Source organism: Chelativorans sp. (assembly GCF_031180965.1).
Taxonomy (GTDB): Bacteria; Pseudomonadota; Alphaproteobacteria; order Rhizobiales; family Rhizobiaceae; genus Chelativorans.
The window spans coordinates 74,510-122,656 of sequence record NZ_JAPSLH010000013.1; the positions used below are offsets into that span (position 1 = coordinate 74,510).

General features: G+C 64.1%; 41 protein-coding genes, 1 tRNA gene and 2 pseudogenes (1 of these 44 running past the window's edge). 21 read left to right on the forward strand and 23 right to left on the reverse strand.

The window, feature by feature from the left end; all coding sequences use genetic code 11:
* On the reverse strand, positions 1-165 hold the beginning of the coding sequence (locus RIN79_RS11980) for a VOC family protein (RefSeq protein WP_309084892.1). It extends 201 nt beyond the left edge of the window; the window shows 165 of its 366 coding nt (coding positions 1-165); it begins with the start codon at positions 163-165; its stop codon lies beyond the left edge, outside the window.
* Positions 166-562: 397 nt separating this feature from the next.
* The gene (gene lipB, locus RIN79_RS11985) at positions 563-1,294 is read right to left on the reverse strand and encodes a lipoyl(octanoyl) transferase LipB (RefSeq protein WP_309084893.1); all 732 of its coding nucleotides are present in this window, start codon (positions 1,292-1,294) and stop codon (positions 563-565) included.
* A gap of 164 nt (positions 1,295-1,458) precedes the next feature.
* On the opposite strand from lipB, the gene RIN79_RS11990 reads away from it, so the two are divergent.
* Positions 1,459-1,543 (forward strand) — tRNA-Leu (locus RIN79_RS11990).
* Positions 1,544-2,247: 704 nt separating this feature from the next.
* Positions 2,248-2,820: a dihydrodipicolinate synthase family protein gene (locus tag RIN79_RS11995; protein ID WP_309084894.1), complete on the forward strand. Its 573-nt coding sequence runs from the start codon at positions 2,248-2,250 to the stop codon at positions 2,818-2,820.
* Here the strand turns inward: RIN79_RS11995 and RIN79_RS12000 are convergent.
* Positions 2,817-4,544 (reverse strand): M28 family peptidase, encoded by a 1,728-nt coding sequence (locus tag RIN79_RS12000; RefSeq protein ID WP_309084895.1) that lies wholly within the window; start codon positions 4,542-4,544, stop codon positions 2,817-2,819. The genes RIN79_RS11995 and RIN79_RS12000 overlap by 4 nt on opposite strands.
* Before the next feature lie 162 nt (positions 4,545-4,706).
* Positions 4,707-5,519, reverse strand: a complete 813-nt coding sequence (locus tag RIN79_RS12005; RefSeq protein ID WP_309084896.1) for an IclR family transcriptional regulator — start codon at positions 5,517-5,519, stop codon at positions 4,707-4,709.
* A gap of 118 nt (positions 5,520-5,637) precedes the next feature.
* Between RIN79_RS12005 and RIN79_RS12010 the strand changes: the two genes are divergently transcribed.
* From RIN79_RS12010 to RIN79_RS12055, 10 genes are all read left to right on the forward strand, one after another.
* Entirely contained in the window at positions 5,638-6,393 is a 756-nt protein-coding gene (locus RIN79_RS12010) for an aspartate/glutamate racemase family protein (RefSeq protein ID WP_309084897.1), read from the forward strand.
* Between the two features lie 48 nt (positions 6,394-6,441).
* Positions 6,442-8,097, forward strand: coding sequence for an ABC transporter substrate-binding protein (locus RIN79_RS12015; protein ID WP_309084898.1), 1,656 nt, complete (start codon positions 6,442-6,444; stop codon positions 8,095-8,097).
* Positions 8,098-8,176: 79 nt separating this feature from the next.
* Positions 8,177-9,154, forward strand: coding sequence for an ABC transporter permease (locus RIN79_RS12020; protein ID WP_309084899.1), 978 nt, complete (start codon positions 8,177-8,179; stop codon positions 9,152-9,154).
* The gene (locus RIN79_RS12025; RefSeq protein ID WP_309084900.1) at positions 9,147-10,043 is read left to right on the forward strand and encodes an ABC transporter permease; all 897 of its coding nucleotides are present in this window, start codon (positions 9,147-9,149) and stop codon (positions 10,041-10,043) included. Before RIN79_RS12020 ends, RIN79_RS12025 begins: the two co-directional genes overlap by 8 nt.
* Positions 10,040-11,059 carry an ABC transporter ATP-binding protein gene (locus tag RIN79_RS12030; RefSeq protein ID WP_309084901.1) on the forward strand — a complete coding sequence of 340 codons (1,020 nt, stop codon included), beginning with the start codon at positions 10,040-10,042 and terminating at the stop codon, positions 11,057-11,059. The genes RIN79_RS12025 and RIN79_RS12030 overlap by 4 nt, the downstream gene beginning before the upstream one ends.
* A gap of 14 nt (positions 11,060-11,073) precedes the next feature.
* Entirely contained in the window at positions 11,074-12,069 is a 996-nt protein-coding gene (locus RIN79_RS12035; RefSeq protein WP_375165926.1) for an ABC transporter ATP-binding protein, read from the forward strand.
* Complete coding sequence (locus RIN79_RS12040) at positions 12,066-13,064, forward strand: NADPH:quinone reductase (protein ID WP_309084902.1); 999 nt, start codon at positions 12,066-12,068, stop codon at positions 13,062-13,064. The genes RIN79_RS12035 and RIN79_RS12040 overlap by 4 nt, the downstream gene beginning before the upstream one ends.
* Before the next feature lie 25 nt (positions 13,065-13,089).
* Positions 13,090-14,928 (forward strand): hydantoinase B/oxoprolinase family protein, encoded by a 1,839-nt coding sequence (locus RIN79_RS12045; RefSeq protein ID WP_309084903.1) that lies wholly within the window; start codon positions 13,090-13,092, stop codon positions 14,926-14,928.
* Positions 14,915-16,954: a hydantoinase/oxoprolinase family protein gene (locus RIN79_RS12050; protein ID WP_309084904.1), complete on the forward strand. Its 2,040-nt coding sequence runs from the start codon at positions 14,915-14,917 to the stop codon at positions 16,952-16,954. Before RIN79_RS12045 ends, RIN79_RS12050 begins: the two co-directional genes overlap by 14 nt.
* Positions 16,951-18,327: a M20/M25/M40 family metallo-hydrolase gene (locus RIN79_RS12055; protein WP_309084905.1), complete on the forward strand. Its 1,377-nt coding sequence runs from the start codon at positions 16,951-16,953 to the stop codon at positions 18,325-18,327. The genes RIN79_RS12050 and RIN79_RS12055 overlap by 4 nt, the downstream gene beginning before the upstream one ends.
* Before the next feature lie 144 nt (positions 18,328-18,471).
* Here RIN79_RS12055 and RIN79_RS12060 read toward each other — a convergent pair whose 3' ends face one another.
* From RIN79_RS12060 to RIN79_RS12110, 11 genes are all read right to left on the reverse strand, one after another.
* Entirely contained in the window at positions 18,472-20,235 is a 1,764-nt protein-coding gene (locus RIN79_RS12060) for a hydantoinase B/oxoprolinase family protein (protein WP_309084906.1), read from the reverse strand.
* Entirely contained in the window at positions 20,232-22,304 is a 2,073-nt protein-coding gene (locus RIN79_RS12065) for a hydantoinase/oxoprolinase family protein (RefSeq protein ID WP_309084907.1), read from the reverse strand. Before RIN79_RS12065 ends, RIN79_RS12060 begins: the two co-directional genes overlap by 4 nt.
* 100 nt (positions 22,305-22,404) lie before the next feature.
* A complete protein-coding gene (locus tag RIN79_RS12070; RefSeq protein ID WP_309084908.1) occupies positions 22,405-22,989 on the reverse strand; it encodes an amino acid synthesis family protein in 585 nt (194 codons plus the stop codon).
* Between the two features lie 30 nt (positions 22,990-23,019).
* Positions 23,020-23,550 carry a MarR family winged helix-turn-helix transcriptional regulator gene (locus tag RIN79_RS12075; RefSeq protein ID WP_309084909.1) on the reverse strand — a complete coding sequence of 177 codons (531 nt, stop codon included), beginning with the start codon at positions 23,548-23,550 and terminating at the stop codon, positions 23,020-23,022.
* Positions 23,547-24,212 carry an isochorismatase family cysteine hydrolase gene (locus tag RIN79_RS12080; protein WP_309084910.1) on the reverse strand — a complete coding sequence of 222 codons (666 nt, stop codon included), beginning with the start codon at positions 24,210-24,212 and terminating at the stop codon, positions 23,547-23,549. Before RIN79_RS12080 ends, RIN79_RS12075 begins: the two co-directional genes overlap by 4 nt.
* 23 nt (positions 24,213-24,235) lie before the next feature.
* Positions 24,236-25,171: a nucleoside hydrolase gene (locus tag RIN79_RS12085; protein ID WP_375165925.1), complete on the reverse strand. Its 936-nt coding sequence runs from the start codon at positions 25,169-25,171 to the stop codon at positions 24,236-24,238.
* Between the two features lie 4 nt (positions 25,172-25,175).
* Positions 25,176-26,192, reverse strand: coding sequence for a nucleoside hydrolase (locus RIN79_RS12090; protein ID WP_309084912.1), 1,017 nt, complete (start codon positions 26,190-26,192; stop codon positions 25,176-25,178).
* Positions 26,189-27,142 carry an ABC transporter permease gene (locus RIN79_RS12095; RefSeq protein WP_309084913.1) on the reverse strand — a complete coding sequence of 318 codons (954 nt, stop codon included), beginning with the start codon at positions 27,140-27,142 and terminating at the stop codon, positions 26,189-26,191. The genes RIN79_RS12090 and RIN79_RS12095 overlap by 4 nt, the downstream gene beginning before the upstream one ends.
* A complete protein-coding gene (locus tag RIN79_RS12100) occupies positions 27,130-28,170 on the reverse strand; it encodes an ABC transporter permease (protein ID WP_309084935.1) in 1,041 nt (346 codons plus the stop codon). Before RIN79_RS12100 ends, RIN79_RS12095 begins: the two co-directional genes overlap by 13 nt.
* A gap of 50 nt (positions 28,171-28,220) precedes the next feature.
* Positions 28,221-29,747, reverse strand: a complete 1,527-nt coding sequence (locus RIN79_RS12105; RefSeq protein WP_309084914.1) for an ABC transporter ATP-binding protein — start codon at positions 29,745-29,747, stop codon at positions 28,221-28,223.
* 101 nt (positions 29,748-29,848) lie between these two features.
* Entirely contained in the window at positions 29,849-30,850 is a 1,002-nt protein-coding gene (locus RIN79_RS12110) for a BMP family ABC transporter substrate-binding protein (RefSeq protein WP_309084915.1), read from the reverse strand.
* Between the two features lie 197 nt (positions 30,851-31,047).
* Here RIN79_RS12110 and RIN79_RS12115 point away from each other — a divergent pair, with 197 nt between their 5' ends.
* Together RIN79_RS12115 and RIN79_RS12120 are read left to right on the forward strand one after the other, a co-directional pair.
* Positions 31,048-31,890, forward strand: coding sequence for an NAD(P)-dependent oxidoreductase (locus tag RIN79_RS12115; protein WP_309084916.1), 843 nt, complete (start codon positions 31,048-31,050; stop codon positions 31,888-31,890).
* 15 nt (positions 31,891-31,905) lie between these two features.
* On the forward strand, positions 31,906-32,709 hold the full coding sequence (locus tag RIN79_RS12120; protein WP_309084917.1) for an SDR family NAD(P)-dependent oxidoreductase: 804 nt from the start codon (positions 31,906-31,908) through the stop codon (positions 32,707-32,709).
* A 663-nt stretch (positions 32,710-33,372) separates the two neighbouring features.
* Here the strand turns inward: RIN79_RS12120 and RIN79_RS12125 are convergent.
* The 7 genes and pseudogenes from RIN79_RS12125 to RIN79_RS12155 all read right to left on the reverse strand — a co-directional run bounded on the left by RIN79_RS12125 (position 33,373) and on the right by RIN79_RS12155 (position 39,568).
* Positions 33,373-33,849: a type II 3-dehydroquinate dehydratase gene (locus RIN79_RS12125; protein WP_309084918.1), complete on the reverse strand. Its 477-nt coding sequence runs from the start codon at positions 33,847-33,849 to the stop codon at positions 33,373-33,375.
* Positions 33,850-33,874: 25 nt separating this feature from the next.
* Positions 33,875-35,164: pseudogene (locus tag RIN79_RS12130) on the reverse strand (TRAP transporter large permease); the annotation flags it as partial.
* Complete coding sequence (locus RIN79_RS12135; RefSeq protein ID WP_375165927.1) at positions 35,161-35,613, reverse strand: TRAP transporter small permease; 453 nt, start codon at positions 35,611-35,613, stop codon at positions 35,161-35,163. The pseudogene RIN79_RS12130 and the gene RIN79_RS12135, both read right to left, overlap by 4 nt.
* 138 nt (positions 35,614-35,751) lie before the next feature.
* Positions 35,752-36,738: a TRAP transporter substrate-binding protein DctP gene (gene dctP, locus RIN79_RS12140; RefSeq protein WP_309084920.1), complete on the reverse strand. Its 987-nt coding sequence runs from the start codon at positions 36,736-36,738 to the stop codon at positions 35,752-35,754.
* A 23-nt stretch (positions 36,739-36,761) separates the two neighbouring features.
* Entirely contained in the window at positions 36,762-37,751 is a 990-nt protein-coding gene (locus tag RIN79_RS12145; RefSeq protein ID WP_309084921.1) for a sialic acid TRAP transporter substrate-binding protein SiaP, read from the reverse strand.
* Between the two features lie 12 nt (positions 37,752-37,763).
* Positions 37,764-38,654 (reverse strand): SMP-30/gluconolactonase/LRE family protein, encoded by an 891-nt coding sequence (locus RIN79_RS12150; protein ID WP_309084922.1) that lies wholly within the window; start codon positions 38,652-38,654, stop codon positions 37,764-37,766.
* Positions 38,651-39,568 carry a shikimate dehydrogenase gene (locus RIN79_RS12155; protein WP_309084923.1) on the reverse strand — a complete coding sequence of 306 codons (918 nt, stop codon included), beginning with the start codon at positions 39,566-39,568 and terminating at the stop codon, positions 38,651-38,653. Before RIN79_RS12155 ends, RIN79_RS12150 begins: the two co-directional genes overlap by 4 nt.
* Before the next feature lie 154 nt (positions 39,569-39,722).
* On the opposite strand from RIN79_RS12155, the gene RIN79_RS12160 reads away from it, so the two are divergent.
* The 3 genes from RIN79_RS12160 to RIN79_RS12170 all read left to right on the forward strand — a co-directional run bounded on the left by RIN79_RS12160 (position 39,723) and on the right by RIN79_RS12170 (position 42,934).
* Entirely contained in the window at positions 39,723-40,412 is a 690-nt protein-coding gene (locus tag RIN79_RS12160) for a TetR/AcrR family transcriptional regulator (protein WP_309084924.1), read from the forward strand.
* Positions 40,413-40,480: 68 nt separating this feature from the next.
* Positions 40,481-42,370 (forward strand): TIM barrel protein, encoded by a 1,890-nt coding sequence (locus RIN79_RS12165; RefSeq protein WP_309084925.1) that lies wholly within the window; start codon positions 40,481-40,483, stop codon positions 42,368-42,370.
* 99 nt (positions 42,371-42,469) lie between these two features.
* On the forward strand, positions 42,470-42,934 hold the full coding sequence (locus RIN79_RS12170; protein WP_309084926.1) for a hypothetical protein: 465 nt from the start codon (positions 42,470-42,472) through the stop codon (positions 42,932-42,934).
* 379 nt (positions 42,935-43,313) lie between these two features.
* On the opposite strand, the gene RIN79_RS12175 is transcribed toward RIN79_RS12170, so the two are convergent.
* Complete coding sequence (locus RIN79_RS12175) at positions 43,314-43,721, reverse strand: hypothetical protein (RefSeq protein ID WP_309084927.1); 408 nt, start codon at positions 43,719-43,721, stop codon at positions 43,314-43,316.
* Positions 43,722-44,356: 635 nt separating this feature from the next.
* On the opposite strand from RIN79_RS12175, the gene RIN79_RS12180 reads away from it, so the two are divergent.
* The 4 genes and pseudogenes from RIN79_RS12180 to RIN79_RS12195 all read left to right on the forward strand — a co-directional run.
* On the forward strand, positions 44,357-44,440 hold the full coding sequence (locus tag RIN79_RS12180; protein WP_375165928.1) for a hypothetical protein: 84 nt from the start codon (positions 44,357-44,359) through the stop codon (positions 44,438-44,440).
* Between the two features lie 179 nt (positions 44,441-44,619).
* Positions 44,620-44,997 (forward strand): annotated as a pseudogene (locus tag RIN79_RS12185) (SRPBCC domain-containing protein); the annotation flags it as partial.
* Between the two features lie 32 nt (positions 44,998-45,029).
* A complete protein-coding gene (locus RIN79_RS12190) occupies positions 45,030-45,620 on the forward strand; it encodes a glutathione S-transferase (RefSeq protein ID WP_309084928.1) in 591 nt (196 codons plus the stop codon).
* 707 nt (positions 45,621-46,327) lie between these two features.
* A partial coding sequence (locus tag RIN79_RS12195) for an autotransporter outer membrane beta-barrel domain-containing protein (RefSeq protein ID WP_309084929.1) occupies positions 46,328-48,147 on the forward strand: 1,820 nt, incomplete at its 3' end.

A 48,147-nucleotide genomic window follows, 5' to 3' on the forward strand; every position in this document is an offset into this window, starting at 1 on the left:
CTCCGACGCGAAGCTGATCTGTGTCTGCATCATCTCGCCAGACCCATAGGTGGCAATCCAGCCGAGATCCATCAGCAGATCGAGGCCAAGCACGTCCCGGTAAAAGCTCTCCGCTGCTGCGACCTGCTGCGTCGCGATATTTGCTACGACTCTCTTCACCCTCATCGCAACTCTCCCATAAAGGCCCGCCCCAAAGCTTCACCGACCGTTAACCCTTCGGCAAGCCTCCACCCCCTCTCCGATTCGACACTTGACGCGAACAATACCGGAACATATAGAGATCACATAAAGACCGATGGAATTGATCAAGGAGAAGACAATGTCCCAAATCGCGCAAGATCTTGCTTCGCTGGTCGCCATGGGCTCGTTCCTTCTGGCGGTGTCCGCCTGGATCGCGGCCTTCTGAGTACCGTCGGGAAGGATGAAGCGCCATCACCGAATTCGTGTGAGCCGGACGGGCTACTATTCTCTACCAAAGCCGCCTCGAGTGACCGCAAGCGATAGCGTGGGCGTCAAAATCCATACCGCCGGCTCGCCGGCACTACTTCCAAGCGTCATCGCGTCAGGCAGTCGCCTCCAGGAGACTTTCGCGCACCGTCTGCACCGGGCCGAAGATTTCCTCGAACGCTTGCTTCAGCGCTATGTCGAAATCGGCCATGGTCACAGGCAGGCCGAGATCGACCAGGCTGGTGACGCCGAAACCGGGTATGCCGCAGGGCACGATACCCGAAAAATGCGCCAGCTCCGGCTCCACATTGACTGCAATGCCGTGAAACGACACCCACCGCCGCAGGCGGATGCCTATGGCGGCGATCTTGTCCTCCATGGGTGCGCCGTCCGGGAAAGGCGGCTTGTCCGGACGCACGACCCAGACGCCGACGCGGCCAGCTCGACGCTCGCCCTTTATGTTAAAGCGGGCCAGAGCGGCGATGATCCAGTCCTCGAGTGCGGTAACGAAGGCGCGCACATCTTCGGTGCGGCGCTTCAGGTCAAGCATGACATAGGCGACGCGCTGTCCGGGACCGTGATAGGTGTATTCGCCACCCCGGCCGGTCTGGTGGACCGGAAAGCGGCCGGGGTCCAACAGGTCCCGGGGATCGGCGCTTGTTCCCGCCGTATAGAGGGGAGGGTGCTCCACCAGCCAGATGAGCTCGCTCTCCGTGCCTGCCCGAATCGTCTCCGCGCGGCTTTCCATCAGGGCTGTCGCCACCTCGTATGCGGTCAGCCCCGGCTCCACGCGCCATTCCACCGGCTCGGCAGCGGATTTGGGCAAGAAGGTGGCTGCTTTAATCATGATCCATGCTCCGGCACATTGAGTTTCCGACCCTGCGTCGGGCGCGCGGACGGAGGTTAGCAGGCGCCAGCGCTTTTCAGCATATTTGCGCTCGGCAGGCTTGTTTCGCCAGGGGTGATTTGCTACATGCGCCGTGGCCGGTCTGACCCGGCCTTTCGTTGCGTGCGGTCGTGGCGGAATTGGTAGACGCGCAGCGTTGAGGTCGCTGTGGGGCAACCCGTGGAAGTTCGAGTCTTCTCGACCGCACCAGCTAATTTCCATGGCCATTGATATTACTGCTCTTTAGGCTTTTCCCCGCACCTGATGGTCAGGGTGCGGGCGTTGGGCGTTCTTGATCTTTCCGCCGCGAGTTTTGCAAGCCGCTTCCGGTCTGCTGTCCTGGTGTAGTGGCTCGCCATGGCGCCACCAGACCAGCCGAAGAGAGCTTCAAGCTCCGCCACCGTTGCTCCGGCCTCTGCTGCCCTCGTCGCACCGATCTTCCTCACGCCGTGTGCTGATTTCCCATTGAGCCCCCACTTCATTGCAGGCCCGGCGGAAGTGTTACCAAATGTCTCTTGGTCAGCGGCCGACCATTCTCTCCGACAATGAGGGCTAGATCTGCAGTTGGGCTGGCCGCAAAGTCTCCTCCACGGCGGGCAGGATGGGAATGCTGACTCCGTCCCTGTCTTCTCTGTCCGAATGGTCGCCACCCCGTCCTTCATGTGCTGCCTGCCAAGCGTACAGCATCGCCGCGATTGAGTCCGGTGTATAGAAGGAGTGCAGCCAAACGCGCTCCTTGGTGCCCTCTGGCCACCGCTCGTCGAAGTCTGAACGTCATCCTCGCTCCGGGCCTCGAGCCCTCCGCTCTTGGGTCCCGCCGGGTTCTTCACGCCGGCAGTCGGATGGCCTGCGACCCAGTTCCGTCTCGGGCACGAGGACGGCATAAACCCGCAACCACGAACGAAATACACGGCGTGTTCTACTCCGCCGCCACTCCGGCGGGCGCCGTGCACCACGCGATCTTAGCGGCACATTGCAAGCCGCTGCTTGCGGAGAGCTGCCACGGCATCGGCATGCTCGGCGCTACCGGCGAGGCAAACTCCTTCGGCCTCGCTGAGCGCCAACCGATGTTGAATGACGCCTTCGAAGCGGGAATTGAACCTTCCAGGGTGCTGCCCGGCGCGGCCCAGACGGGCGTTGCCGACACACTGGTACTCACTCGGCACGCCGTCATCGCGGGGTGGGGGGTGGTGCTGCTGCCGCCATTCTACTGCAAGGGCGTGAGCGAAGAAGGCATGTTCCGCTTCTATGGTCAAACGGCTATGCCGGCATTGGCATCGCGCGCTGGTGGGACGCAATCTTGTGCGCGCTGTTGGATGGCACGAAACAGCTCGAGCTTGATGGCGATCTGTCGACGGGAGGAATTTCCGGACGGACTATCTCCCATACGCCCTATCTGCGGTACCGAGACTCTCGTAGATTCATTTGACGCCGCCCCGATGATTTGTAGGGGCGGCGTGGGGTTGCATCGTGTTGGTGTCCGCTAGCTGGCCACGAGCTCGATGTGACGGCAGGCCTGCCGCAGCGCTGAGACAAGGCGGTTCTGGCCGCGCACGAGCTGCGTCTTGGCAAAGCCGAGCGTCGTTTCGTCGAAGCGGTCGAGGTCTGCGGCCGCGGCGATCGAGGGCAGGGGCGGGATCGTGAGCGCCGGGTCGTGCCGGAAGCGGTTCACGCGTGTGAAGTTGATTGGCACCAGGATGCGTGCCAGATCCTGGATCACCTGGTTCGCCGCCTTGGGCTCGATCTGTCCTGACTTCACGCGGGCATAAAAGCCTTCGAGCGCTGTCGAAAGCTCTTCGACGGCCTTTTTCGAGAGCGACAGGTCGAAGCGGCTCCCCGCCTTGGCCTGGTAATCGGCCACGGTCTCAGCAAACTCGCGCGCCGTCGCGCGCCAGTCGAAGGGCAGGATCTCGGCATTGGCGTTGCGCAGCACGGCGAGCAGGTAGACCTTGATGTCGCGCAGGAGGACCTCCTTGTCGGCGATCTCCAGCGTGTCGTTCTCCGTGTGCCAGGCGATGTTCCCGCCGCAGCCGCCGACCGTGTAGTAGCCCTTCTCCTCGCGCAGAGCGTTGGTCATGGTCGAGGACAGCATCAGATAGCTGGAGATGCCGATATTGTTGAAGGAGTAGTCGCCCGCCCGATGCGGCCGCTCGCACTCGATCGACTTGCCGGTGACATCGCGGATGACCTGAGCCAGGAAGCCCTCGGTCTCGGTCATGACCGACAGGTTGATGAACTCGGTCGCCCAGCGGCAGCCGGGGCTGTCGCAGTTCACCTGTGCTACCGCGTTCTGCTCCAGATTGAGCGCGAAAGTGTCGGAGAACCAGGTGGAGCCGGCATAGCGGCCGGTGGAATGGCCCGGCCACCAGCAGATGCGCACGGAGCGCTTGAGCTTGTCGCGGTTCTGCCAGAGCACGCGGGCGATTTCCAGGAGCGTTGCGTCGCCCGTGGCGTTGTCGCCCACGCCCACGTCCCAGCTGTCGAGATGCCCGTGCAGGAGCACGTATTTCTCGGGCTCCTCCGTGCCGGGGATGAAGACTTCCGGCAGCTTGGAGGTGTACCAGCCTTCCTCCATCTCGGTGAAGATCGTGACGCTTCCGCCGCGATCGGCGATGTCGGCCAGCGCCTCGCCGTCGGGCTTGTTGACGGCCACCGCCGGGATCTTCGGCTTGCGCGGCAGGTCGTCCAGATCGGGCGTGCCCCAGATGGTCGTGCAGATGCCCCAGTGGATGTCCACGCCGGGATTGATGCCGATCACGCCGATGGCGCCGATCTCCTCGAACTGGGAAACGAGTCCGGGGCTCGCGAAACCTTCGGAGATGACGATCTTGCCGCGCACGCGGTCGGCCAGCTCCTGCGTAGTCTCGATCTTCTGCTCGAACATGTCGGTAATCATCGCGTTGTGGCGCGCGCCGACATAGACAAGCTGGCCCTTGAGCCCGTTGCGAGCATCCGCGCTGTAGGCCGGCGGCTTGGCGCGGAAGGTCTTGCCGTCGGCTTCAACCCGCGCCTGGCCGGGAAGGCTGAGATAGAGGCTCGGCTCGTGGACCTTCACCTCCACGCCATGCTTGCGCAGGCGAGAGACGACCTCATCCATGCCGCGGTTCACGTCCGTCGGGTGCTCGCGCTTGAAGGTGGAAAAGCTTTCGACCAGCCCCCACGGCTCATCCAGCGAAACCGCAGCAAGAATTTCCTTCTCGATGTTTTCCATTCGCGAAGCTCCGTCCGTTTCGGTGAGTAAAACACCGTTTCTAGTTGGCTCTGGAGGCTAGCAGAGGCATTTCCGGCTCGCAAGTGTCAGCCGGGAGCGGCGCCAAGAGCGAAGCACCCGAACGGGTGCTGCGGCTTCAGTTGGGAGGAGGGCGAGAAAGAGTCAGGCGATGGAGCGCAGGGCGGCGGACCGGGTTTCCGCCTCGGTCCGGTGCAGCGACAGTTTTTCGGAGATCTCGCTCGCGGCTTCCATCGCGGCCCGGATGTAGGTCTCGCGCCGCTCCTCGTCGAAGCGGACCATGGCGCCTGCCACGGAGATGGCCGCGATCACCTCCTCATTGGCGCCGATGATGGGGGCGGCCACCGAGAAGGCGCCCTCGTCGAGATCGTTGAGGGCGATGTTGTAGCCGTTGGCGCGGATGCGGGCCAAGGTCTGGCGCAGCTTGTCACGGTCGGTGATCGTGTACGGCGTGAACGCCTCGAGCGGGCTTGCGAGCACGGCATCAATGACGGGCTCGCCGCTGAAGGCCAGGATGCAGAGTGAGCCGCCGCCGGCATGAAGGGGCCCGTGGCGGCCCGCCTGCGCAAAGAGGCGGATGGAATGGCGTCCGGGGCGGGTGGCGAGCACGAGCGACCGCAACCCCTCGCGCACCACGAGGTTGATGGTTTCGGAGGTGCGGTCACGCAGGGCTTCCATCACGGGACGGGCGGCAAAGAGCAGGCTGCCGTCGCGGCCGACGCGCTCGCCGAGCACGCCGATGCGGTAGCCCAGCGAATAGACAGCCTGGTCGGGATCGCGAAAGACAAAGCCGCGCTCCTCCAGCGTCTGCAGCAGGCGAAACACGATCGTCTTGGTGAGCCCGAGGGACTTTGCGAGCGCCGTGACCCCTTGGCCCGGTTTTTCCGCGAGTGCCTCCAGCACGAGCAGCGCCCGGTCGACGGCGGCGATCCTATAGTTCTTCTGGCTCTCGTTCATCGGCCCGTCTCTCCGACTCTCGCGCTCTGCGAGCCTGTTGCAATATTGCAGAATTGTGATTTACTCAATTCTACCAGAAACGCTGTTTCGGTCAATGAAACAAGAGGGGCCTTGCTCGATGCGTATAGCGTATGTGGTTCCCGGTCCGATGTCGAAGGGCCCCATGGGGCTGAAGGAGATGCGCAGGCGCGAGGCGCTGCTCAATTCCTGGGCTTTTCAGGGAACAGAGGTCGCGGTTGTTGATGTGCCGGAGGGACCGGCTTCCATCGAATCCGCCTATGAGGAAGCGCTCTGCGTTCCCGCCACCATCGAGCTGATCCTGAAATGCGAGCGCGACGGTTTCGATGCCGCGATCATTGGCTGCTTCGGCGACCCGGGACTGGAGGCAGCGCGGGAGCTTGCCCGCATCCCCGTGGTCGGTCCCTGCGAGAGCTCGATGCTGCTTGCCGCAAGCCTCGGCCACAAGTTCTCGATCCTTACCATCTTCGACAGCATGGCCGCCGGCCAGGAACTGCTCGCCTACAAGGCCGGCGTGCGCGACAAGCTTGCTTCCGTGCGCGCCACCGGCATCCCGGTGCTGGAGCTCATGAAGGACGTGGAGAAGACGAAGGCGCGGATGATCGAGGTGGCCGGGCGTTGCGTCCGGGAAGACCGGGCGGACGCGTTTCTGTTCGGCTGCATGACCATGTCGTTCCTTGACATGGCAGAGGAGATTTCCGCCGCCGTCGGCGCGCCGGCTGTCAACGCCGGCAAGGCCGCGCTCAAGCACGCGGAGACGCTTGTTTCCATGGGCCTTTCCCAGTCCAAGACCGCATACCCAATGCCGGCGAAGATGCAGGCCGGCCAATCATTCGAGGCTCTGCGGGTGGCTTGAAGGCCACGCGCAGGAGAACAATCGATGCCCTTCAGAGGAGAACCTAACATGATGTCGTTCAGGAAGGCGGTCACGTCGACCGCGCTACTGCTTGTTCTTTCCGCGGCACCGGCCCTTGCCGGTGATCCGATCCGCACCATCGAGATCCTGACCCGTCCGCAGGCTGCCCAGCCGCAGGAGTTCCAGTCCGTGCAGCTCATCGCCCAGGAGTGGCGCAAGCTGGGGCTGGACGTGAACGTCAAGGTGATGCCCTGGGAGCAGATGTCAGACGTGGTGTGGTACCAGCGCGACGCATGGGACGCGACGGCCTGGCAGATGGTCGGCCGTCCGGAGCGCTCCGACCCCGACGAGATCGTCTACAATCTCTTCCACTCCTCGACGGCCGAAAAGGGCTACAACTTCATCGGCTATGTCAGCCCGGAATATGATGCCGTGGCCGAGGCGCAGCGCAAGGAAGTCGACGAGGCGAAGCGCAAGGAACTGGTCTTCCAGGCGCAGGAGCTGCTTGCGAAGGACCAGCCGAACATGATGCTGGTGCATCCGAAGCAATCCTTCGCCTTCGACAAGACGGTGTGGGATCCGGCTTCGGTGGTGAACCAGAGCGGCATCGGCATCCGCAACACCTGGACCTTCCTGTCGCTGACGCCGCTTGGCGAGAAGAAGGACATCGTCCTTAACTCCGCCGACAACGTGCAGGCGATCAATCCGCTGTACATTTCCGGCGGTGTCGACAGCTGGGTCTTCGAGCTCGTCTACGACCGTCTCGCCCGCGTCGGGCCGGATGGCCTGCCCAAGCCGTGGGCTGCCGAAAGCATCGAGTGGACAGGCGACAAGACCGTCACCGTAAAGCTGCGCGAGGGCATGAAGTGGCATGACGGCCAGCCGGTGACGCCGGAAGACGTGAAATTCTCCTTCGAGACGGCTGTGAGCGGCGAGGCACCGATGTACGCGCCCTTCGCCAGCAATATCGAGAAGATCGATATTGACGGCTCGAACATCACCTTCACGCTGAAGGAGCCTTCCGCTTCCTTCGTCACCTCGAGCCTAGCCAAGATCAACCTCATCCCCAGGCATGTCTGGGAGCCCATCATCGAGGATCTGAAGACCAAGGAAGAAAACGCCGAAAGCCACCAGGAGCAGACGCCGATCGGCTCCGGCCCGTACAAGTTCGAGCGCTGGCTCACGAACGAGGAAATCGTGCTTTCCGCCAACAAGGAGCATTTCAATGCGCCCAAGGCGGACCGCTGGATCCTGCGCATCGTGCCCAACGTCGAGGCCGCGCTCGGCATGCTGCGTTCAGGCGAGATCAACTTCCTGGCCGAGTTCGGCGGCGACCCGCAGGTGCTGATCGATGCGGCTGCGCAGGATGGCGACTTGGAAGTGGTCTCGACGGTCGAAATGGGCTTCCGCTACATCGCCTTCAACAACCGCCGGCCGCCTTTCAATGATCCGGCCTTCCGCCGCGCGCTTTCGGCTGCGGTCGACCGCCGGCTCATCGTCAAGGCTGCCTTCCGCGGCTTTGCGGAGCCGTCGAACTCCATCGTCTCGCCGGCGCTCAGCTTCTGGCACAATGAAGCGGTCGTGAAGAATTTCGAGACCGGCGGCGAGGTCGCGGCGAAGATCCTGGAAGAGGCAGGCTACACGCTGGATGGCGACCGCCTGCATTATCCGGGCGACCAGAAAGAAACGCTGGCGCAGCAGTAATTCGCGTCGGGCGGCGGGCTTTGACGCCTGCCGCCTTTGCCCTTCCTCCTGCACGGTTTTCGAGACGGGAAGATAGCGCATGGCCCATCTGAAGGCGGCATTGAGCCGGACGCTTCAGCTCGCCCTGGTGCTCTGGGCGGTCGTCACGATCCTGTTCCTCATGTTCCGGCTGATGCCGGGCAACCCGATGGCGGCCTATATCGACCCGACCTTCACCGCCGAGCAGCAGGAAGCGCTGATGGCGCAGTTCGGGCTCGACAAGCCCCTGTGGGAGCAATACGTCATCTATCTCGGCAATCTCCTGCAGGGGGAACTCGGCCAGAGCTTTCGCTATCGCGAGCCGGTGGCCGAGCGCATCCTGGCGCTTCTGCCCAACACGCTGATCCTCACCTTCACCTCGCTCATCATCGCCTATGCCTTTGGCATCCTCGCGGGCGCCTATCTCGCCTGGCGGCGCGGCAGCGCGGTGGAGAAGGTGGCGATTCCGATCGTGCTCACCACGCGGGCCATGCCGGAATTCTGGCTCGGCATGGTGCTGCTTGCGATCTTTTCCTTCTGGCTCGGCTGGTTTCCGGCGGGTGGCACTAGGTCTGCCGGTTCCGACTACGGCGGCTTCTGGGGGCTCTATACGTCGCCTGATTTCCTGGCCTATCTGGCGCTGCCGGCGCTGACGCTGGCGATCTACAGCCAGGGCCTGCCGCTCCTCCTCATGCGCTCCAACATGCTGGACGTCATGAAGGAGGATTTTGTCACCATGGCGCGCATCAAGGGGCTTTCCACCTGGACGGTGGTGGTGCGGCACGCGGCGCGCAACGCGCTGCTTCCGGTCATGACTTCCTTCGCCATTGCGGTCGGATACCAGCTGCAGGGCAATGTCGTAGTGGAGACGGTGTTTTCGTGGCCCGGGCTCGGGCGCGAGCTCGTCCGCGCCGTCTCGGCCTCGGACTACCCGCTGGCGCAGGGTGCCTTCCTGCTGATTGCGGTGGTCGTCATCCTGATGAACCTGATCGCGGACCTGCTTTACTCGCTGCTTGACCCGAGGGTGAGCCATGCCTGAGCTCGCCATCGCCAGATCTGGCCTGCCGACGCGGCTCTTCCGCAGCCTGCGCCTGCCGCTCAACGACCGCTTCGCCGTTTTCGGCCTCCTGATCTATCTGGTGTTCGTGGTCACCGCACTCTTTGCCGACCAGATCGCGCCCTACGATCCGACGGAGATTCTCTACACGGAAGACTACGACCTGGCGGCGGATATGCGCCCCGGCCAGGAAGGGTTCATACTTGGCACGACCAGCCTTGGGCGGGATGTCTTTTCGCAGCTCGTCTACGGCACGCGCTCGGCGCTGCTGATCGGCGTCACCGCCGCGTTCATGGTGGCGCTGATCGGCTCGCTGGTGGGGCTCGTCTCCGGCTATTTCGGCGGCTGGACCGACGCGGTGCTCATGCGGCTCGCCGACATCGCTTTCGGCATTCCGTTCCTCCCCTTCGTCATCGTGCTCGCCGCCTTCCTCGAGCCGTCCATCTGGAACGTGGTGCTCGCCATGGCGCTGGTGCTCTGGCGCGATACGGCCCGCGTCATCCGCAGCCAGGTGCTTACGCTGCGCTCGCGCGGCTATGTGGATGCCGCGCGCGTGGCGGGTTCGTCGGACGCAAAGATCATCCTGCGGCACATCGCGCCCAACATCCTGCCGCTCTCCTTCCTCTACGGCTCGATCGCCATCGGCTGGGCGATCCTGACGGAAGCGTCCATCTCCTTCCTTGGCTTCGGCGATCCGGAATCGATCAGCTGGGGCTACATGCTGCAGGACGCTTTCGCCAGCCAGGCGCTGGCCAAGCAAGCCTATTACTGGTTTGTGCCGCCGGGGCTGTGCATCATCCTCGTCGTCTCCGCGGGTTTCTTCATCACGCGGGGCTATGAAAACATCCTCTTCCCGAAGCTCGGCCGATGACAGAGCCTCTCCTTTCCGTGCGGAACCTGAAGGTGAGCTATGCGGTCGGCGGCGGCTCGGTGGATGCCGTGGACGGCGCGAGCTTCGATGTGCCGCGCGGCTCGATCCTTGGGCTCGTGGGCGAATCCGGCTGCGGCAAGACGACGGTCGCCCGCGCGATCACCCGGGTGATCGCCGACAATGCGAGGATCACCGGCGGCGAGATGATCTTCGAGGGAACGGATATTGCCGCCATCCCCGAGCGGCAGATGAACGCCCTGCGCTGGCGCGACATCGCCTTCATCCCGCAGAGCGCGATGAATTCGCTCGACCCGGTGTATACCGTCGAAAGCCAGCTGCACGAGGTGCTGCGCCGGCGCGGCGGCATGGACCGGCGGGCCGCGCAGGCGCGGGCGGAAGAGCTGTTCGAGATGGTGGGCATCGAGAAGAGCCGGCTCCGCGACTATCCGCATCAATTTTCTGGGGGCATGCGCCAGCGCGTGGCGATTGCGCTGGCGCTGGCGCTCAACCCGAAACTCGTCATTGCCGACGAGCCGGTGACGGCGCTTGACGTAATCGTGCAGCGGCAGATCCTCGACCAGCTGCGCGAACTGCAGGCGATGCTCGGCATCTCCGTGATCCTCGTCACGCACGACATCTCGGTGGTCGCCTATGTCTGCGACCGCACCGTGGTCATGTATGCGGGCCGGATCGCAGAGGAGGGGCCCATGGAGGCGGTGCTGACGCGCCCCATGCACCCCTACACGATGGGCCTGCGCAATGCTTTCCCGGACCTGAAGGGTGCCGCCAGCGGAACGCTGACACCCATCGAAGGCGCGCCGCCCAATCTCGCCTCGCCGCCGCCCGGCTGCCGCTTTGCGCCGCGCTGCCCGTTTGCCCTGGAGGTGTGCACCCGGGCGCAGCCGCCGCTGCGCGAATTGGCGTCCGGGCATCGCGTCGCCTGCCACCGCGCCGACGAAGCTCCGGTTCTGCGCGAGCTCGCGGTCCGGACCGAGACATGGCTGGTGCCGGCATGAGACCGATCGATCCGATTGCATCCGAGCCGCTGGTGTCCATCCGGGACGTGCAGCTGCACTACCGCATGGGCGGCATCTTTTCCGCCATGCGCGGCCGCTCGTCGGTGGTGAAGGCGGTGGACGGCGTCTCCTTCGAGATCAGGCGTGGAGAGAGCGTCGGTCTGCTCGGCGAATCCGGCTGCGGCAAGACCTCGATGGGCCGGCTGTTGCTGAAGCTCGAGGAGGCTACGGGCGGCGAGATCGTCTTTGCCGGCGAGCCGGTCACTGCGCTGAAACGGGCGGCGCTCAAGCGCTACCGCGCCAGGGCGCAGCTCATCTTCCAGAACCCGTTCGATGCGGTGAACCCGCGCTTTTCCATCCGCGCAGCACTATCCGAGCCGCTGGAGAATGCCGGCATCCCCGCGGCCGAGCGGGAGGGGAGGATTGTCAAAGCTTTGGAGCTGGTGCGCCTGCCGCAGCCGCAGCAGTTCCTCGACCGCTACCCGCACCAGCTTTCGGGCGGGCAGCTGCAGCGCGTCGTGATGGCGCGCGCGCTGATCCTGGAGCCCGATTTCGTGGTGGCCGACGAGCCGGTCTCGATGCTGGACGTCTCGGTGCGCGCCGGGGTGCTCAACGTCTTCCGCGACGTGCGTGACCGGTTGGGACTGACGGCCATCTATATCAGCCATGACCTGGCACTGGTGCGCTATGTCTGCGAGCGGACCATCGTGATGTATCTGGGTAAGGTGATGGAGGATGGGCCGACCGAGGACATCGTCCGCGAGCCGCTCCATCCCTACACGCAGGCGCTGGTGGCCGCCGTGCCCGTTCCTCAGCCTGACCAGAGCCACGATCCGCTTCCCATCGGCCGCGGCGCGCCCGATCCGCGCAACCCGCCGTCGGGCTGCGTCTTCCGCGATCGCTGCCCCTATGCCTTCGAGCGCTGCCCGGTTGAGGTGCCGCGGCTCAGGCAGGTGGGCACGCGCAAGGTTGCCTGCCACCTTTTCGACGACACGACGGGAAAGCAATGATGCGTGCCGCCTTCTATACCCGCACCGGACCTGCGCGAGAGGTTTTGGAGATTGGCGAGCAGCCAATGCCGCGGCCGGCCGCTGGCGAGGTGCTGGTGCGGGTGCGCGCCTCCGGCATCAATCCGGCCGATGTGAAGCGGCGGGCCGGCTGGCGCGGCATGAAGATGGCCCACCCGCTCGTCATCCCGCACACGGATGGTGCGGGTGAGATCGTGGAAGCCGGCTCCGGTGTCGACCGCGCGCGAGTGGGTGAGCGCGTGTGGCTGTGGAACGCGCAGGGCGGCTACGGCACGGCCGGCCGCGCGTTTGGTACGGCCGCTGAATATGTTGCCATTCCCGCCCACCAGGCGGTGCGGCTTGACGAAAAGCTCTCCTTCGAGGCGGGCGCCTGCCTCGGCGTGCCGGCGATGACCGCGTATCGCGCTGTCTATTCCGACGGACCGGTGGAGGGGCAAACGATCCTCGTCCAGGGGGCAGCGGGCGCGGTCGCGCACTTCGCCGTGCAGCTTGCCGTCGCGGGCGGCGCGAAGGTGCTGGGCACGGTCAGCAACGAGGCTGCGGCGGCGCATGCGCGGGCGGCGGGAGCAGCCGAGATCATCGACCGCAAGCGCGAGGATGTGGTCCAGCGCGTGCTGGAGCTGACCAAAGGCGAGGGTGTCGACCGCATCATCGAGGTGGATTTCGGCGCCAACCACGCGGCCGATATCGCCATGCTGAAGGTGAACGGCACGATCGCCTCCTATTCCTCCAGCAGCAATCCGGAGCCGGTCTTCCCCTACTACGCCTTCGCCAACAAGGCCGCGAATCTTCGCGTCATCCAGGGCTTCTGCATCTCCGAGGCGGCGCGGCTGGAGGGGGAAAAGATGCTGGCACGGCTCGCAGCCGAGGGCCGGCTCACCGTCGCCATCGGCACCACCTACCCACTCAGCGAAATCGCCGCCGCCCATGAGCATGTCGAGCGCGGAAGCCTCGGCAATGTCGTGGTGCAGGTCTGAAAGTTCTCGTTTCAAAGGAAGATCAATGCTGCAATCGGTGAAATCCGCTCCGCCGGCCGAAGAGGAGGCGCAGGTGGGGGGCTCGGTCTGCGATCCCGTGACGCTCGAAATCATCCGCGGTGCGATCGCGGCGGCGCAGGCGGAAATGGAGGCGCTTCTGGAGCGCACTGCCATCTCCGCCTTCATCCGCGAGAAGAAGGATTTTTACACCGCGCTCTTCGATGCGGATGGCGTGATGGCTGTGGGCTCCATGGTGCCGATCTTCGGCGACATGACGAGCCCGGTTTTCGACCGCTTTCCGGCCAACACGATGAAGCCGGGCGATCTCTACTGGTACAATGACTGCTACGGCTCGCGCGGGGCGGTTTCGCACTCCAACGACCAGGTGCTGCTTGCACCGGTGTTCAAGGACGGCAGGCGCTGCGCCTTCGTGATGAGCTGGGCGCATTTCGCTGATATTGGCGGCCTGCGTCCGGGCTCGATCAGCCCCGATGCGACGGAGATCTACCACGAAGGCATCATCATCCCGGTCACCAAGCTCATTGATGAGGGCAGGGTGAACGAGGCGACGCTGTCGATCTTCCACCGCAACTCGCGCTTCCCCGACCAGAGCGAGGGCGACATGCGCGCGCTGATGGCGAGCGTGGAGGTTGGCGTGAAGCGTATGGGCGAGATCCTCGACAGGTTTGGCGCGGATGTGGTGGCCGACGCGTTCGCGCAGCTGCTTGCCCGCACGCGCCGCCTGGTGCGCACGCGGCTCGGCGAAACCTTCGACTACGGCACGCACCGCTTCACCGATGCGATCGACGGCGACGGCCACGGCAACGGGCCGTTCAAGATCCGCTTTGCGCTGACGCGCGAAAAAGGCGCGGACGGCGAGGACCGCTTCGTCTTCGACGCCAGCGAGACGGACGACCAGGCGCCCGGGCCCGTCAACTATCTCATGAACCGGGGCGTGCCGGGCATGGCGCTTGGCCTCTATTATCTCGGCGGCGATCCGGCACAGGTCTGCAATGCCGGTGGGCCGAATGCGATCGATGAGGTGCGGCTGCGCGAAGGCTCGCTGCTCCTGCCGCGCTTCCCCGCGCCGCTGGGCATGCGCGGGCTCACCACCATGCGCGTGATCTCCGCCATCGGCGGGCTGGTGAATGTCGCCAAGGGCGGGGCGCCTGCGGCGAACTCGGCCTATGTGATCACCATCATGCGCGGGCTCTTCCGCAACGAGGCGGGTGACCTTCAGCGCTTCCTGCTCGCCGACGGCATCGGCGTCGGCTACGGCGCGCGGCCGATCGCTGACGGCATCGATGCGGTCTATTTCGTCGCGCAGGAAAATTACCCTGTCGAGTTCCTGGAGCTCGGCTATCCCGTGCGGCTGCGCACCTACGGCGTCAACCGCGATTCCGGTGGGGCAGGGCGTTTCCGCGGCGGCTGCGGCATCATCCGCGAGTACGAGATCCTGGCCGAGGAGGCGCTGCTTGCGGTGCGCATCGACAGCGTCAAGAACCCGCCCTGGGGGATCGAGGGAGGCATGTCCGGCGGCACCGGCCGCGCCGTCGTCAATCCCGGCACCGGGCATGAGCAGGTGCTGAAGCCGCTTTCGGACGGCAACAAGCTGAAGCGGGGCGATATCCTGCGCATCGAGACCGGCGGAGGCGGCGGCTACGGCCACCCCTTCGACCGGGCGGCGGAGGCTGTGCTCGAGGATGTGCTCGGGGGCTATGTGAGCCGTGAGGCGGCCGAGAGGCTCTACGGCGTGGTGCTCGACCGCGACCGGCTGGACGTGCGGGCGACCGAAAAAGCCCGTGCCTCGCGTCCCTCCGTACGCCGATTCCACCGCCAGGAGTATGTCGATGCCCTCAGCTGATACCTCGCTCGCAATCGCTGTTGACATCGGCGGCACGTTTACGGATATCTCGCTGCTCGATCGCGCCTCGGGAAAAGTCTGGCGCGCCAAGACGCCGAGCGTTCCTTCCGATCCCTCCGAAGCGTTCATGACCGGCATCAGACTGGCGCTCGCCGATGCCGGCGCGCAAGCCACGGCGCTCGCGCAAGTGCTGCACGGCACGACGGTCGCCACCAACATGATCCTGGAAGGGAAGGGCGCGCGCTCGGCTCTGGTCACGACGCGCGGCTTCCGCCACGTGCTGGCGATTGGCCGGCAGGACATTCCGCGCAAGGCCAATCTCTACACCTGGGTGAAGCCGGCGCGGCCGGTTCCCGCCTCGCGCATCGTCGAGATCGACGAGCGTAACGGCGCAGGCGGCGCGGTGATCGAGCCGCTGGACGAAGAGAGCGTGCATGCGGCGGCGGAAGCGATCCGCCGCATGGATGTGGAGGCGGTGGGCGTGTGCCTGCTGCACGCATTTGCCAATCCCGCGCATGAGCGGCGGGTGGCAGCGATCTTGCGCGAGGCGCTGCCGGGCATCGCGGTGACGATCTCCACGGACGTTCTGCCGGTGGTGCGCGAATATGAGCGGTCGCTGACGACCGCGCTCAACGCCACCGTCATGCCGGGCGTGACCACCTATGTGAGCCGTCTGGAACGTCGGCTGGAGGAAGAGAGGGTGGGGGCGCCGCTCCTCCTCATGAAGTCGAATGGCGGTGTCGCCGGGGCGTCGCAGATCCGGCAGGCGCCGGTGCTGACGGCACTTTCGGGACCGGCGGCGGGGGTGGTGGGCGCTAGCGCGATTGCTGCCGCCTGCGGCATCAAGGATCTGATTACCGTCGATATCGGCGGCACCAGCGCGGATATATGCCTGATCAAGGACGGCCGCATCGGGCTCACCCAGCGCGGCAATGTCGGCGAATGGCCGCTGCCGCTGCCCATGGTGGACATGGTGACGATCGGAGCGGGCGGCGGATCGATCGCTGCGGTGGAGGACGCCACCCTGACCGTGGGGCCGAAGAGCGCCGGCGCCCGGCCGGGCCCGGCGGCCTATGGCCATGGCGGCAAGGATGCGACGGTGACCGACGCGCATGTGGTGCTGGGGCATCTGCCGGCGAAGCTATTGGGCGGACGCATGGGCCTCGACGTGGAGGCGGCGCGGCGAATGATCATGGAACGGGTGGCTGCTCCGTTGGGCCTCTCGCTGGAAGCTGCCGCGCGTGGCGTGCTCGCCATCGTCGACAACCACATGGTGGGCGCGGTGCGGGTGGTCTCGGTCGAGCGCGGGCACGATCCGCGGCGCTTCACGCTGGTGCCCTTCGGCGGCGCGGGGCCGCTGCACGGCTGCGCGCTGGCCGACCTGCTCGGCATCTCCCGCGTCATGATCCCTCCGGCGCCGGGTGTGCTCTGCGCCGACGGGCTGCTTGCGGCGGACCTGAAGGCCGAGTTCAGCCGCACGCTTCCCAAGGCCGGCCCGGTTGATGTCGCGGCAGCCGAGGCGATCTTCGCCGAATTGGATGCGCAGGCGGAAGGCTGGCTCTCGGAGGAAGGCGTTCCAGAGGCCAAGCGGCGCAAGGCGCGGATGGCGCTCCTGCGCTATCACGGCCAGGGCGGGGAGATCGCCGTCGCCTGGGCTTCCTCGCGCGAGGCGGTGGAGCAGGCCTTTGTGGCAGAGCACCAGGCGCTCTACGGCTTCACGCTCGCAGCACCCATCGAATTGGTGACGCTGCGCATCGATGCCGCCGGATTGACCGCCGCCCCGCCGCAGACGCGGCTTCAGCCCTCGACCGCTTTTGCGCCTTATGGAAGTGCGCCGGTGCATTTTGCGGAGGGCACGCGCGAAGTGCCGCTCATCGACCGCGCCGGGCTCGGCGCGGGCGCCTCTTTCGACGGGCCGGTGATCCTGACCCAGCTCGACACCACCACGCTCGTCCCTCCCGGCTGGAGCGGCAGCGTGCATGAGAGCGGGGCTCTGATCCTGACGTGCGAGGGGAGGGCTGGATGAGCGCCGAGCGGCTCGAAAAGGTTTTTGCGCACATCGAGGCCAACCGCGATGCGTTCGTGAAGCGGGTGATGGACTATGTCCGCCATCCGAGCATCAGCGCGCACAATGTCGGCATCCGCGAGGTGGCTGACATGCTGGTCGGCTTCCTGAAAGAGCTCGGCATGGAGGCCGAAACAGTGCCCACCAAGAACCACCCGATGGTGCTCGGCCGGCGCATGGTCTCACCGGAAAAGCCGACTGTGCTGCTTTACGGCCATTATGACGTGCAGCCGCCGGACCCGCTGGATCTCTGGCAAAGCCCGCCCTTCGAGCCGACGATCCGCAACGGGCGCATCTATGCGCGCGGCATCGGCGACAACAAGGGCCAGCATTTCGCGCAATTGCTGGCGCTCGAATCGTATCTGGCGGTGCATGGCGATCTACCATGCAATGTCATCTTCCTGCTCGAAGGCGAGGAGGAGATCGGCAGCCCGCACATCGCCGAGTTCGTGCGCGAGCATGCGGACAGGCTGAAGGCGGATCTGGTAGTCACCTCGGATGGGCCGCTGCACGAGTCCGGACTGCCGGTGATCACGTTCGGCGTGCGCGGCGTGGCCTCCTTCGAGCTGCGCGCCAGGACTGCAAGCCGTGACGTCCATTCCGGCAATTTCGGCGGCGTCGTGCCGAACGCTATCTGGAAGCTCGTGCATCTGCTCGCCACAATGAAGAACGCCAAGGGCGAGATCACCATCGAGGGGCTGATGGAGCCAGTCATTCCGCCGACGGCGCTGGAGCGGGAGGCGGTCGCAAGGCTTCCGCTCGACCTTGAGGGAGTGAAGGCGGAGCTGGGGCTCTCTGATCTCGACCAGCCTGCGGACCGTGGCTATTTCGACCGGCTGATGTTTTATCCGACGCTCACCATCAACGGCTTTCACGGCGGCTATGGCGGCCCGGGCTCGAAGACGGTGCTGCCATGCGAAGCGCTGGTCAAATGCGACATCCGCCTGGTCGAGCCGCTGACGCCGGATTACGTGTTCGGCAAGGTAGCCGCACATGTGAAGCGGCACGCGCCGGACGTGGAGTTCGTGCCGCTCAACGGCATGCTGCCGTCCAAGACGCCGATGGATTCGCCCTTTGCAGAACCGCTCCGGCGGGCGGTCGTGGCTGCACGCGGCGTGGAACCACTGCTCTATCCCACGGTCGGCGGCAGCCTGCCGGATTATGTCTTCACCAAGATCCTGGGGACGCCGGCCTTCGTGGTGCCCTATGCCAATGCCGACGAGGCCAATCACGCGCCAAACGAGAACCTCAAGATAGAGCGCTTCATCGGCGGCATCAGGACCGGGGCGGCTCTGCTGTTTGAGTTGGGCAGGATTGAGACGCGGACCGGCTGAAGCGAAGTCTGTGCGGATGGCCGACTGCCTCCCCGCCTTCAGCGGCGAGGAACACAGGCAGAGAATTGAATCGCCAGCTAATATTCAGCGCAAAATCGAGTCCGCTCTGACTTCCACTACGTGAGGACGAGGCTGGATGCTATATCAGCTGCAGAGCTCGTTTCCGCCGCTCACCGTGCCTCTGGCAGTGCGCTCCGGATCGATGGTGCTGCCAATGGATATGGCGACGCCAAAAAGCTCCGCCGCCTCGTCCGCCGTGTAGTAGCCAAGTTCCACATCGCGTAGCACGGCGCCGGGATCGCGCTCGTGGGCGGGGCCGTAGCCGCCTCCACCCGGCGTCTCCACGCGCACGCGGTCGCCGGCGGCGAGCGGTATGTCTTGCTCCTTGGTGATGTGCGCCGGCCGGTGCTGCACGCCGCCGCGCATCACCACGATCTCGCCGGACTTTCCATCGTTGCCGCCCAGCGCACCCTGCGGGCCGAAGCGGCCGTGGTCCATGACGAAGGACGCCAGGGCCTCGCCGCGCAGAAGCTCCACCTCATAGATTAGGCCGAAGCCGCCGCGATGGCGGCCTGCGCCGCCGGATCCCTCGCGCAGCGAATATTCCAGGAAATGCACCGGAAACACCTGCTCGGTGATTTCCACCGGCGGCGATTTCGAGATGCCTATCGTCGAGCATCCGTTGGTGAGCCCGTCCTCGCGGGCATTGCCGCCATAGCCGCCGCCGGAGATCTGGTACATGACGTAGTCGCGCCCGGCGACCGGATCGTGCCCGCCGAGCGCAAAGTTGCCGCTGGAGCCGGCGGGCGCGGCGGTGACCAGTTCAGGAAGCGCATTCACCAGAGCGGCAAAGACGGCCTCGGCGATGCGCTGCGAGACCTCGGCGGCACAGCCCGAGACGGGCCGCGGATATTGCGCGTCGAGGAAGGTGCCAGCGGGCCGCACGATCTCGATCGGGTCGAAAGCGCCGGCGCTCAGCGGGATTTCGGGAAAGATGTGGCGGATCGCCAGATAGACCGAAGAGTTTGTGGTGGCGAGAACACTGTTCATCGGCCCCTTGCAAGGCGGGCTGGAGCCGTCGAAATCGAAAATCAGCCGGTTATCGTCCGTCTTGGTGACGGCAAGCGCGATCGTCAGCGGCTCGTTCACGACGCCGTCAGAGTCGATGAACGCCTTGCCGCGATAGGTCCCGCTCGCGATGCTGCCGATGCAGGCGCGCATCTGCTCAGCCGAGCGGGCGCGCAGTTCCGCCACGGCATCGAGCACCGTCTCGTCGCCGTAGCGGTCGAGCAATTCGCCAAGGCGCTCCTTGCCCACTTCCAGCGCGGCGGTCTGGGCTCGGATGTCGCCGATCCGCTGATCGGCAACGCGGATGTTGGAGGTAATGATGGAGAAGATCTCGCGGTCCATGACGCCGCGCTTGAACAGCTTTACCGGCGGAAGCCGCAGGCCTTCCTGCTCAACGGACGTTGCGGACGCCGAGAAGCCGCCGGGGACGGCGCCGCCGATATCCGGCCAGTGCCCGATATTGGAGAGCCAGCAGAAGATTTTTCCGCCGCGGTAGAAGGGCATCGCGAAGCGCACGTCCATCAGATGCGTGCCGCCGAGATAGGGATCGTTGACGATATAGATGTCGCCTTCCTCGGGCGGCAGGCAACGGCCGTCGCGGATCATCTCGATGATGGTGCGCGTGGAGGCTTGCATGGTTCCGACAAATACCGGCAGCCCCTTCAGCCCCTGCGCGATGAGCGAGCCGTCCTCGGCCGAGTAGATGCCGTCGGAGCGGTCGTCGGCCTCGGCGATGATCGGCGAGAAGGCGGCGCGCGAAAAGGTGGTGTCCATCTCGTCGCAGACCTGCTGCAGGCCGGCCTGAATGACGGAAAGGGTGATCGGATCAATGCCGCTCATCGGGACCCGCTCTTGATGGTGATGATGATGTTGCCGTGCTCGTCCCCCTCGGCGACATCGCCGGGCAGGATCACGGTTGTGGCGTCGAACTGCTCGAGGATGGCAGGTCCCTCGATCCGTGCGTCGAGCGGCAGGCGCTCGCGCGCGTAAACGGGCGTTTCCATCCATTCGCCGTCGAACCAGACCGACCGCTTCTGGCGCAGCGCCTCACCGATGCTTGCGGCGCGCCCCGACTTCGGGATGAGATCGTCCAGCGGGATCTGCCGGCGAATGCCGATCACGGTCGTGTTCACATTGACGATGTTCGCCCGCACTTCGGGCAGGCGGATACGGAAGCGGCGGAAATAGGCTTCCTCGAAGCGCTCCTGGATCTCCTGCGTTTCAGAGAGCATTCCCGCGACGGGGACGCGGATCAGATGCGTCTGCCCCACGAACTGCATGTCGAGGCTGTGCTCGACGCGCACTTCTACCGGCCTAATGGATTCGCGCTCCAGCGCGGCGCGGCCGGCGGCGATCTGCTCGGAAAGGATTGCGTTCAGTTGCTGCGGCTCAACCTCGCGGACGGGGCTGTTCACGGTATTGACGTAGTCGTGCTGGAGATCGGCGGCGATGCAGCCGATAGCATTGGTGATGCCGGGCCGGGCGGGCACCATGACGCGGGGAATGCCAAGCTCCCGCGCAATGGCCGAGGCATGGAGCGGTCCCGCTCCACCAAAGGCATAGAGAACGAAGTCGCGGGGATCGTTACCCTTGGCGATGGACACCATCCGGATCGCGCCGGCCATCTTGAGATTGGCGATGCGCAGCACAGCTCCCGCGGCCTCCACTGCCGACAGCCCGAGTTTTCCGCCCAGATGGTCTGCAAAGGCGGCCTCGATGCGGGATACCGGCACCGCCTCGCCCACCGACAGGAGGCGCGTGGGATCTAGACGGCCAAGGAGCAGGTTTGCGTCCGTAATCGTCGGCGCTTCACCGCCGCGCCCGTAGCAGATGGGCCCTGGCTGCGATCCGGCGCTTTGCGGGCCGACTTCCAGCAGACCGGCGCTGTTTACCTTGGCAAGCGAGCCGCCGCCGGCGCCGATCGTGTGCACGTCAACCATGGGCACATGGATGGGCAGGGCGTATTCAAGCTCGATCTCGTTGGAGATCAGAGGCCGGCTGTCCCGGATCAGCGCGACGTCGGTGGAGGTACCCCCCATGTCGTAGGTGACGAGATTTTTGTAGCCGGCGCGCGCTGCCGTGCGGGCAGCCGCAATCACGCCAGAGGCAGGCCCGGACATCACGGTCTTTGCCGCCTCGCGCGTGACCAGCCTAGAGGAGGTCGTTCCGCCGTTGCCGTTCATCATCAGGAAGTCGCGGCTGTAGCCGCCTGCCTGCAGGCGTTCCCGCATCCGGTCGACATAGCGCTCGAGGATCGGCTGCACGGACGCGTTGACGGCCGCCGTGACCCCGCGCTCGAATTCACGCGCCTCAGATAACAGGGAATGGCCGGTGGTGATGAACTCGTTCGGCCAGAGTTCACGCGCGATCTCCGCCGCGCGGACCTCATGCGCCGGGTTCTTGTAGGCGTGCAGGAAGTGGATGACGAGCGCCTCGCATCCGGCGTCCAGGAGCTGCGCAATCGCGCTGCGCAGCTCATCCTCGTCAAGCGGCGTGCGGACACGCCCGCTTGCCTCCATCCGCTCGCTCACTTCCAGGCGCAGGTTGCGCGGAATGAGCGGGACGAATGTGCCGAAGAGCCCGTAGGGGTTCGGCCGCGTCCGGCGACCGAGCTCGATCACATCGCGGAAGCCGCGGGTGGTGATCATGCCTACCCGCGCGATGCGGCGTTCCAGCAGCGCGTTGGTGGTCGTGGTGGTGCCGTGGACGATGAGATCGATCTCGGACGGCTTGTAGCCGGATTGCGCCAGCGCATCGAGAACGGCGCGAGACTGGTCGTCCGGCGTCGTCGGCACCTTGCCGATCCGCACCTCTCCGCTCCTCATGTCGAGCACGATCAGGTCCGTGAACGTGCCGCCCACGTCGATGCCGGCGACAATGCCCTGCGTGTGATCCTCGGAATGCGTCATCTCGAAGCTTTGCTGGTTACGTGCCCGGATGCGGGCGCCGGCTGAAATTTGTTCGTGCACGAAGCATTTGGCCCCGGCCGGCCCCTGCCCTGTCGCCGCCTCATCGTTGGCCGTCAAAAACCTTAATCTGGTCGGCCGCAAGTCCGCCCATGCGGTTGTGCACGCGGGGACCGCAGGACATCACGAGGCACAACACCATCTCGTCGCGCCGGGGTGCATCGGGAATGCTGACATCCATGGCGTCGAAATGGCTACGGACATAGGCGGCGTTGATATGGCCGAGGGGCACATCGAGATGCGCGCCCATGCCACCTACCTTCATGGCCGAGGGAACTATGGCCAACGCCTGCCCCAACTGCTCGCGCATCGTGTAGCCGCCGGGCACGTGCCAGAGGGCTCCATGCTCCAGCTCCCCATCCTCGCCGACGATCATCCCCTTGCCATAACCATCGATCACCTTGGGGTCGCCTCCGAGTGCCTCGATCAGGCGCGTGGTCATCAGTTGCCCCAGCGGCTTGAGATCGTCCATTCCCGGCTGCAGCTCTTCCACATAGCGGCCTGCATGAGGGTTCTTCACGACGGCAAGGACAGCGGCGCGGCGTCGCGGCGTCTGCGGCGCAGGCCCATTCTCATGCATGATCTCCTCGGAAATCACGACGATCTTGCGGATTGGGAAGTCAGGCATGGTCTTCTCTCCAATGGGCTGACGCAGCTGTCACGTAATCAGTTTCAAGAGCTCGATGAATCGTTTGCGGTCGCGTGGCTTCAACGGAGCCACCACTTCTTCGCTGACGGCTTGCGAGATGGGCAGCACCTCCAGCGTGAACTCCACGCCCTTGACCGTCAGGCCGACGAGATTCACCCGCTGGTCCTGCTCCGACTGCTTGCGCCGGGTGAGGCCCATGAGTTGCAGCCGACGCAGGAGCGGGCTCAGCGTGGCGGTGTCGATGGCGGTGATCTTGCCCAGCTGGTTCTGCGGCATGTTGCCATGGCGCAGAAGCGTCGCCAGCACAGCCACCTGGGTGGGCGTGATCGAATAGTTCTCGAACGCCTTCTGGAAGAGCGCGGTGCCCCGCTGATGCGCCAGACGTATCAGGTGCGCATTGTGCTTCTCCAGCACGTAGCCGGTAGCAGCCAACCGGCGGTCGATCTCCTCGCGCGAGGGAAATGCTTCCGCCTGCTCAAATGAGCTCTCGGAAACGGCTTCCCCGGTGTCTTTCGACCGCTTCGGCACGCTTCGGCTCATTGCGCCGCCACCGCCACCAGGTCACCTTCGAACACCTGGTTGGAAATAGCGCCACCCTTGGTCAGAGCGCCCACCACCGTTTGCGTGTCGGAGACGGTGCCGAAATGCGTGGCGATATCGTAGAGGCTGGAGACATGCTCGCGCGGGCCGGTGCCCGCGCAGGCGTCATGCGGCACGACAACCTCATATCCCTGGAAGAAGGCGTCGTGCACCGTCGAGCGCACGCAGATATTGGTCACGACGCCGAAAACGACGAGCTGCGAAATCTGCATGTCCTTAAGCAGGAGGTCGAGGTCAGTCTGGAAGAAGGCGGAGTATCGGTGTTTCATCACGCGAAGATCATCCTCGCGCGGCTCCAGGCCTGCGATTATTTCCGTTGCCCAGGTGTTTTCCGCGCAATGCGGGGTGCGCTTCAGCCATTCGCGGTCTCGCCGCATGTTGCGGCGATGGGAATCGATGACGAAGATCACGGGCATCTGCCGGTCGCGTGCCGCCGCTATCAGGGCACGCTGCTGCGGGAGCAGCCTCTCGGCTCCGGGCAGCACCATGTTGCCGCCGGGCGTACAGAACTCGTTGATCATGTCCACCACGACGACGGCTGCCCGCGCGGGATCAAGCACCATCGAGCCATCATGGCGGTGCGCGGAAAAGACGTCTGTCATCGGCTGTCTCCTTGCCCTTGAGTTCAGTCCGTGAGTGAAGCGTAGAGCATTTCGAAGAAGCGGTCGGAGTCCACGCGGGAAGCGACTTTCACGTTGTTCGGCAGGCCACGCAAGCCCCAGAAGTCAGCCACAGTGGCACCGAAGGCATGGGTCGCCGTTAAGTCGATTTCCACATGAGCCTCGCGGGTCTCGATCAGGCTGGGCTCGATGATGGAAGCCAGCACCAGCGGATCGTGCAGCGCACCGCCGATTCCCATCTGGCCGCGATGCAGCTTCTCATAGAAGCGAAGCCAGTCGAGGACAACCTTCGAAAGGTGGGTGCCAATCGCCTCTAGCCGCTTGAACTGCGGCTCCTCCACCAGCACATGCATGGTGACGTCCAGGCCGACCATGGTCACATCGAGACCGCTGTCGATGACGATCCGTGCCGCCTCCGGATCGCAGAAGATGTTGAACTCGGTCGGTGTGATGATTTCGCTGCGGCGCCAGAACGCGCCGCCCATCAGCACGATCCGCGCGATCTTCTCCTTCACGTCCGGATGCTTGAGGAGGAGCATGCCAATATTGGTGAGCGGCCCGGTTGGAGCCACCACCACGGGCTCATCGGCCTCGCGCAAGAGCTTGGCAAGGAAGTCGACCCCGTGCATGGGCACCAGCTCGGTCGTCGGCTCCAGCAGGTAGGGTGAGCCGTCGAGCCCGCTCGGCCCGTCCGCCGTCCCAAGCACGAGCGGCCGCGCCAGCGGCTGCACGCAGCCGGCGGCGACCGGCACATCGCGTGCGCCGATCAGTTCCAGAATGCGCAGGGCGTTCGAGGTGGTCTTCGCGAGCGGCGCATTTCCGCAGACCGTCGTCACGCCGAGGAGATCGATGGCCGGCGAGCGATGTGCCATGACGAGAGCGATGGCGTCGTCATGGCCGGGGTCGCAATCCAGGATGACCTTGATGGGCTTCACGGCCAAACTCCTATCGCAGCGCGCCGAGCGCGCTCTTGAACAGTTGCAGGAAGCGGCGGCCGTCCAGGTTGCGGCAGATGCGCGTGGTCTTGGGACCATCAAAGCTCAGGATCTGGCGGCCGGAAAAGGCAACGGTCTGGCCGCGCACCAGGCGCTCGCTGAGCGCCACATCCACGAAGAGCGGTTCGCTCATCGTGAAGAGTTCCGGATGTGTGACGGTCGCCACCGCGATCGCGTCGTCAAGGGGGAAGCCTACGAGGTGAAAGAATTCGCGCCAGATGTCGATATAAATCGAAAAATTCTCGCAGATATGCGCGACCACCCTGCTGTCGGGATAGGCGGTTGCGAGGTCGTTCAGGTCGTCGCGCGTCAGCATCGAGGCCGCCACGCGGTTGTCCTCGCAGATGTCGAGCGGCACCAGGATCACCGGCGCGCCGGAGCGCAGCACCACGCGTGCGGCCTCCGGATCGGCCCAGATGTTGTACTCGGAAACCGGGGTCATGTTGCCCGGCGTCTGGAAGCAGCCGCCGAGCACCACGATCTGCTTGACGAGCGAAGCCAGATCCGGCGCCATGTCCAAAGCCATGGCGATGTTGGTCTGCGGACCCGTCGCGACGATCGAGATCTCGCCCGGGTTCCGGCGCACCGTCTCGATGATGAAGTCCACCGCGTGCTTGTCCATGGCGGGCCTTGCAGGCCGCGGCGCAGGCGGATTGAACTTCTTCAGCCGCTCGCCGAACCGCTCCTTGAGCCGCTTCTCGAAATGGACCGGCGCCTCCATGTCCTCCTTGGCGTTGCCGACAATCGGGCGCCAGGCGCCGGCCGCGACAGGGAGGTCGTCGCGGCCGGCTAACGTCGCCGTGTTGAGGACGACGTTTGTCACTTGCTCGATGGGGCCTGCGGCACCGGTCACGCAGGTCACGCCTTCGAGCTTTATGTCGGCGGAACCGAGCGCGAAGAGGATGGCGAGAATGTCGTCTCCCGCCGAATCCACATCCAGTATGATCCTTTGCGGAGTGGTGGTCATGCTTGCCTGCGCCTGATGAGTGAGAGGGTTTCCGCCGTCTCGCGGAAGAGCTTGGGCCGTTGCCGGTAGGTGAGCGCGAAGAGAGCCGCGAGGGTCACCAGATAGGGCACCGTCAGGACCAGATAGGACGACAGGCCGAAGGTCTGCAGCCGGAGCGAAAGCGCATCCGCGAAGCCGAAGAGAAGGCAGCCGAAGAGCACGCGCACCGGATCTCCATTGGAGAAGATCAGCACCGCCACGGCCATGAAGCCGCGACCCGACGACATGTTCTCGGCGAACATGGTGATATAGCCGAGCGAAAGATGAGCGCCGGCAAGCCCCGCCAGGACGCCGCAGAAGAGCGAAGCGATGTGCTGCATGGCGGCTGTCGAGATGCCCAGCGCTTCAGCGGCCGCCGGTTTCTCGCCCGTCACGCGGATATGCAGCCCGATGCGCGTGCGGTAGAGGATCAGCCACACCACGAAGACCATCGCGAAGGACAGGTAGACCAGCGGCGTGAAGCCGGACAGCATCTGCCCGAGTGGGCCCAGGTCATGGATGACCGGGAGCTCGATGCGCGGCATGCCGACGATGTCGCCGCTGACGATCGAGCCGCGTGTGCCGAATATCGCCTTTGTCAACGTGATGGTGAGCCCGCCCGCCAGCAGGTTCAGCGCCAGGCCGACCACCACCTCGTTCGCCCGCAGCGTGACGACGAACAGCGAAAAGATTCCCGCCACGACGACTGACGCGGTCACGCCGATCAGCACGCCGCCCAGCGCCGACTGCGTCCAGATCGAGCCGAGCACCGCAAAGAACGCGCCGAGCAGCATCTGCCCTTCAAGGCCGATATTGAAGATGCCGGCCTTGGTCGTGAACGTGCCGCCGAGGGAGACGAGCAGGATCGGCGCAGTCGTGCGCAGCGTCGCCGCAATCAGGGCGATGTTGAAGATGCGCTCTAGAACTTCCATCGGCGCTCTCCCTGCGTGCTGTCGCGCCGGCGGCGGATGAGGATCTGCGCCGAGACGCAGAGGATGATGAAGGCCTGGAACACCGTGATCACCTCGCGCGACGCATTCGTTTCGACTTCCATCAGCAGCGACCCGGCCCTGAGCGCGCCGAAGAACAGCGCTGTGCCGATGACGCCGATCGGGCTGCCATTGGCAAGAAGCGCGGCAATCACCCCATCAAAGCCGAAGCCCGGTGCGAAACCTTCCATGAAACGGTGGTGCACGCCGAGCGTCTCCACCCCGCCGGCAAGGCCACCGACCGCGCCCGAGCAGAGCAGGATGACCAGGATGTTGCGGCGGATGGAGACGCCGCCGTACTCGGCGAACTTCACGTTGGTGCCCATGGCGCTCACGGAATAGCCGGCGCTGGTGCGCGTCAGGAACAGGTGAAGTCCAATGGCGAGCGCTATGCCGATGAAGAGCCCGATATTGAGGCGGGAAACATCGGAGATCTGCGGCAGGTAGGCCGTGGGCGCGATCGGCTCCGTCTCCGACCAGCCGCCCGGCCGCTTGAAGACGGAAATCGTCAGATAGGAGGTAATGAGGACCGCCACATAGTTCGACAGGATCGTCGAGACCACCTCGTTGGTACCGAAGCGGGCACGGAAGAAGGCAGGGAGCGCAATCCACAGCGCACCGGCCACGATTGCTGCCGCCATCGCCACAAGCACGTGCAGCCCGGCCGGAAGCGCAAAGCTGAAGCCCACCCAGGCGGCGGCGAATCCGCCCATATAGAGCTGTCCCTCCACACCGATGTTGAAGAGCCCGCCGCGCAGCGCGACGCAGGCCGCCACGCCGGCAATGATGATGGGCGTGGCCTGAAGCAGCGAGCCCGCGGTTCGCTCCCAGCTTCCGAAGGCGCCGCGAAGCAGCGTGGCAAAAACGTGGAGCGGGCTTTCACCGACGAGAAGGATGATGACCGCTCCGCCAATGATCGAGATGCCCACCGCGATCGCCTGCCCGATGAGCTGTTCGGCCCATTGCGGCATCCCTTGAGTCTTGAGCGCGTCCGGCGCCGGCTTGTTGTCGGACGGGAGCGTCATGCGGCTGCCCTCGGGCGCTCCGCGCCACCGGCCATCAGCAGCCCGATCTCGTCCTCAGTCGTCTTTTCCGGATCCACCTCGCCGCTGATGCGGCCGGCGAACATCACGAGAATGCGGTCGGCGAGCGCCAGGACCTCATCGATCTGCACTGAGATCAGCAGGATCGCGGCACCCTGGTCGCGCTTCAACATGATCTCGTCATGGATGCGCTCCATGGCGCCGATATCCACCCCGCGCGTCGGCTGGTCGACGAGCAGGAACGGCGTCTCCCGCGAGAATTCCCGGGCGACGACCACTTTCTGCATGTTGCCGCCGGAAAGCGTCTTCACCAGCGTCTTCTCGTTGCGCGCGCGGATGTCGAAGCGCTTTATTAGGCCGCGGGCAAATTCCCGCACCCGTCCCCAGCGGATCAGACCCCTGCCGGCCCAGGGCTGCGCATATTGCCGCCCCATCAAGATGTTGGCGCTGATGGATGCGGAAGCATCGACGCCGCGCGCCAGCCGGTCCGCCGGCACGTGAGCCAGCCCTGCCTCGCGCATGGCACGTGGGTGGCTTTCCGCGATGGTGATGCCATTGACGGCGATCTCACCATGGCTCGGCGCGCGCAGGCCGGCGATCACTTCTGCCAGCTCGGTCTGGCCGTTGCCGTCGACGCCCACGATGCCGACGATCTCTCCCGAGCGGACCGTAAGATTGACGTCGCGCAGCGCAAGCACGCCGCGCGCATCGCGCGCGCAGATCTCCTTGAGCTCGATCACCGTGCGCCCGGAGATCGCCTTGCGTGGACGGCGGTCGAAATTGACGTTCCTTCCCACCATCATGCGGACGAGCTCATCCTCGTTGAGTTCCCGTGTCGGGCGGGTACCGACCACGGCTCCGTCGCGCAGAACGGTCACCGTGTCCGAGACTTCCATCACCTCCGACAGATGATGCGAGATGAAGATCACCGTCATGCCGGCATCCGCAAAGCGGCGCAGGATGCGGAAGAGCTCGCGGCTTTCCTGCGGCGTGAGCACCGCCGTCGGCTCGTCGAGGATGACGATCTTGGCGCCGCGGGCGAGCACCTTCAGGATTTCCACACGCTGCTCGATGCCCACGGAGAGTTCCGAGACACGCCGGTCGGGATCGACCTTCAGCCCGAACTCGGCCGAGATCTGCCGCGTCTTCTCCGATTGCGCCTTGCGGTCGATGAGGCCGCCGCGCACGATCTCCATGCCGAGGAAAATGTTCTCAGCGACAGTCAGTGATGGAACGAGCTTGAAGTGCTGGTGGACCATGCCGAGCCCCAGCGCGATCGCCCGGCGCGGCGAATCCATAACCACCGTCTGCCCGTTGATCCTGATGGTCCCCTCGTCCGGCTGCACCAGGCCGAAAAGCACGTTCATCAGCGTCGTCTTGCCGGCGCCATTTTCGCCGACGAGCGCATGGATCTCGCCCTGCCGCACCCCGAAACTCACATTCCGGTTTGCGACCACCGCGCCGAAACGCTTCGTGACGCCGGTCATCTCGATGGCGAAGGTCATCGCTGCGTTCGTCTCATCCTGAACGGCCCCGCGGCAATATCAGCGGGGAGAGTAGGGCAGGGAGGCGGCTCGGGGGAGAGCATACCTCCCTGCCCAGTCTGCTACTGGTTAAGCTTCACCTGGATCTTGCCGTCGGCGATGCCGGAGCGAACTTCCTCCAGCTTGGTCTTCACCTCGGCAGGGATCTTGTCAGCCACCTCGTCGCAGATCTTTAATTCGATGCCCCCGGCCGCCACGCCGTAGGAAACGGGACCCGGCTTGACTGGCTTGCCTTCCACTTCACCCTTGATGAGATCGTAGACGGCGACGTCGGCCCGCTTCAGCATCGAGGCCAGGATGTTGCCCGGCGCGGTGCCGCACTGGTCGATATCCACACCAACGGCGTATTTGCCGGCAGCCTTTGCCGCCTGCAGCACGCCTTCGCCGGTCGGCCCCGCCGCCTGATAGATGACGTCAACACCCTGGCCATAAAGGGTCATGGCAAGCTCGCTGCCCTTTGCCGGATCATCGAAGGTACCGGCAAAGACGCTGCTCACGGAAACGCCTTCGGCCTGTTCGGCCACACCCTGCTCCATGCCCATCAGGAAGTTGCGGATGACGGGAATGTCGCGCCCGCCGATGAAGCCCACCTCATCGGAGGAGTTGAAGCCTTCCGCATCGGCGGCCGCAAGCATGCCGGTCAGTGCCCCCACCAGGTAGGAGCCTTCCTCCTCGACGAAATCCACATAGGTCATGCTCGGGCTGTCGAGCACGCCGTCGATGAAGATGAAGCGCTGGTCGGGATATGCCTGGTTCGACTTCTGCAGCGCGTCAACAAGCTCCCAGCCCATGACGAAGACGAGGTCGTACTCGCCGCCCTTCGCGATGTTGTTGAACTGCTCCTCATAGTCGAGGGCGCGGTTACCCGTGTCGACTATCTTGAGCTCGACACCGAAATCGGTCTCGGCCTTCTTGAGGCCATTCATGATCGCAATGCCGAAGCCCTGCGAGAAATAGCCCGATATCGCCGCAACCTTGAGCGTTTCAGCGGAAGCGTTGCCTGCGCCGAGAAGCATTGCCGCGAGCGCGCTGCCCGCCGCCAAATTCCTGAATTTCGCCTTCATGGAGACCTCCGGTCCTGTTCCCTGTCCCACGAACTCTGAGTTGCCCCCACAGGGTGTCTCTTGACGGACGATTTCGTTCGTGTACGAAGTAATTTCGAGACTGAAATTCAGACTTTGTCAAGCGTCATTCGATAGCGACGCGCTTAAATGGCTCCATTGCCCTGGCGCGTCTGCTTTCATGATCGGGGAAAGCTGCGATGGCCAGGCATGTCATTGTCACAGGCGCTGCAGGGCTTCTGGGCAGCCATGTCGCGGCGGCCTTCCGGCAGGCGCAATGGCAGGTGACCGCGCTCGACGTCGCGGCCGACAAATCCCGGAACATAGGGCAGGCGGACCTGCGCGATCTCAAGACCGCGCATGCCCTTGTCCGGGATGCCGATTGCGTCGCCCATATCGCTTCCATCCCGCGCCCCGTGGGCTATGCGGCGCATGAGGTCTTCGACACGAACATGTCGCTGATGTTCAACGTGCAGTCCGCCATGGAAGAGGCCGGCATCGGAAAGCTCCTCTTCGCCTCCTCTTTCAGCGTGCTGGGCCTGCCCTTTGCCGAGCGCCCGGTGAAGCTTCACTACTTTCCGGTGGACGAAAGCCATCCGGTGGCGCCGCAGGATGTCTATGCGGTCACCAAGTGGCTGGGCGAGGAAATGGTGGACGCATGGGCCCGCCGGACGGGAGGCACGGCGGTGAGCCTGCGCATGCCCTGGATCCAGACGGCGCAAAGCTTTCTGCGCGATGTGGTGCCGCGGCGCGCAAGAAAAGAGTCCGGGCTCGATCTGTGGGCCTATATCGATGCGCGGGATGCGGCGCGTGCGTTCGTGCTGGCGGCCGAAGCCCCGCTTGAAGGCCACAGCCGCATGTTCATCTCTGCCAGCGATACGTATCACGAATATCCGACGCCGCTCCTGCTGTCGCGGAGCTATCCCGATGTGGAAGTGCGCGAGGAGTTGCCGGGCCACGCTGCCGTCATATCATCAACGCGGGCGCGCGAGCTGATCGGCTTTGTGCCGGAGCACTCCTGGCGCCAGTATGGGGGATCCTGAGGAAGGACGATGCCCATGGATTTTTCAGGAAAGACAGTTCTCATCACCGGTGGCGCCGGCGCCATCGGCAGCGCGACCGCGCGCTTGTTCCTGCGCCATGGCGCCTCGGTCGTGCTCGCCGATCTGAATGAAGAGGCCCTTCTCACGCTGGAGCGGGATATCGCCGCGCCTGACCGGTTGGCCGTCGTTCCCGGCGATGCCGCCGATCCCGAAACTGCCGAGCGGGCGGTGCGGACCGCGGTGGAGCGGTTCGGCGCCCTCGACGTCCTCTTCAACAATGCCGGCATTTCCGGAAAGGTCGCGCCGGTGCACGAGCTCGATCTCGACGCATGGGACGCGATCGTGCGCGCAAACCTGCGCAGCATGTTCTGCATGCTGAAAGCCAGTGCCGCTGAAATGGTGCGTGCCGGCCGCGGCGGCGCCATCGTCAACATGGGCTCCTCCATGGCCGGCTGGGACGTGCTTTTAGGCGGCGCCGGCTATGTCAGCACCAAACATGCGGTGGTGGGGCTCACTAAGGCTGCAGCGCTCGATCTTGCGCCCCACGGCATCCGCGTGAATGCGGTCTGCCCCGGCGTGATCGAGACCACGCTGGGCGTGCCCGGGTTGCGAGACGGTGCTGCGGAAGACCGCTCGGCCGTCCAGCATTTCGCCGAGCGCATTCCTTCGCGGCGCATCGGTCAGGTTGAAGATGTCGCGGAGGTGGTGCTCTTTCTGGCTTCCGACGGCGCTCGCCATGTCAACGGCGCGGCCTGGCTCATCGATGGCGGGCAGACGCTGCAGAGTTTTGCCAACGGACCGCTGTCCGGGGGTTATTGATGTGCAGACCGGCGAGGGTCAACCTGTTGGCCTGCTATCGACTGGGGTGCCTGACGATCGCGCGGCGTGCCGTAGGCTCCTGACTTACCCGCCGCAGCACGAGGCGGGCCGCGTGCGAACGCCTCTGATGAACGACCACGCCGCATGGCGATAGGCGTTGCGGGAAGCTGCTGAGCACTGACCCGTCCAACTTTCAGTCAGGGTCAGTCCAGTAGTCGTGGCCGCTCGCACGCGGATCGACCGCCCACTAGCGGAACTGCCAACCACCTTTCGTGTGGGGCGTGTTTGACACGGACTTGTGGATTGTCGGTCAAATAGGCTCGCCTCTGACAAGCTCGTCTTTCGGTACCTTTACGATTTCTCGAAGGTGGGCCTTACCTCATGAAAGGAGGGCTACAACATTCCGATTGCCCTCGGCAACATGCCGCTAGCCGAGTTCGCAATGACATCCACGTTGGCAAAACAGGTCGCCTCTGTGGAACGGAAGTAGTCAGACCGACCGATGGGCCGCAACTACGGTTGCTTTGTTGTTGCGGCTGTCTGCTCGGTGCCACCTTCAACCATGAGAGCGCAGGCAGTCGCAAGATGTCACTCGTTCGAGCGGATGCCGCTCCCAAGCCGAGCCAACCACTTGGAGCTCTACGTGCACGTGTCGTTGGTCATTCAGATGTTCCTATCCCGTCTATGCCGAAACGATGGCGCCGTTTCATGGCCTGCAAGCCCTGCCATAGCTTGCAAGGCAAGCGGGTAGCCCGTTGGTCCAAACCCGGCCATGACGGCGGTGGCGATCTTCGACACGAATGAATTGTGATAATAGCTCTCGCGCCGGTGGATGTTGGAGATGTGCAGCTCGATGATCGGGCCCGGAAACATTTTCAGCGCATCCAGGATGGCGATCGAGGTGAAGGTGAGGGCGGCCGGATTGATGATGATGCCGGCTGCACCTTCGTCAATCGCCTCGTGGATCCACTCGACGATCTCTCCTTCGAAATTGGACTGGTGAAAGCGGAGCGGGCGGCTGCCCGCCGCCTCGCGGCACATGGCTTCGATCTCGGCGAGCGTGGTGGTGCCGTAGATTTCCGGCTCGCGCTTGCCCAATCGGTTTAGATTGGGGCCGTTCAAGATGAAGATCGGCTTCATGGGCATGGCTCCTTTCATTCCTGGTACCGAGCAGGCGGGGCAGCCAGAGCACGGTTTGCGGGACGAAGGTGATCACGGCGAGCGCGGCGATCATGGCGAAGAGGAAGGGGAGAACGTCCCGGACGAGATCCCTGATCGGCACCTCGGCGATCCGCGTCATGACGAAGAGCAGGAGGCCGTAGGGCGGGGTGATCAGCCCGATCATGATGTTGACCACCACCATCACGCCGAAATGGACGAGATCGATGCCCAGCGCCTCAGCCGTGGGCACGAGCACGGGCACGACGACCAGAAGGATGGTCGTGCCTTCCAGCAGGCATCCGAGCAGAAGAAGCAGGATGTTGACCAGGATCAGAAAGGCGGCGGGCGAGAGATCCCAGGCGGTAAACAGCGCGCGGATGTCGTTCGGGATGTTCTCGACGGTGACCACATAGTTGAAGACGAGCGCTCCGGCGATCAGCATGCCGGTCGAAGCGCTCGTGCGCGCACTCGCCAGAACCGAGCCGTAGAAGTCGCGAAAGCTGACGCTGCGATAGAGCACCACGGAGATGATGAGAGCGTAGGCGGCGGCGATTGCCGCCGCTTCGGTGGGTGTGGTGACACCGGTATAGATGCAGCCGAGCAGGACGACCGGCATCATCAGCGTGGGGAAGGCGCGCCAGGTGATGCCCGGCAGCGCGCGGAGCGGCGTGGGCTTTTCAACGGGGAAGTTTTCGCGACGGGCCGATATGATGACAATGATCATCTGCGCCAGCGCCATGAGGAGGCCCGGCACGAGGCCGCCGAGAAAGAGATAGCCGATGGAAGCATCCGACACGAGCGCGTAGAGCACCATCGGGATCGAGGGCGGGATGATCGGGCCGATGACGGCGGTGGCCGCGGTAAGCGCCGCGGCAAAGCTGGCGCGGTACTTGCCGTTGGCGGTCATCATGCTCTGCATCATCTTGCCGGTGCCGGCAGCATCGGCGATCGCCGAGCCCGACATGCCGGCGAAGATGATGCTTTGCAGGATGTTCACATGCGCCAGGCCGCCGCGGAAGCGGCCCACCACCGCATCGCAGAATCTGAGCAGCCGCTCGGTCATGGAGCCGATGTTCATGAGCTCGGCCGCCAGAATGAAGAGAGGCACGGCGAGGATGATGTAGTTGGAATACATGCCGTTGAGGAGCTGCTCGGCCGCGGTGCCCATGTCGAGGCCGGCAAGCAGCAGGTAGAGGATCGAGCCGGCGATCATCGAATGACCGATCGGCAGGCCGAGAAAGGCCAGCGCCGTGATCGCCACGATGGAGATCGAGAAGGGGCTCGCGAGGCTCATAAGCCCGATCCTGCCCTGGCGGGATCGAATTCCTTGGGCGCGGTGCCGAACATGGCGCGCCAGCAGAGCCAGACGTAGCGGACGATCACCGCCACGACGAAGACGAGGTAGATCGAGAACAGCCAGTCGAAGCGGATTTTAAGATAGGCCGTGCTCTCGACGCGCATGAAGGCGACGTAGTCGAGCACGGCGGGGAAGGAGACAGTGTAGAGGCCGATGAGGCAAAGCGCCGAGACGACAACCATGATGCGGCGGGCGCGCGGCCCTGCCGAGGCATAGATGAGATCGAAGCGGATCTCTTCCTCCTCCTTCAGCACGAAGGCCGCACCCCAGAGCACCATCCAGATCCAAAGGACGACGCTGATCTCGTTCGTCCAGCCGATCGGCAGGTTGAGCCCGTAGCGGAAGACGATCTGCAGCAGGAAGGCGGCGAACATGGCCGCAAGCATGGCCGCGAGCACGTTTTCCGCCCGCCGGTAGAGCCAGCAGCCGACATTGCTTCTGGTAATGTTCACCGCCCCTCCCGCAGTTCCGGCTTCTTGAACCAGGATCGAAGGGCCGGAGCGCGCCCGGCCCTCGGCAGTCGATCAGAGTGCGTTGATCTTGTCGACCATCCCCTCAGGCCAGTCCTTGGCGAGATCGGAGGCGAGGTATTTTTCCTGCGCGTAGGTGCGGAAGGCGGCGATGTCCGGCTCGTATATCTTCAGCCCTTTCTCCTTGAAGAAGGCGACGAGCTCCGCCTCACGCGCCAGATGCTTTTGCGTGCTGAAATCGATCGCCGCATCGGCGGCTGCCTGGAAGCGCGCCTGCTTTTCCGCGCCCATTTCGTCCCAGACCTTCTTGGAGACGACGAGGAGATCGAAGCCGACGAGATGCGACGTCATGACGATCTGCGACATCACCTCGTAGAACTTCATGTTCTCGACATTGGGAAGTGGATTGTCCTGCCCGTCGATCGCGCCGGTCTGCAGGCCTGTATAGACTTCGGCATAGGCCATGGGCACCGGATTGGCCCCGAGCGCCTCGCCCAGGAACTGCCAGGCATCGCCACCGGGCATGCGCAGCTTGACGCCCGCGAGGTCGGCCGGGGTCTTGATCTCCTTCTCGGGCTTCACGCCCACCTGGCGCGCGCCGAAATAGGTGGGGCCGAGCACGCGGATGCCGAGCTGGTCCTCCGCCATCTTCTTCATCTCGGCGCCCAGATCGCTGTCGAAGAAGGTTTTGAGATGCGCCGCATCGCGGAAGAGATAGGCCGCGGTCAGGATCGACCAGGCCGGGATCTGCTTGGAGATGTCCTGCGGGGCGATGTTGCCCATTTCCAGATTGCCGCGCTGGATGGCGACGAGCTCCGTGCCCTGCTTGAAGAGGTTGCCGCCGTAATAGCCTTCGAAGGTGAAGTCGTCAGCGATCGCCTCGGCGAACTGCTTCATCATCTCGGCGCGGATGTCCTGCTCCGAGAAGACGGCGGAGAAGCGCAGCGTCGGCTTGTCCTGCGCGAATGCGGGAAAAGCGGCCGCCGTGGCGGCAAGCCCCGTGCCGATCAGGAACCGGCGGCGGTTGGTAGCGATGGTCATGGTTCTTCCTCCCTTTCTGTGCGTCAGCGCGCATTGATCCTTTCGAGCATTCCCTCCGGCCAATCCTTCGAGAGCGGCGACTCCAGGTATTTCTTGTTGGAATAAGTCCGGAACGCCGCGACGTCGGGCTCATAGACCTCGAGCCCCTCGGCCTTGAAGAAATCGATGAGCTCGGCCTCCTGCCGGATGTATTCGGCATCGCTCCATTCGAACGCCGCGTCTGCGGCATCCTGCATCCGCTTCTGCTGCTCCGGCGTCAGCGAATCGAAAAGTTCGGCGTTGATGAGGAGCAGGCCGAAGCCGACATTGTGCCCGGTGAGCACGATCTGGTCGGTCACCTCGTGGAACTTCATCAGCTTGTTGTTGGGAAGCGGATTGTCCTGGGCGTCGATAGCCCCGGTCTGCAGGCCCGTATAGACCTCGGCGTAGTCCATCGCGACCGGGTTCGCGCCGATGGATTCGCCGAGAAATTGCCAGGCCTCGCCCCCGGGCATGCGGAGCTTCACCCCGGCGAGATCTTCCGGCCTGACGATCTTCTTGTCGCCCTTTAGATTGAGGTGGCGGGTGCCGTAATAGGCGGGCGCCAGGATGACGACGCCCATCTCCTCTCGCGCCATGCGCTTGAATTCCTCGCCGATGTCGCTTTCGAAGATCGCCTTGAGGTGGGCGGCGTCGCGGACGAGGTAGGCCGCGGTCAGGATGCTGAAGGCTGGCACCTGCTTGGCAAAATCGGAAGGCGGCATGAGCGCCATCTCCAGATTGCCGCGCTGGACGGCGACGATCTCGGTGCCCTGCTTGTAAAGCGTGCTGCCGAAATAGGGCTCGAACAGGAACTCGTCGCCGAGTTTCTTGGCAAAGATGTCGACCAGCGCCACTGAGCGTGGCGCATCGGCCGTCGTGGAGTCGGCGAAGCGCAGCTTTATCGCCTCGGCCCGAGCCTGTCCGGCGATGGCGAGCAGTCCGAGTGCAGCTATGCCCGCCGCAAGCGACCGCCTCGTGAATGTGATGCTCATCGATACCCCTCCCTAAAGTCCGAATCGATGTTCGGGCAGCCCCTGCCCAAGCCCCTCGATGGCGAAAAGCGCGCCCGCCAAAGGTTCTCCCGCCCTCTGCTCCGGCGTGAGGAACTTGGTGGCGCTGGTGATGAAGAGCGTTCTGTAATCCTTGCCACCGAAACAGAGACAGGTCGGGTTGGTGACCGGCAGCAGGAAGGTGCGGTCGACCCGGCCGTCCGGCCGGTAGCGCACCAGCCGCCTGCCGGCGAAGAAAGCGGCCCACAGGCATCCGTCGACGTCGACGCAGGCGCCGTCCGGGCGATCTCCCGTCGCCGAATAGTCTGCAAAGACGCGGCGGTCGGTGATCACCCCATCATCGAGGTCGAGATCATAGGCGTAGCTCAGGTGGCGGCGGGTGTCGGTGAAATAGAGCGTGCGGCCGTCGGGCGAAAAGGCGATGCCGTTGGCAACGATCACGCCTTCTTCCATCCGGGTCACCGTGCCGTCGGGATCGACGCGGTAGAGGCTGCCATTGCCTCGGTGGAGCTGGTTGTCCATGGTGCCGACCCAGAAACGGCCGCGCGCATCCACCCGGCCGTCGTTCAGGCGGTTGTCGAGCCCGGTCTCGACCGTGGCGAACGGCGTTCTCTTCCCGGTCTCCAGATCGAGACGGTAGAGCATCAGGTCGGCGGCCAGCAGGCGGTCGCCGCTCCTGGTCAGAGCCTGTGTCCCGGCGAAGGTTCCCGGGAGCGGGAGCACCTCGTGAATGCGGGTCCGCGGATCAAAGGATTGCAGCTTCGGCCGTTCGATATCGAGCCACCAGAGGCGCTGGGTGCGGTCACACCAGAGCGGTGTTTCGCCCAGCTGGTCGGCCCCGTTGACGAGCACTTCGATGCGGCTGGTTTTCGCTTCCATGTTCATGCCGCTGCCTCGAAATGTCCGGCCATGGCGCACATGTCCGCGGCGCGGCCGGTGAAAAGCTCGAAGGCGCGGACAGCCTGGCCAATGGCCATTCCGATGCCCGGCAGGACCTTGCAGCGGAGCCGGCGCGCATGGCGCAAAAGCTCGGTCTCCGGCGGGAAATAGACGATCTCCGCTACCCAGTGGTCGGCGTGCAGATGGTCGGCGGGGAAGGGGAGTCCTGGATATTTCGCCATCCCCACCGGCGTTGTGTTGACGAGCCCGTCCGCCGTCCCGAGCGCTGCCGCCGGATCGGTTTCCGCGCGAACCACCTGGTCCGTGATCGCACCCATCTTCTCCGCGAGGAGGCGCGCGCGCTCCGGCTCGGAATCGATGATCGCCAGGTCCTTCACGCCGAGTTCCATCAGCGCATAAGCCACGGCGGCACCCGCGCCGCCGGCGCCGAACTGCACCACCCGGCCGAGCGGGACGCGCGCCATGTCGCGCCGGAAGCTCTCGGCAAAGCCCCAGCAATCCGTGTTGTGTCCGATGGCCTTCCCGCCCGAAAAGACGACAGTGTTGACCGCGCCGATGGCGGAAGCCTCGTTGGCCAGCCCGTCCAGGCAGGCAAGCACCTGCTGCTTGAACGGATGCGTCAAGTTGAGGCCGTTGAAGCCGAGCTCGCGCGCCGCGGCGATGCAGGCGGGCAGGTCGTCGTCGGCGAGGTGCAGCTTGTCGAAATCGATGAGGATATAGGTGGAGCGCAGGCCGAGCCGTGCCGCTTCGCGCTCGTGCATGGCCGGCGTGCGGGAGGACTGGATGGAGCGGCCGACGAGCCCGACGACCACGTCCGATGCTGCCTGGTGCAGGATCGTGCGCTTCGCCGCGATGAGATCGCGAAGCGATGCGACGATAGACTGGGGGGCTCCGGACACCTTTCCTCCACTTTTCCGGTGCGGACGGAGTGCTGCGAGCACGCCGTGCTTGTGTTCGCTCCCGCTCGCCCGATAATTGCCTGCAAAGAGCGTGCTTCACTATGTACGAAATAGTTAGTACACGGAATCGAGAATGAAGACAAGGGGCCGATCCATGGCGGCAGAGTCCAGGCGGGGCGGGGATTCCGATACGCTGAAGCGGCAGCAGGACCCCGAAGGCACCAAGCGGGACATCATCGAGACGGCCTCACGCGAGTTCGCGCTGAACGGACTAGCGGGCGCCAGGATCGATGAGATCGCCGCGCGGACCCGCTCCAGCAAGCGCATGATCTACTACTATTTCGGCGACAAGGAGGGGCTCTATCTCAAGGCGCTGGAGAACGCCTATCGCCGGGTGCGAGAGGGCGAGGCTCAGCTCGATACGAAGGGGATGCCGCCCATCGAGGCGCTGAAGCGCCTGGTGGAATTCACCTTCGACCATCACCACCAGCACGAGGAATTCATCCGCATGGTGATGATCGAGAACATCCATCACGGCGCGTATCTGGAAAGGTCCGAGGTGATCCGCGACCTCAACGTCACAGCCATCGACAACATCGCCGCCATCTACGGACGCGGGGTCGAGGAGGGTGTCTTCCGCACGGGGCTCGATGCGGTAGAATTGCACTGGCAGGTGAGCGCGCTCTGCTTCTTCAACGTCTCGAACCGCGCCACCTTTTCGAAGATTTTCGGACGCGATTTCGGCTCCGAGGAAGCCCTGGACCGCCTGCGCAGGAACGCGGTGGACATGGTTCTGCGCTTCGTCATCAAGCCGGAGGCCATCTCTCTCCTCGACCCGGCTTGACTTGAGTCTCCGCTGCCCGACCTGTAATGTACGAACTAGTACGTTTATACGGCGCGGGAGTTTCGCGGATGAAGACCTCCATTGCCACCGTCTCCATCAGCGGTGATCTGAAGGAGAAACTCGCCGCGATCGCGGCCGCCGGCTTCGACGGCGTGGAGATTTTCGAGAATGACTTTCTCGCTTTTGACGGCACGCCTGCGGAAGTGGGCCGCATGGTGCGGGACCACGGGCTGGAGATCACGCTCTTCCAGCCCTTCCGCGATTTCGAGGGTATGCCCGAGCCGCAGCGCTCGCGCGTCTTCGACCGGGCGGAACGGAAATTCGACCTGATGCAGCAATTGGGCACCGACCTCATGCTGGTCTGCTCCAACATGTCGCCGCTCTCGCTCGGCGGCGTCGACCGGGCAGCGGCGGATTTTCGCGAGCTCGGCCAGCGTGCGGCGAAGCGCGGCCTGCGCGTCGGCTATGAGGCGCTCGCGTGGGGGCGGCATATCAACGATCATCGCGATGCCTGGGAGATCGTCCGGCGCGCGGACCACGCGAACATTGGGCTTATCCTCGATTCCTTTCACACGCTGGCGCGCCGCATCGACCTGGAGACCATTAGGGCCATTCCGGGCAACCGCATCTTCATCGTGCAGCTCGCCGACGCCCCCAGGATCGACATGGACGTTCTCTATTTGAGCCGCCATTTCCGCAACATGCCGGGAGAGGGCGACCTGCCGGTGGTCGACTTCATGCGCGCGGTCGCGGCTACCGGATATGACGGACCCCTGTCGCTGGAAATCTTCAACGATCAGTTTCGCGGCGGCTCGCCCAAGTCGATCTCGGTCGATGGCCGGCGCTCGCTGATCAGCCTCATGGATCAGGTCGCGCGGCTGGAGCCGGGAATCCGGCTTAACGTGCCGTCCATTCCGGATCGGACTGTCGTTCAGGGCGTGGAATTCGTCGAGTTCGCGGCGGACGAAGAGGAGGCGCAGGAGCTTGCGGCCCTGCTCTCGGCGATGGGCTTTTCCCTTGCTGCCCGTCACCGGAGCAAGCACGTCGACCTCTGGCGGCAGGGCGCGATCAACATCCTTATCAACACCGAGAGGGAGGGCTTTGCGCATTCCTCCTACATTGTCCACGGCGCCAATGCCTATGCCATGGGACTGAAGGTGGAGGACGCCGCCGCCACCGTTGCTCGTGCACGGGCTCTCGGGGCGGAAGTCTTCGAGCAGCGGCATGGGCCGGGCGAGCTTGCCATCCCGGCGATCCGCGGCGTTGGCGGCGGGGTCATCATCTACTTCCTGGACGGCAAGGGCGAGCTGTCGCGCGTGTGGGAAGTGGAGTTCGAACCCGTGGCGGGCGAGGCGGCGGATGCGGGACTGGTGGCGATCGATCACGTCGCGCAGACAATGAATTACGAGGAGATGCTGACCTGGATTCTCTTCTACACCTCGATCTTCCGCACCACGAAGTCGCCGATGGTCGATGTGGTAGATCCCGCCGGGCTGGTGCGCAGCCAGGTGATCGAAAGCGAAGACGGCGCGCTGCGCCTGACGCTGAACGGCGCGGAGAACCGCAAAACGCTCGCCGGCCATTTCATCGCCGAAAGTTTCGGCTCGTCCGTGCAGCACCTGGCTTTCGCCTGCCGCGACATTTTTCAGACGGCGCAGATGCTGCAGGGGCATGGTTTTCGGGCGCTCGAAATCTCGCGCAACTACTATGACGATCTGGAGGCCCGTTTCGGCCTCGACCCGGATTTTTGCGACCGGCTGCGCGCGGAAAACATCCTCTACGACCGCGACGGCGAAGGCGAGTATTTCCAGCTCTACAGCACCAATTACGGTGAAGGCTTCTTCTTCGAGATCGTCGAGCGCCGCGGCAATTACCGCGGCTACGGCGCGGCGAATGCGCCATTCCGGATCGCGGCGCAGAAGAGGTCGCTAAGGCAGCCCGGAATTCCTAGGTTATAGGCGAGGCCAGACCGCTCTCGAAATATCCAGCTGAGCCTCATTCCCCACGCGGCGGCTTTCAGCATTTCCTGCTGCGGTGTCCGCGGAGGCGTGCTTGCGGTGGGATATCTTCTTTTCGGACAGGCCGATCGACCGCTCAAAGCTGACGACGTTCTCGATCATCCGCTCGAATTCCCATGGGAAGTGCCCAAGTATCTCCGCCATAAGCTCGCCGGCGAGGATAGTGAGTTCCCGGGCACGCAGCTCGGTGATCCTCGCCGCAGGCGTGATGGCGCGGCCGCTCTCGATATCGATATAGAGGCACCGTTGCCGCGTCTTTTCCAGCTCATCGCTTTCGGCTTCATGGAGCAAACGCCGACCGTATCCTTCCTAGAATACGTCCAACCTGGCATTGATAGGCGCGCCGGACATGACGCTGATGAAGTGCTGCTTGCGATGATTCTTTTCGACGGAGGGATTACGGGCGATCGGCAGCGGCGCATTCAGATAGATGAGTTCTTCGGCCAGGCGCGTGAGTTTGCCGACCTCGACAGGAATGCAGCGATCGGGAAGTTGCCGCGATGAACAGTTCACACGCGTCGTTCTTCGGGGCACGAAGGACGATGCGGCCATCGAATGGCAGGGCTTAAAGCAGCAAGGTGCCGCCTTCACGGTCCTCGCGTGCAACGAATGCTCTGATCTTGGTTCAGAAGCCTTTCTGGCATTCGCCTTTGACCATGCGGGCCGTGTAGCTGTGGTACTTCGGTGCCTTCGGTTCCGTCTTCTTCTGAGCGGAAGCGGTGTTGTTGTGTTTGAAAGTCGTGGTTTTCTCCATTGGTTGATAGTTGACGTTCGGAAAGACGGTTCAAAAGAGACGGGGTGCCCATGGTGGTTTGTCCCAAGCACGGGAGCTCAGCGAGGGGGCGTGCAGCGATCGACCAATATTCACCCACGCGAGGCCCGCTCATGCGGCCGCCTTTACGAACCTCAGGAATTCGACCTCCGTCGTCACGATCAGGCGGTAGGTCTCGGACTTGGCCTGTTGCTCCTCGCCTTCCTCGTAGCGCGACAAGAATGCGAGGAAGTGGACGAGGTCGCCTTCCTGCTCTTTGCCATCTTTGTTCAGGTAGATGATATTGCCGTGCGCGAGAGCATTCCGGAGGGCGCGCAGCACTGAGGCCGTAGCCTTTTCTGGAAGGAAGTTTTGGCCGTCCTCTGCAAGAGGGTGTTTGCCATCTCTTGCCACCCAATGTTCCGGCGCACCAAAATGCTCCACAATGTGCAATTGCCTCCATGCCGACGGTCCGTCACCGCCCCAGAACGGTGCTTCAGAAAACTTCACTTTGACTAGCCCGCCGGTCATCTTGGTCATTTCAGCATCGCTTCCCGATGTAGGAAATGATGCGCGCGAGCCCGCTCGAAAGGGATGGTCAACACGGCCCGCCGCAACCAGAAGCGCGAAGGAGCCGACTAGGTTCTTGTCGCGGGCAAACGGTTCGACCGCTTCGAGAAGCTGAAGACACCGTCTCGATACTCTGCTGCCAGCCTGTGTGGAATGGCCATGATGCCCCCTTTGCTAGCCTGATGAAGCACATTATCAAAGATGCGGCTCCACGCTGCCGGTGGGTCAGCTCGATTACTGACTTTCGACCGACGGCGAAAAGGGTCCCGCTAAGACGTCCGCATTCAGGCGCACGAAAACTCTGCCTTAAAATCGACATGGGGCGCGAAGGAGCCGTTCAAGTAATTGCGGCGAGGGACGGCTCCGAGCTGATACCGACCGGCTTCCCGCACGCTGGCGTGCATGCCTCGGAGCCCGGCAGCAACTCCGTGAGAATGTGATTAGCAGACCGCGGTCGATCTGAAAACTTTGCTATATGGCGATGTATCACGAAACACCCATTGACCGAACGTTTTTTGCGCTCGCGGACCCTATGCGGCGCCAGGTTCTCGAGCGGCTGAAGTCGGAACCCGGCCCCTCCAAGCGAGCTTGCGCAACCGCTGCCGATCAAGTTGCCTGGACTCATGAAACATCTTGCCGTCCTGTCGGACGCCGGGCTGATCTCGAGAACAAGAACGGCCGCGTCGTGATGGTCAGCCTTGCAGCAGGGCCATTGTCTGAAGCGGCGGACTGGCTTCACCATTTTGAGGCCTTCTGGAACGTCAGCCTCGACCGTCTGGCCGCCCTCGTGGAGGAGAGCAGCGAGGAATGAATCGCCAACACCCGGACATAACCATCGTGCGCAGGCTCACGACACCGTCCGAAAAGGGTTTATGCGGCCATGACGAAGGTCGATCAGATCCTGCAGTGGTGGGGTCCGGATGCAGGGCCAGCCGTCAGCGCCGAAATCGATCTTCGCCCCGGAGGCCGCTACAGCGTCGTCTTTCGTCTGGTGGACGGCTCGGAACACAACCCGAGGGGTGTCTATCAGGAAGTCGTGCCGAACGAAAAGCTCGCCTTCACCTGGGAGTGGCTCAACCGGCCCGATTGGGAGTCGCTGGTAACCATTCTCCTGCGACCTATCGACATTGGCAGCGAGCTAACCCTGACCCAAGAGAAGCTCCCGAACGACGATGCGATCAAGAGCCACCATGCCGGCTGGGCCGGCTGGATGGCCGAACCGCAACACTATTTGGAGGAAGAATAGTGAGTGAACTGGTTATTTAGGCCTACGATTGGGTGCCTGACGGTCCCCGTGGCTTCGTGCGCGACATACGGCTGAGGTGGGCATGCGAGGAGGCTGGCCTGCCCTATCAGGTCAAGAGCACACCTTTCAAAGATCGGAGCGAGGAACACTTCAAGCACCAGCCATTCGGCCAGGCGCCATGGCTCACCGACAGTGACCTCTCGATCTTCGAGAGCGGGGCGGGATTGCTGCACCTCGCCAGAAAAAGCGAAAAACTGATGCGGCGCGATCCCGTCGGGGAAGCCGAAACACTGCAGTGGACGATCGCCGCGCTCAATTCGGTCGAGATGGTTTCTGTACCCTGGTGGGTCCTGGAAGTAACCGGCGCCAAAGACAACGGTCTGACAGGCTGGCTGGAAAGCCGCCTCGATAATGTGGAGCGCGTCCTCATGGAGCGCGAATGGATGGCGGCCGGTCGCTTCACTGTCGCGGACCTGCTGATGGCCGATGTGCTGCGCGTCGAAAAGGTTCGTGCCTTCGGAGATCGGCCGGCGACGGAGACGTACGTGACGCGAATCACGGACCGACCGGCGTTCAAGAAGGCCCATGCCGACCAGATGGCGCATTTCGCGAATGCCGATTGATTTGGCGGACATCCGAACTGCGTATGCCAGGGGTAGCTTCGTCCGCATATCGGTCGTTTGCCAACCACGCAAACGAGTGTTCGGTTTTGCAGGCTGGTCACGAGCGGCTATACGACTGAAAGGGGGCGCAAAACAGCCGCTTAACCTAAAGCGCTGTGCCTAGGGTTTCTGTACCAGGTGCGAACGTTGGACTGATCTTGCCGCGGCGATCGGGGCTCTGCGAAAACTCCGACGATCTGGCCGGTGCGCCCTGCGAGTTTCGCCGCGAGATGAGGGAACTCGGGATCGCAATTCGGAATCGTTGAGCATTTCCTCTGGGCTCTGCACCGCTTATCAACGGCGGAAGAAGACGACTTCCGCCTCAGGGCTTTTTTAAAGTTATCCCATCATGCTACCTACTTCTGGGGCTAGATTCGGCGGGTACAGTGTCGTGTCCTCGCCGTTCCAGGCGGAGGACCCTCATGGGGAGTCAAGACTTCGGACGCGTCGTTTCTGGTCAACAACGACGCCGACACTCTCGTAGAAGTTTCTCGTTTCTCCTCCATACCGTCCTGGCACTGATCGCGTACTCACAATCAGCGTTGGGCGATAACGTTGTCACTAGCCCGCCGGACGCCACACTCACCCCGGGCTCTGTCTACTCTTCTTCGAGCGACGGCGTCGCGGCACTGGATTCCGATCAGGGCGGATCCATTATCGGAAGCGGTGTGATTGTCACGACGAGCGGTGACGGAGCGCCCGGCGCGTGGGGGCGCAACGGCGGCGACATCACCTTGTCCTCCAGCTCGATCGCGACCTCCGGCGACTACGACTTTCAAGGCGCCGACGGGGTCTATGTTCAAGGTGGGAGCACGGCCACTCTCAGGGATGTGGCGATTACGGTCCGTGGCGCGAACTCGATCGGTGTCGTTGTTCTCTCGGGAGATCTGGCCACCATCTATGGCGGCTCGATACTGACGGGGGATCCGAACGATCCTAGCAAGGGAGCAAGGGGCCACGGACTCGAAGTAAATGCGTGGACGGGGGTAGCGAGCAAAATCGTCGCCGGCCGGAACGTCCAAGGGCAGGGTCTCAGCATCACGACCTACGGTGCTTCTGGCTACGGCATCAACGCTCAGAATCAAGGCGAAATCGACGCCACGGGCGCGACGATCGAGACGTTCGGTTCGGGCGCTCACGGGGCGGTCTCGGGCGGTATCGTCACGCTCACGGACGGCTCGGTTTCGACGGCCGGCCAAGGCGCCTTCGGGCTTCTGATCGCTCCTCCGGGCGTCGGTAGCAACACCAGCTCCCTCACGGCAACCGGCACCGATGTCACAACGGCCGGAGCCGGCGCGCATGCCATTTACATGCAGCAAACCGGACAGCTTTCCGTCTCGAACGCCGCGGTGAGCGCGACCGGCGCCGGGAGCAACGGCCTAGTGTCTGCCGGTGGCTCGCAGACGACTGCGAGCGCTACCTTGAGCAATGTCAGGCTCATTGCAACGGAGACGGGCATCGCCGTGACGGGCGGCGCGCTGGACCTTGGAATAGAAGCCGGCTCTGTGGTGACCGGCGGCGCGGGTGGCCTCCTGAGTGTGCAGGGTCGCAACGGCGCAGCGGGCGCCATCACTCTCACGGCCGACGCCTCGCACCTGATCGGCGCGGTGGTGGTGGACGGCGCGGCGGCTAACTCGGCAGCCATCACGCTGCAGAACGAGTCCAGTCTTGTGGGCGACGTGTCCGTTGATACCACCAACGGCGCGTTCGCCGACATGACGCTCAACGGTTCAATCTGGCATGGCGCCGCCACCCAGATGCGCAATGTGTCCATCGACGATGCGAGCACCTGGGTCATCAACGGCGATTCGTCGGTTCTCGGAACGCTCGCGGTTGACGGGACGTTGCAGATCGGTACCGGCGGTTCGGCCGGCAGTCTGGCCGGCGACATCGACAACCTGGGCACTGTGATCTTCAACCGCGCTGGGCAGTTCGTCTTCGACGGCGTGATCAGCGGCAGCGGGACAATCGAGCAGGTTGGCCCTGGCATTAGTGCCCTGTCGGGCGACAGCAGCGCCTTTACGGGTGCAACGACTATTTCAAATGGTACGCTTGCTGTTGACGGGGCGCTGTGTGGCAGACTCGCGCTCCTCGGGAGCGGCCGGCTGCAAGGTACTGGCAGTGTCTGCGACACGAAGAATTCCGGTACCATTGCGCCTGGCAATTCGATCGGCACGCTCACCGTCGTCGGCGACTATATCGGGCAGGGGGGAACGCTCGCGATCGAGGCCCTGCTCGGCGGTGACACTTCGCCGACCGATGTGCTGGCCGTCACCGGCGCCACCTCGGGCACGACCAATGTGCAGGTGACCAATCTCGGCGGCAACGGTGCTCCCACCCGTGAAGGCATCAGGATCGTCGATGTCGGGGGGACGTCCAACGGCACCTTCACGCTTCTGGGCCACTTCACCTATGACGGCGACCCGGCGGTGGTTGGGGGCGCTTATGCCTACCGGCTCTACCAGGGCGGCGTGACCAATCCGAATGA

What these genes read in the sequence shown, in the direction of transcription:
- RIN79_RS12175 (WP_309084927.1), bottom strand. Translation starts at nt 43,721, where the DNA reads ATGACCAAGATGACCGGCGGGCTAGTCAAAGTGAAGTTTTCTGAAGCA.
- RIN79_RS12120 (WP_309084917.1), top strand. Translation starts at nt 31,906, where the DNA reads ATGGATTTTTCAGGAAAGACAGTTCTCATCACCGGTGGCGCCGGCGCC.
- RIN79_RS12050 (WP_309084904.1), top strand. Translation starts at nt 14,915, where the DNA reads ATGCCCTCAGCTGATACCTCGCTCGCAATCGCTGTTGACATCGGCGGC.
- RIN79_RS12030 (WP_309084901.1), top strand. Translation starts at nt 10,040, where the DNA reads ATGACAGAGCCTCTCCTTTCCGTGCGGAACCTGAAGGTGAGCTATGCG.
- RIN79_RS12060 (WP_309084906.1), bottom strand. Translation starts at nt 20,235, where the DNA reads ATGAGCGGCATTGATCCGATCACCCTTTCCGTCATTCAGGCCGGCCTG.
- RIN79_RS12010 (WP_309084897.1), top strand. Translation starts at nt 5,638, where the DNA reads ATGCGTATAGCGTATGTGGTTCCCGGTCCGATGTCGAAGGGCCCCATG.
- RIN79_RS12165 (WP_309084925.1), top strand. Translation starts at nt 40,481, where the DNA reads ATGAAGACCTCCATTGCCACCGTCTCCATCAGCGGTGATCTGAAGGAG.
- RIN79_RS12115 (WP_309084916.1), top strand. Translation starts at nt 31,048, where the DNA reads ATGGCCAGGCATGTCATTGTCACAGGCGCTGCAGGGCTTCTGGGCAGC.
- RIN79_RS12055 (WP_309084905.1), top strand. Translation starts at nt 16,951, where the DNA reads ATGAGCGCCGAGCGGCTCGAAAAGGTTTTTGCGCACATCGAGGCCAAC.
- RIN79_RS12015 (WP_309084898.1), top strand. Translation starts at nt 6,442, where the DNA reads ATGATGTCGTTCAGGAAGGCGGTCACGTCGACCGCGCTACTGCTTGTT.
- dctP (WP_309084920.1), bottom strand. Translation starts at nt 36,738, where the DNA reads ATGACCATCGCTACCAACCGCCGCCGGTTCCTGATCGGCACGGGGCTT.
- RIN79_RS12105 (WP_309084914.1), bottom strand. Translation starts at nt 29,747, where the DNA reads ATGACCTTCGCCATCGAGATGACCGGCGTCACGAAGCGTTTCGGCGCG.
- RIN79_RS12125 (WP_309084918.1), bottom strand. Translation starts at nt 33,849, where the DNA reads ATGAAGCCGATCTTCATCTTGAACGGCCCCAATCTAAACCGATTGGGC.
- RIN79_RS12020 (WP_309084899.1), top strand. Translation starts at nt 8,177, where the DNA reads ATGGCCCATCTGAAGGCGGCATTGAGCCGGACGCTTCAGCTCGCCCTG.
- lipB (WP_309084893.1), bottom strand. Translation starts at nt 1,294, where the DNA reads ATGATTAAAGCAGCCACCTTCTTGCCCAAATCCGCTGCCGAGCCGGTG.
- RIN79_RS12005 (WP_309084896.1), bottom strand. Translation starts at nt 5,519, where the DNA reads ATGAACGAGAGCCAGAAGAACTATAGGATCGCCGCCGTCGACCGGGCG.
- RIN79_RS12070 (WP_309084908.1), bottom strand. Translation starts at nt 22,989, where the DNA reads ATGCCTGACTTCCCAATCCGCAAGATCGTCGTGATTTCCGAGGAGATC.
- RIN79_RS12025 (WP_309084900.1), top strand. Translation starts at nt 9,147, where the DNA reads ATGCCTGAGCTCGCCATCGCCAGATCTGGCCTGCCGACGCGGCTCTTC.
- RIN79_RS12080 (WP_309084910.1), bottom strand. Translation starts at nt 24,212, where the DNA reads ATGACAGACGTCTTTTCCGCGCACCGCCATGATGGCTCGATGGTGCTT.
- RIN79_RS12075 (WP_309084909.1), bottom strand. Translation starts at nt 23,550, where the DNA reads ATGAGCCGAAGCGTGCCGAAGCGGTCGAAAGACACCGGGGAAGCCGTT.
- RIN79_RS12045 (WP_309084903.1), top strand. Translation starts at nt 13,090, where the DNA reads ATGCTGCAATCGGTGAAATCCGCTCCGCCGGCCGAAGAGGAGGCGCAG.
- RIN79_RS12000 (WP_309084895.1), bottom strand. Translation starts at nt 4,544, where the DNA reads ATGGAAAACATCGAGAAGGAAATTCTTGCTGCGGTTTCGCTGGATGAG.
- RIN79_RS12095 (WP_309084913.1), bottom strand. Translation starts at nt 27,142, where the DNA reads ATGGAAGTTCTAGAGCGCATCTTCAACATCGCCCTGATTGCGGCGACG.
- RIN79_RS12135 (WP_375165927.1), bottom strand. Translation starts at nt 35,613, where the DNA reads ATGCTTGCGGCCATGTTCGCCGCCTTCCTGCTGCAGATCGTCTTCCGC.
- RIN79_RS12160 (WP_309084924.1), top strand. Translation starts at nt 39,723, where the DNA reads ATGGCGGCAGAGTCCAGGCGGGGCGGGGATTCCGATACGCTGAAGCGG.
- RIN79_RS12110 (WP_309084915.1), bottom strand. Translation starts at nt 30,850, where the DNA reads ATGAAGGCGAAATTCAGGAATTTGGCGGCGGGCAGCGCGCTCGCGGCA.
- RIN79_RS12150 (WP_309084922.1), bottom strand. Translation starts at nt 38,654, where the DNA reads ATGAACATGGAAGCGAAAACCAGCCGCATCGAAGTGCTCGTCAACGGG.
- RIN79_RS12145 (WP_309084921.1), bottom strand. Translation starts at nt 37,751, where the DNA reads ATGAGCATCACATTCACGAGGCGGTCGCTTGCGGCGGGCATAGCTGCA.
- RIN79_RS12065 (WP_309084907.1), bottom strand. Translation starts at nt 22,304, where the DNA reads ATGACGCATTCCGAGGATCACACGCAGGGCATTGTCGCCGGCATCGAC.
- RIN79_RS12040 (WP_309084902.1), top strand. Translation starts at nt 12,066, where the DNA reads ATGATGCGTGCCGCCTTCTATACCCGCACCGGACCTGCGCGAGAGGTT.
- RIN79_RS12090 (WP_309084912.1), bottom strand. Translation starts at nt 26,192, where the DNA reads ATGACCACCACTCCGCAAAGGATCATACTGGATGTGGATTCGGCGGGA.
- RIN79_RS12100 (WP_309084935.1), bottom strand. Translation starts at nt 28,170, where the DNA reads ATGCCGCAATGGGCCGAACAGCTCATCGGGCAGGCGATCGCGGTGGGC.